Origin of the sequence: Burkholderia sp. PR2, from assembly GCF_052372875.1 — a bacterium.
GTDB classification, from domain to species: domain Bacteria; phylum Pseudomonadota; class Gammaproteobacteria; order Burkholderiales; family Burkholderiaceae; genus Burkholderia; species Burkholderia diffusa.
The window spans coordinates 1,025,340-1,083,010 of the sequence record NZ_JBQRWH010000001.1 but is presented as its reverse complement, the minus strand read 5'-3'; the positions used below and the strand labels follow the sequence as shown (position 1 = coordinate 1,083,010).

Genomic DNA, 57,671 nt, shown 5'->3' with positions numbered 1-57,671 from the left:
CCGCGCGCTGCGCTCAGTGGCCGACGCCCGTCATCACGACGATGGCGAGCACCAGCGCGCTCTCGATCGCGGCCAGCGCCGCGACGCCCGCGGCACCGCTGACTTCGTGCCATGCACGTTCAATGCGTTTCATCAGTTCGCTCCGGTTGAGCCGGCCCGTTGCCGCGCTGCCGCGCATCGCGGGCCGGGTGCCGCCGTCAGCCGTGATCGCGGGGCGGTGGCGGGGCGTCGGGCGCGCGACGTTCGCGCTCGCCTGACGGCCTGGCGGGGTCGATGCGGGTTGCGCCGCCGACGGCGGGCGGATCGCTTGCCGGGAACGTCTCCTCGAGCCCTTCGTCGATGCGTTCCTCCGTCTTGTCTTCGGACGGCTTGCGCGACGTGGCCAGCGGGAGCGGGCCGGCAGCCGGTGACACGGCGTTGCGGCTGCCGGGGGCGGATGCGGTCATGATCGAACCTCCTTACGGGTACGAGGATCGCAAGCGCCGTGCCCGCGCGGCGCGGGCGGCATGACGCTTGCAGTCGTCGAGGCGGCCGGGCGGGCGACCATTCGGGCTGCCCGCAGCCGGTATGGACGAGAGGACATCGTGATGATTGAACCCAGGGAAAGGATACGTTACGACGCGAGCGTGTGTAGCGGCGATTTCCGTGATGTGCGCGAACGGTTCGACACATGCGCGGCGGCCCCGCCGGGCAGGCACACCCGTTGCGCGTGCTCGCCACGCCAATCGACACGCGCGAGCCGCCGCGCAGGAGTGACATGAGCACGCGATCCATGCTGCACCGTCCCGAGCCGACGCCCGACGTCGATCCCGACCCGGCGCTGCCCGAGCACGACGATCCGTTCGATCCGCCCGTGCCCCCGGGGCAGCCGCTAGGCGATCCGCCATCGCAGCCGCCGCCGATGCGCATGCCGGGCGGGCACAGCCAACCACGGCCGGCCGCGCGAACACTGAAAGGAGGACCATCATGGACATTCACGTGCAATCGCCCGACAAGCGCGCGATCGCCCAAGTGCTGGGCCGTTATTTCGAGTCGCGTTCGCTGCGCTATCACATCGAGGAGTTGCCGGGCGGCGTGCTGCATATCGGCTTTCGCGCGAGCGGACGCCCGGTCGCGGTCACCGTGTCGTTCGACGACACCGCCTACGACACCTACACGCACTGGGACGCGAGCCAGAAGCAGCTCGCGCTCGGGCGTCTCGCCGACGGCTTCTCGCGCATGATGGCGAAGCGCAGTCCGGCCGCGCTGGCCGGCGACTATCACGTCGAGCGTTTCTGATTCCGCAATCCTGCACCGGTTCATGCCGGAAATCGGCAAAGTGCCCGTGTTCAACGGGCGCTTTGCGGCTTCGCCGCGCGTCGCGTAGGATGATGACAATTCAGCGCACGCTACGTTCGCGCCGTTGGCTGCCTGCCGTTCCAGCCGATCGGGATGCGACGCGCTTTCCCTTAGGTTCGTTTCATGCAACCGACGGAGATCGCCTTGATGACCGTTGCCCGCCCGTTGTTGTCGCCCGGCATCCGCCGGGTCGTGTCCGGCCTGTCGGCCTTCGCCGTGCTGGCGGCGGCAGATGCCCGCGACGCGTCGGCGCAGACGCCTTCGCCGCTCGGCGAATGGCAATACTCGGCAGGCGTCCCGCTGCAGAAGCTGTTCAGCCCGACAGTTCCGACGTGGCAGGTCAGCGTCGGCGCGGCGATGACGCTCCAGCCGCGCTACGCGGGTTCCGATCGCTACCGCGTGATGGGCGGCCCGAATGTGGACGTGCGCTATCGCGACCTGTTCTTCCTGTCGACGGGCGAGGGGCTCGGCGCGAACGTGCTGCGCGGGCCCAACTGGCGCGTGAGCCTGTCGGTGGGCTATGACCTCGGGCGCCGCTCGGCCGACGACCTCGACCACCTGAACGGGCTCGACAACATCAACGCGGCGCCGGTGATGAAGCTCGCGGCCGATTACGTGATCTCGAAGGATTTTCCGCTCGTGCTGCGCGCCGATGTTCGGCGCAGCATCGGCGGCTCGAACGGCTGGATCGGCGATTTCTCCGCGTACGTGCCGATGCCGGGCAGCAACGAGCAGTTCTTCTGGTTCGCCGGGCCGACGGTGTCGTTCGCCGATTCGCGCTACATGAACAGCTGGTTCGGCGTGAACCCGGGTGCGTCCGCGCGTTCGGGGCTGCCGACCTATTCGTCGGGCGCGGGGATGAAGTCGTTCGGCGCCGGCGTGACGATGGTCTGGTTCGTCAACAAGCACTGGTTCGTGACGATGGACGGCGCGATCGAACAGCTCGTCGGCCGCGCAAGGCGCAGCCCGATCACGCAGCAGTCGACGAACGGCGTGTTCGACATGTCGGTGAATTACCAGTTCTGATCGGATCGGCGCCGGAAAGGCGGCCGGAAGGGGCCGCGGCATGCAGCATTTTTCGTCACATTTGATATGATTCCGACCTGTACAAACGTACAGTGATCGATCCCCGTGACGCCTGCATCGCCGACGCCCCCGGCGTTTTACTACCTGACCAATTTCGAACGCGCGCTGGCCTGGCTCGGCGAGCGTTACGACGACCTGCTCGATGCGCGCGAACACGCGTTTCTTCGGGATTTCGCACAGTTGCCAAAAGTGTCGCGCGCGCTGCTCGTGCGCATGCTGATGCGCAGCGGGTCCGACTTCCGTGCGAGCAAGCTCGTGTATGACGAGATCGGCAGCACGCTCGACGCGGCCACGCCACTCGTCGAGCTCGGCTGGGTCGATCCGGCGCCCGCGCTCACGCTCGACGAACTGTTCGCGCTGTCGACCAAGGCCGATCTCCTGAAGGTGTTCCCGTCGCTCGGCGCGCACGCGGGCGAGCGCAAGCCCGACTGGCTCGAACGGCTGCGGCCCGCGCACGACGTGGCGCAGCCGCTCGACGCCTGGTGCGCGCAGACCGACGATTGCGTGCTGCGCGTGACGGTCGGCGCACTGTGCGACCGGCTGCGACTGATGTTCTTCGGCAATCTTCATCAGGACTGGAGCGAATTCGTGCTCGCCGATCTCGGCGTGTTCCAGTACGAAAGCGTGCCGTTCGCGCCGTCGTCTCGCGCGTTCCAGCAGCGCGACGACATCGAGACGTATCTTGCGCTGCAGACCTGCCGCGAAGCACTCGATGCGTGGCCCGACGACCTGCCGTTCGACGCTCTGCTGCAGGCGATCGACGCGGTCGGCTGCGTGCAGCCGTGGCTCGCGACGCGCCGCGCGAAGCTGCTGTTCACGCTCGGGCAGACCTGCGAGCGCCGCGCCGACTGGACCGCCGCGCTGGACGCGTATGTGCGCAGCGCGTGGCCGGGCAGCCGGCACCGGCGCATTCGCGTGCTCGAACGCTGCGGACGCGACGACGATGCGCTCGCGCTGGCGCTCGAGGCGCGCAGCGCCTTCGAAAGCGACGAGGAGCGTCAGCGCGTCGAGCGGATGCTGCCGCGCCTGCAGCGCCGTCTCGGGCTGCGGGTTGAACGCGCGGGCAGCGCGCCTGACGTGCCGCGCGAGACGCTCGTGCTTGCGCGCCCCGACGCGTTCGTCAGCGTCGAATACGCGGTGCGCGATCACCTTGCACGGCCCGACGCGCCGGTTCACTACGTCGAGAACACGCTGATCAATTCGTTGTTCGGGTTGCTGTGCTGGGAGCCCGTGTTCTCGGCCGTGCCCGGCGCGTTCTTTCATCCGTTCCAGCGCGGCCCGGCCGACCTGCACGCACCCGATTTCGCGGTACGCCGCACCGCCGCCTTCGACGGCTGTTTCGCGCAACTCGATTCGGGCGCGTACCGCGACACGATCCGCCGGCACTACGCCACGAAGATGGGGTTGCAATCGCCGTTCGTGTTCTGGGGCGTGCTGACCGACGAACTGCTCGACGAGGCGCTGGCATGCCTGCCGCCCGAGCACCTGCGGCTGTGGTTCACGCGCCTGCTCTCGGATATCCGCGGCAACCGCTCGGGGCTGCCCGACCTGGTCCGTTTCTGGCCCGGCGAGCGGCGCTATGAACTGATCGAGGTGAAGGGCCCAGGCGACCGGCTGCAGGACAACCAGACGCGCTGGCTCGCATACTGCATCGCGCATGCCATGCCGGTGCGCGTCGTCGATGTCGAATGGGCCGGCGCGGGCGTCCGGCAGGACGAAGCGGCGGGGTTGTCCGCATGAGCTATGTCGTCGCGGTGCGGGCGATGTGCGAGTTCACCGCGCGGCGCGGCGATCTCGACTTGCGCTTCACGCCCGCGCCGACCGCGCTCGAAGGCATCGCCGGTCACGGCGCGGTCACGTCGAAGCGCGGCGCACGCTATGAAACCGAGATCGCGCTGACCGGCACATGGGGCACGCTGACCGTGCGCGGGCGCGCGGACGGCTACGATCCCGTCGCGAACCGGCTCGAGGAGATCAAGACCTATCGCGGCAGCCTCGACGCGATGCCGGCCAATCATCGCGCGCTGCACTGGGCGCAGGCGAAGGTCTATGCGCACCTGATGTGCGACGCACGCGGCCTCACGGAAATCGACGTCGCGCTCGTGTATTTCGACATCGTGTCGGAGCGCGAGACCGTGCTGACGGAGACGCTCGGCGCAAGCGCGCTCGCCGCGTTCTTCGCCGAGCAGTGCGCGTGCTTCGTCGGCTGGGCCGAGCGCGAGACCGCGCATCGCGCGGCTCGCGACGCGGCGCTGCGTGCGCTGACGTTTCCGCACGGGCAATTCCGCAGCGGTCAGCGCGAGCTGGCCGTATCCGTCTATCGGGCGGCGCGCGACGAACGCTGCCTGATGGCGCAGGCGCCGACCGGCATCGGCAAGACGCTCGGCACGGTGTTCCCGCTGCTGAAGGCATGCGGTGAAGGCGAGCTCGATCACGTGTTCTTCCTGACCGCGAAAACGCCCGGCCGGGCGCTCGCGCTCGAGGCGGCGACCACGCTTGGGGCCGGCACGCCGGCGCTGCCGCTGCGCGTGCTGGAACTCGTCGCGCGCGACAAGGCGTGCGAGCATCCTGACCGCGCGTGTCACGGCGAATCGTGCCCGCTCGCGCAAGGCTTCTACGACCGGCTGCCGGCGGCGCGCGACGCGGCGATCGCCACCGGGCTGCTCGATCGCGACACTGTGCGCGAGGCGGCCCTCGCACACGACGTCTGTCCGTACTACCTCGCGCAGGAGCTTGCGCGCTGGTCGGACATGATGATCGGCGACTACAACTACTACTACGACGGCAGCGCGATGCTGCATACGCTCGCGCAGCAGAACCAGTGGCGTGTCGGCGTGCTCGTCGACGAGGCGCACAACTTGCTCGATCGCGCCCGCAAGATGTACAGCGCATCGCTCGACCCGTTCGCGTTCGCGGCCGCGCGCGAGGCCGCACCCGCGGCTCTGCGCAAGGCGTTCGACCGGCTCGCGCGCGCGTGGGGCACGCTCAATCGCGCACAGGCCGAGCGCTACGCGGCGTATCCGGAGATTCCCGGCCCGATCGTGACGGCCGTGCAGAACCTCGTCGCGGCGATCGGCGAACACCTGACCGATGCGCCGCGTGCGAATGGCGACGCGCTGTTGCGCTTTCATTTCGAGGCGATCCAGTTCGGTGTGCTCGCCGACGCGTTCGACGGCGCGTCGATCTTCGACGCGACGCTGCACGGCGAGCCGTTGCCGCGCCAGTCCGGGCTCGACGGCGTCGCGCCAGCCGCGCGCCGGCGCCGCATCCAGTCGACGCTGTGCGTGCGCAACGTGATTCCGGCCGGCTTTCTCGCGTCGCGTTACGAAGCCGCGCGCGCGACCGTGCTGTTTTCCGGCACACTGAGCCCGTTTCATTTTTATCGTGACACGCTCGGACTGCCGGCCAACACGGGCTGGCTCGACGTCGACGGGCCGTTCCGCGCCGAACAACTGACCGTGCGCGTCGCGAGCCACGTGTCGACGCGCTGGCGCGACCGCGACCGTTCGCTCGAACCGATCGTGGACCTGATCGCCGCGCAGTATGCGACGCGGCCCGGCAATTACCTCGGTTTTCTCAGCAGCTTCGACTATCTCGGGCGCGTCGTCGCGCTGATGCAGACGCGCCACCCGGACGTGCCCGTGTGGGCCCAGGCGCCCGGCATGGCCGAAAGCGAGCGCGACGCATTTCTCGCGCGCTTCGACGCGGGCGGGCGCGGGGTCGGCTTCGCCGTGCTGGGCGGGGCGTTCTCGGAGGGCGTGGATCTCGTCGGCGAGCGACTGATCGGCGCGTTCATCGCGACGCTCGGGCTGCCGCAGGTCAACGATGTCAACGAACAGATGCGGCGCGCGATGGATGCGCGTTTCGGCAACGGATACGACTACATGTATCTGTACCCGGGTTTGCAGAAGGTCGTGCAGGCGGCCGGACGCGTTATCCGCACCGAACACGACGAGGGCGTCGTGCATCTGATCGACGATCGTTACCGGCGGCGCGAGGTGCGCGATCTGTTGCCGCGGTGGTGGCGGATCGGGTGATCTGCCGGACGGGCGTCGTGCACCCGCTTGCATGAATCCCTAAAGCACGTTCAGCATCGCGAGCGCGGCTTCCTGCAGATGCGGCAGCACGCGCCGCACGGCCGCGTCGGTCGACTCGGCACCGATCGGCATGTTCGTGCTCAGCGCGGCGACGACTTCGCCGTGACGGTTCTTCAGCGGCACCGCGATGCCGCGCACGCCGACCTGCAGTTGCTGTTCGATGACCGCGAAGCCCGCGTCGCGCGCGTGATCGACCTGTTCGAGCAGGCGTGCCTTGTTGGTGATCGTGTGTGGCGTAAACGGTGCGAGCGCGGTGTCGTCGAGCCAAGCGCGGACGGCCTCGCGATCCGGATGATGCGCGAGCAGCACGACGCCCGGCGACGTCAGCGGGGCGGGCACGCGCGCGCCGAGCACGAAGCCGGTCGTCATCACGCGCGACACGCCGTTGCGGGCGATGAACACGAGTTCCCAGCCATCGAGCACGCTCACGTACGCCGATTCGTTCAGCGACGCGCTCAGTTGCTGCAGATACGGCTGGACCGTGCGCGGCAGGCGCGCCGAGTCGAAGTACGACCAGCCGACCCGCAGCACGCGCGGCGTGAGGCCGTACAGCTTGCCGTCGGTGTACACGTAGCCGAGCGATTCGAGCGTCAGCAGGTAGCGTCGCGCGGCCGTGCGCGTGAGACCGGTGCGGGCAGCCGCCTGGGTGGGCGTCATTCGTGCATGCTGGCTGTCGAACGCTTCGAGGATCATCAGGCCCTTTTCGAGGCCGGCAATCCAGTCGCGTCGGTCGAGGTCGGGCTTTTTCATCGTCGGTGGCGCACGGGTGGGCGCGCGGTGTTCGCGCGGGAATGGGCGATTATCGCGCAGATCCAAGATCGAGCGAAAGCAATGGACCGGACGTGCGATGGGTGACGAGGTGGGGGAATGTACCGGGCGCCGACGATACGGCCGGTTGGAGCTGGTGGCGGGACCCTGATTGGTCAGGGCCGACCGGCGGATTGTCCGGGCGTCCGATGAATGTGGGGCGGACAGGATACGCGGCGCGGACATCGTCCACGCCGCATCCGGATCGACGTTACTCGCTGCTCGTCCACTCGACGTTCGCACCGACCGAACGCAGATTTTCGACGAAATGCGGGTGCGCGCGCCGGATCGGCAGCGCGTTCATGATTTCCGAGCGGCCTTCGATGCTCGCGGCCACCATCAGCAGCGCGATCGCGACGCGGATGATGTACGGGCTCTCGACGCGCGCTGGCGTCAGCTGCAGCCCGCCGAACGTGATCAGCCGGTGCGGGTCGGACAGCAGCACGTGCGCGCCGAACTTCGACAGTTCGCCGGACCAGCCGAGCGCGCCGTCGTAGACCTTGTTCCAGAACATCGCGCTGCCTTCCGCACGCACGCCGAGCGCGATGAAGATCGGCAGCAGGTCGACCGGCAGGTACGGCCAGGGCGCGGCTTCGACCTTGGTCAGGATGTTCTGCGTGAACGGCCGCCGCACGCGCAGCGGGCCGTCGCGTTCCGCGCGCGACCAGCCATCGCGGTGTGTGACGTGCACGCCGAACTTCGCGAACGTGCGGTCGATCAGCGGGAAATGCTCCGGCGACGAGTTGCGCACGGTGATGTCGCCGCCCGTGATCGCACCCAGCGCGAGGAACGTCGCGATTTCGTGGAAATCCTCGGCGAAGCGGAATTCGCCGCCGCCGAGCTTGCCGCCGCCCGTCACGCACAGGCGCGACGTGCCGATGCCTTCGATCGCGACGCCGATCATCGCGAGGAACTGGCAGAACTCCTGCACGTGCGGCTCGGAGGCCGCATTCATCAGCGTCGACGTGCCGCCTGCCGCCGTCGCGCACAGCGCGAAGTTTTCGGTGGTCGTCACCGATGCGTAGTCGAGCCAGTGATCGTTGGCCGTCAGCGGGCCGTCGGCACGGACGATCAGCGAATCGGGCGTGCGCTGGATGTGCGCGCCGAAGCGCTCGAACACTTCGACGTGCGGATCGATTTCGCGCACGCCGAGCGTGCAGCCCTTCACGTCGTTCTCGAGGCGCGCGACACCGAAGCGCGCGAGCAGCGGCGGAATCAGCATGATCGACGAGCGCATCGCCTCGGGCAGGCGGTGAACGGCCGGGTCGAACGTCGTGTTGCGATGGTGGAGATCGAGAATGCCTGTCGTGAAGTCGACCGACACGTCGCTGCCGAGCGTGCGGAAGATGTCGAGGATCTTGCGCACGTCGGTGATGTCCGGCACGCCGACGAGGCGCAGCGGCTGATCGCTCAACAGGGTGGCGCACAGAATCGGCAGGACGGCGTTCTTGTTCGCGGACGGCTTGATGTCCCCGCGCAGCGGAGTGCCGCCGTGGACGATGAGATTCGACATGATATGGGGGCGTATCTGTGACTGACGTAGGCCCATATGATGCCATTGGTCGGCGGGGGGTGTGGAATGTTCAGAGGGGAAAAGGGGCTTCTGCCCGCGGGATTGACCGTGTTTGACGTTGGGCGGGGCGCGATTCCCTTGCCCGGTCGGAGATGGCAGTCGGTGCGGAAATGGCCGGCGCGGATCGCGGCCGGCCATTCGGTCATAGCCTCACTGCGCCGCCCGCATGCGCGCGGCGACCACCAGCGAGATCAGGCAGCCCACCGCGAGATAGCCCGCGACGAGGTGCCACGAACCGCCGGCCACGCTTACCAGCGCCACCGCGATGAACGGCGTGAACCCGCCGCCGACGACGCTCGCGAACTGATAGCCGACGCCTGCGCCGCTGTAGCGGTATTCGGCGCCGAACAGTTCGGTGAACAGCGGCTGCTGGACGCTCACGACCATGTCGTGCGCGGCATTCGCCAGCAGGATCGAGAAGACCACGATCCACGCGATCGAGCGCGATTCCAGCGCGACGAAGAACGGCACCGCCGACGCGAGGCCGATCACTGCGCCGATCAGGTAGATGCGGCGCAGGCCGAAGCGGTCGGCGAGCCACGCGAAGCACGGGATCGTCACGCAGCTCACCGCACCGACCAGCAGGCCGATGTTCAGGAACAGGTCGCGTGACATGCCGAGGTTCGACGTGGAATAGCTGAGCGCGAACGCGGTGACGATATACATCGTGAACAGCTCGGCGAGCCGCAGCGCGACGATCAGCAGGAACGCCTTCGGATGGCGCGTCAGTGCCTCCAGCACCGGCAGGCGGAGCTTGCGGTTGCCGTGCTCGACCTTCTCGACGAACTCCTGCGACTCGTCCATGCTCTTGCGGACCCACAGCCCGATCAGCACCAGCACGATGCTGAACACGAACGGCAGGCGCCAGGCCCAGGCCTTGAACGCGGCTTCGCCGAGGGTATGGCTCAGGATCGACACGATGCCCGTCGCGAGCACGAGCCCGACGCCGTAGCCGACCTGCACGCCGCTGCTGTAGAACGCCTTTTTTTGCTTCGGTGCGCTTTCGACGGCCATCAGCGCCGCGCCGCCCCATTCGCCGCCCACCGCGAAGCCTTGCAGCGCGCGCATCAGCACGAGCAGCACGGGCGCCCACCAGCCGATCGACGCGAAGGTCGGCAGCAGGCCGATCGCGACGGTCGACAGCCCCATCAGCATCACGGTCAGCACGAGCATCCGCTTGCGGCCGAGCCGGTCGCCGTAATGGCCGAACACGACACCGCCGAGCGGGCGGAACAGGAAGCCGACGCCGAAGGTCGCGAAAGCCGCGAGCGTGCCCATGGTCGGGCTGACCTTCGGGAAGAATTCGGAATTGAAGACGAGTGCGGCGACGATCCCGTACAGCAGGAAGTCGTACCAGTCGACGACGGCGCCGACGAAGCTGCCGATCGCGGCCTTGCGGGCCTGGCTGCGTGCGCGGGCGCCGGCAGCGGCGTCGAGGGTGGCGAAGGTTGTGGTCATGGTGGTGTCTCCTGGCACGGCGCATCGTGGAAGCGTGGCGGCGCCGCGTCCGATGCTGCATTGAAGTCGATGGGTGAACGGAGAATAGGGCGCGCGCCGCACGGCGGCAATTAGACGATCGGTCAAAATGCGCGATTATCGTTCAGTTGTGTGCGATTATCGAACGATTTTCGGGTTTGCACTAGGCGTGACACCAATATCCCGTTCAGCCAGGGTGTGCCGCCGTGAACGATCTGGTTAAAATCTGGACCATCGAAACCTCGCCCGAATCGGGCGGATGTCCGGCCGTCACATCGGCCGGGCGTGCCGCGCGCGCCGGGCGTCATCCCCATCGACCGCATGCCCCCGGAGACTGGAATGCCCGGCAATTCCCACCCCCTGTCCAGCGATACGCCGCCCGTTGCCGATCCGGCCGCCAATCCGCTCGGGATGGCCGGACTCGAATTCGTCGAGTTCGCGGCACCGGTGCCGGACGCGCTTGCGCAACGCTTCGAGCAGCTCGGGTTCAAGGCGATCGCGCGCCATGTGAGCAAGAACGTCACGCTGTACCGGCAAGGACAGATGCAGTTCCTGATCAATGCCGAGCCCGATTCGTTCGCCGCGCGCTATGCAGAGGAATACGGGATGGGCGTCTGCGCGATCGGGCTGCGCGTGGCCAGCGCGCGCCGCGCGTTCGAGCGTGCGATCGAGCTCGGCGCGTGGGCGTTCGAGGGCGAGCGGATCGGGGTCGGCGAGCTGAAGATTCCCGCGATCCAGGGGATCGGCGATTCGCACCTCTATTTCGTCGACCGCTGGCGCGGGCGGGACGGCCAGCGCGGCGGCGTCGGCGACATCTCGATCTTCGACATCGATTTCCGGCCGATCGACATCGCGACCGCGCATACCGATGTCGACTGCGTCGGCACGGGCCTGCAGCAGGTCGACCACTTCACGCAGACGGTCGGCGCGGGGCGCATGCGCGAGTGGCTCGACTTCTATCACGACCTGCTGCACTTCCGCGAAATCCACGAAATCGACGCGCACTGGCATGTGTCGGAAGAATCGCGCGTGATGGTGTCACCTTGCGGCGCGGTGCGGATTCCGGTCTACGAGGAAGGCACGCGGCGCACCGAACTGATGCACGCGTATCTGCCCGACCACCCGGGCGAAGGCGTTCAGCACGTTGCGCTGTCGACCGACGACATCCTGGCGAGCGTCGATGCGCTGCGCGCGAACGGCGTCGAATTCATCGAGCCGCCGGCGCGCTATTACGACGAAGTCGATGCGCGGCTGCCGGGGCACGGCGTCGATCTCGACGCGCTGCGCCGCCGCGCCGTGCTGGTCGATGGCGAGATCGGCAGCGATGGCGTGCCGCGCCTGTTCTTCCAGACCTTCGTCAAGCGCCGGCCCGGCGAGATCTTCTTCGAGATCGTGCAGCGGCAGGGGCACCACGGATTCGGTGAAGGGAACCTCGCGGCGCTGGCGCGCGCCCGCGACGCCGGCTGAGCGGCAGGCGCACGATCGTGACCGCGAAATCAGCCGCTGAGTAACGTCAAGCGCCCACGGCCGGCACGCGGTTCGGCGCCGGGTCGTTCGGCGGCTTGAGCACGCACGCGGTACCACCCGGCGTGTACATCGACACGACGCAGCGGTTGCATGACGTGCAGCCCGACTGCGTGAGCCGGCCGCCGTGCAGCTCGTTCACGAAGTCCGGCTCGAACACGAGCGCGCGGGCGAGCGCCACCGCATCGAATCCTTCGCGCATCGCCAGCGCGACGTTCTCGCGGGAACGCACGCCGCCGAGATACGCGAGCGGCATCCGGACGGCCGCTCGCACCTGCTTCGAATGCTCGAGGAAATACATCTCCCGAAATGCGCCCATCCTCGGCTCGGTGAGCTTCTGCAGCGTCATCGCCGCACGCACGATCGCGTTGTCGGCGTTTGCGCGCGCATCGCCGGGCAGCGGGCTGCCGAACAGCTGCCACACCGACTCGACGTTCATCCCGCCGCTCAGTACCAGCAGGTGCGCACCCTCGGCCTCGAGCCGCCGCGCGATCTCGCACGCGTCGTCGGCGGTTCCGCCGCCGCGCACGCCTTCGGTCACGCCGATCTTGCAGACCACGGCGAGATCGCGGCCGACGGCATCGAGCACGCGGCCCAGCACCTCGACGGGAAACGCCGCGCGGCGCGCCGCATCGCCGCCGTACGCGTCGCGACGACGGTTGTACAGCGGCGAGAGGAACTGGCTCAGCAGATAACCGTGTCCCATGTGGATCTCGACCGCGTCGAAGCCCGCGTCGCGCGCATGTCGCGCCGCTCGTGCGAATTCGTCGGCGATCGCGGTCATCTGGTCGCGCGTCATCGCCTGCTTCAGGAAACGGCCACTCATCACGCCGACCTTGTTGAAGCCGCCGGATGCGCTCAACGGTCGTTTCGTCGACAGCGACGGCAGGAACGTGAAGCAGCCGCCATGCGTGATCTGCGCGGACGCCGCCGCGCCGTGACGATGGACCGCGTCGGTCAGCGCGCGGAATTGCCGGACCGTCGGCGCATCGAGCCGCGCCTGGTCGACGAACGTGCGGCCATCGTCGCTGACCGCGCAGTACGCGACGGTCGTCAGCGCGGCGCCGCCTGCGGCGATACGCTCATGAAACCCGACGAGCGCGCGCGACGGCACGCCGTTCGGCGTCATCCCTTCGTTGGTCGCGGATTTGATCAGGCGGTTGCGCAGCGTCAGCGGACCGATCTGCAGCGGGCTGAACGCGGTATCGAGCGTGGCGGGTTCCATGTCGGGCGGGCGTCGGGAATGGGCACGGCGACCATTGTGCCGAGTCGGTGCGGGGCGGCATCGTCCACGTGGATGACCCGCCGCCGGGGCCGCGCCCGCACCGCCTACTCGGTCGTACCCAGCTTGCGTGCCTGACGACGCATCCCGTCGAAGATCGCATCGGCCACGTCCGCCGGGAAATCCGCCGGAATCCCCGACGCGACGGCGGCGATCACCGGTTCGGTGCGCGCGGCCACATCGGCCATGGCCGCGCGCACGTCGTGTTCGGTCAGACCGACGCGCGCGCCTTGCGCGATCCAGTGACGCGGCTGGATGTCGCCGATCACGTAATGGCGATTCTTCCCGCATACGGCCATCGCGAGCCGTGCGCGTCGCGGCGGCAGCTGGTTGCGTCGCGTGCCGATGATCGGGTGCGCGGACAGCACGTCGTACAGCGGCGTGCTGCGATACGTATTGCCCGGCAGGTGCGCGATGCTGAAATTCTTCGCGTGGCCGTCGATGGCCGCGAGCACCCAGAACACGAGCTGCGTGACGAAGAAATTCCTCCGGTCCTGCGCGGCATCGGCGGAATTCGCGAGGATGCCCATGATCGTCGCGATGCCCGGGCCGCCGTCGGATTCGTATTTGGCGCCCGACGGCGTGCCGGTCGCCTGGCACATGTCCTCCTGCGGCAGCCGCAGGATCCACGTGCCGTCGCGGGACGGGCGGCGGTCGAAGCGCTCGACGATCAGCGCCTTCTGGTCGTCGAACCGGCCGATATCGCACGCGGCGACGGGCAGGCCGTATGCGGCGACGATCTTCGAGCACAGCCATTCGTTCTCGACCGACGTGCGCATGTCGGCCTGCATGTTTCCGACACGCCCCAGCGGCAGCTTGAAGATATGCGTGGTCGGTGTGCTGCCCGCCGGCAGCCGCCAGCGCTTGCCGTCGCGCAGCAGCGCGGTCTTTTCCTGCGCGCCGGCGATCGACAGGCGCAGCTCGCCGTCCGGCTCCGCTTGGCCGGGCAGCGGCGCGGCGGTTGCGTGGCGCAGCACGTCGGCCACGGCCGCGTCGTCGAGCACGGTGCCGTCGATCGATTCGAGGTCGATCGGGGTTTCGTCCGGCGGCAGCAACTGCAGCGCCCCGACGCAATCGCGGCCGATCGACGCGAGCAGTTCGAACGGCGCCGTCGACCCGAGCCGGTAGCGCTGCGCGATGCGGCGGCGGATCGGCTGGCTGTCCGGCAGCAGGTTGTCGAAGTAATCGGCGACGATCGCGCCCTGGTGCGGCTGGTTGCCCGGCGTGAACGGCAGCGACAGCGACAGCGGACGCCCTTGCGGATCGTCGACCCATGCCGGCAGGTAGACGAGGCGCTCGATGCCGCGCCGGACTTCCCAGTATCCGACCGGGATGCCGTTCATCCACAGATCGAGGCGGTCGTGGCGGGGACGGCGGGCCATCGTCACCAGTCCTCCCGCGTGGGGTTCCGAGACTTGCCGGGTGTCGCCGCGGCAGACCGTTTCCGCGCGGCGGCGGATGGAGCCTTCGCGGCGGCCGGCGGGCGAGCCGGCACATCCGACGAACCGGGCGAGCGGCCGCGTGCGGCCGGTGCGCGCTTGAGCGCTGGCGTGGAGTCGTCGGGCACCGTTGTGTCGTCCGGGGTGCCCGGCACGAGCGTCAGGCGAACACCGAGCACGTTCAGCACCTTGAAAAGCCGTTCGATGCTGACCGCGGACGGATTGGCTTCGAGCTGCGCGTACGACTGTTGCGTCACGCCGAGGCGGGCGGCGAGCTGCGCCTGCGTGAGCCCCGCCGACTTCCGGAAGCCGACGAGGATCGGGCGCAACTGGCTCAAGGTCTGGACCGGGAATGGCATGGGCTCTCCGCGAAATGACAGGCGATCGCTTGTAATCGAAAAATACAGTCTATGGTATGTATCGTCAAAATACAAACCCGAGACTGTAATTCATAAAAACAAACGATAGCCTGTCAGGCGGACACCCGTGGGTCGGTAAAAGGGCGGGCGGTGCGCGCTCGTCAGCTCGGCATCACGCCGCCCGCAGCGGGCTCGCGTGGGCGGCGCGCGCGCTTTCCGGATCGTCGTCGCCGAGCGGGATGAACGCCATGATTTCCAGGTCGTGCCCCGACAGCGCCGGCAGCCGGAACGGGCTCGACAGCACGTTCAGCCGTCGCACGCCGAGGTTACGCAGGATCTGCGATCCGATCCCCGTCACGCGGCCGTCGCGGCGCGCGTGGCCGGCGGGCGTTCGCATCGCGTCGCCGCGCATGTCGCAGTCGAGCAGCACCGCGACGCCGCAGCCGGCCGCATCGATCCGCTGCAGCGCCGCGTGCAGCGGCCACGAATGCGCGGACGGTTCCGCGTCGAGCAGGTCGAGCAGCGAATGGCATTCGTGCACGCGCGTCAGCACGGGCGTCGACGGATCGGGCTCGCCTCGCACCAGCGCGAGATGCGGCGCGCCGTGCACGGTGTCGCGATACTCGATCGCGCGGAACCGGCCCCACGGCGTATGCAGCGGCCGCTCGCCGACACGTTCGACGAGCGACTCGTGCTCGCGGCGGTAATGAATCAGGTCCGCGATCGTGCCGATCTTCAGCCCGTGATGCGCGGCGAACGTCTTCAGCTCCGGCAGCCGCGCCATCGTGCCGTCGTCGCTCATCACCTCGCAGATCACCGACGCGGGCGTGAGCCCGGCAAGCGCCGCGAGATCGCAGCCGGCCTCGGTGTGCCCGGCTCGCACCAGCACGCCGCCCGGGCGCGCGGCGATCGGAAACACGTGGCCGGGCTGCACGAGATCGTCGGGGCGCGCGCCCGCACGGACCGCCGCGCGGATCGTCCGCGCCCGATCGGCCGCGGAAATGCCGGTCGTCACGCCTTCGGCCGCCTCGATGCTGACGGTGAACGCGGTGCCGAACGGCGTGCCGTTGTGGTCGGCCATCGGCGGCAGGCGCAGTTGCTCGCAGCGCTCGGCGGTCAGCGTCAGGCAGATCAGCCCGCGCCCGAAGCGCGCCATGAAGTTGATCGCGTCGGGCGTCACGTGATCGGCCGCGATCACGAGGTCGCCCTCGTTTTCGCGATCCTCTTCGTCTACCAGCAGGACCATCCGTCCCGCGCGCAGCTCGTCGACGATTTCCGGCGTGGTGGCGAGCGTCATTGCGCCTCCGTCGCATCGAATGCGCGGCGCAGCGCGTCGGCGCCGAAGGTCAGCACGCGATCGGCCGCGTCGACCGCGCCGAGCATGCTCGCGAAGCCGTGCAACTGGCCCGGCCAGCGCACGAGCGAGACCGGCGTGCCGGCCTGCGCGAGACGCAGTGCATACGCTTCGGCCTCGTCGCGCAACGGATCGAATTCCGCGCTCACGATCGTGGCCGGCGCCGCGCCCGACAGGCCCGCCACCGCGAGCGGGCTCGCGAGCGGCGATGCGCGGTCGGCGCCGTCGTCGAAATACTGGCGCTTGAACCAGCGCATCGCGTCCGCCGTCAGGAAATAGCCTTCACCGAGCGATTCGTACGACGGATGCTCGGTCGCGCAATCGACGACCGGATACAGCAGCAACTGGTGCGCGATCGCGATGCCCGAGCCGCGCAGCTGCAATGCGGCGACCGCGGCCAGGTTGCCGCCGGCGCTATCGCCGGCCACGGCGATCGCACCGGCGCGCGCGCCGAGATCGCGCGCACTGGCGGCCGCCCAGCGCACGGCATCGCATGCGTCCTGCGCGGCCGCCGGGAAGCGCGCTTCGGGCGCGAGCCGGTAATCGACCGACAGCACGAGCGTGCGCGCCCGTCTGGCAAGACTGCGGCACACGTTCGCGTGCGAGTCGATACCGCACGCGACGAAGCCGCCGCCGTGGAAAAACACGGTCAGCGGCAACGGCCCGTCGGCATCGGGCCGATACAGTCGTGCGGATAACTGACGACCCGGTGCCGGGATCTGCCAGTCCTCTTCGGCGGCAATCGCGTCGCCGGGCGCGAACGCGCTGCCTCCGGCGAGGCTCGCGCGGTACGCGGGCACGGTCAGTTGATCGAAATCGATCGCGGGCGCTTGGGCGAGCGCGGCGAGCAGCGCCTGCGCCTGAGGGTCGAGCGGCATTGGAACTCCTGTCTGAATCGGATGCGGTCTGAATCAGGTAAACCCGCATCGCGGTTTTCCCTGAGCCCGCGCCGGACGCTTGTCGGCACGGCTTGACGGGCATTCCAGCGCAGCGGGCAGGGCGCCACATCATCCGATCGGACGATGGTTCGCGCGTCCGATTGGCCAAAGCTCACCATTCAGTGAATGTCCCGATGACGCCGGAATTAAGACGAGTCTTAATCATGGCGGCGCGGATGAATCGCACCGAATACAAGTTGCATGGAGGATGGAGCGTGCTGATGGAGACGAGATGGGCTCCGCAAGAGAGCCAGTCAACAAGTGAGGAGGCCGGCATCGGCGTCGCGGATTTCAGCGAGCTGATGGCGCGCATCTACCAGGGACCGTTGGAAACGCCGCCGTGGGCGGGGGCGCTCGAGCTGGTTCGCCGGTTGCTGCAGGCCAACTACGTGACGCTGATCCTGCGCGCGGCTGCGAGCGACCGCCGCGCGCCGCTGTCCGTGCACGCTTCGGAATACGGCCCGGTCGTGCCGGGTGACGGCGAGGCGTCGTACAACAACTACTACTATTCGCTCGACCCGTTCGTCGGCCTGCCGGCCGATCGCGTGGTCACGGTCGACGACGTGTTCGGCGATACGGGCTGGCTGTCGAGCGAGCTGTACAAGCAGTTCCTGAAGCCGCAGGACGTGCGCTACATCCTCGGCGCGGACCTGCGCACGCCGTCGGGTGTCGAGTGCCGGTTCCGCGTGTGCCGCAACCATGCGTCGAAGCAGTTCTCCGCGCGCGACAAGGCGATCTGCGCGCTCCTGCTGCCGCACCTGAAGCGCGCGGTCGAGCTCCATTCGCGGCTCGACACGGCCGAGGTAGAGCGGTCGATCTATGCGAATGCGATCAACCGGATGCAGATCGGCACGATCACGCTCGACGAGAACGGCACGATCATCGACATGAACAGCGTCGCCGACGAGATCCTGAAGCAGAACAATGGTCTGACGATTGCGCGCGGCACGATCGAGGCGACCGATGCGCAGGAGAACCGCACGCTCAAGCGGCTGATCCGCCACGCGGTGATGGGACATCACGGCACGGCTGCGGCGACCGTCGAGGCGATGCCGATCACGCGCAGTTTCGACAAGCCGCGTCTCGGGCTGCTGGTGCGCACCGTGCTGCTGTCCGACTGGTCGGAGGACAACAAGCGCCGGCCGGCCGTCACGCTGTTTCTGCGCGACCCCGACCGCAAGCCGCAGGGCGCGCAGGAAATCATCCGCAAGCTGTTCGACCTGACGCCGGCCGAGACGTCGCTCGCGCTGCTGCTGACCAACGGGCTGACGCTGGAGGAGGCCGCGGACGAATCGGGAATCAGCAAGAACACGGCGCGCACGCACCTGCGTGCGATCTTCTCGAAGACGGGCGTCACGCGCCAGGCGACGCTCGTGCGGATCCTGCTCGGGAGTGTCGTGCCGCTCGGGTAAGCGGCGCAGTCGAAGCCGCCGCATCGGCAACGGATGCGTTCGCCCGGCGACACGTCGGCATCGGCCGATGCGTTGCGCGCGACACGGTGATGGCGACATCATGCAAACGAGGCTCGCACCGCGCGAGCCTCTTCTTCATTCCGTGCCGCCGATCACGAGTATCGGCGGGTCAACGGCCGGCGCGGCGGCCCGCGTTCACGACCCTCGCGTCGAGCGATACGCGCAATCGGCCAATGCCGACCAATGCCGACCAATGCCGACCAATGCCGGCCACGACGCACAGCCGCGCCGGATGAGCCCGATGCCGGTGCGGATCCCGCGTGCACCGATCGCGAGCGCGGCGAGCAACGACGACGCGCATCGCTTTCGATCTCGCTGAAAAATTACAGCGCGCGTCCATTTGGTAGTGCATTCGGCGGCACCGCATGACGCTATCGCGCCATCGAGGTAGGCCGCTCAATGGAGCGCCGAAGCGCGATGAGCGACGCTGCCTGCTTGTGAGCGGCAGCGTGCGCATCATCGGCACCAGGTATTCGCCGGCGCCGCCCTTCCATTTTTCATCGGTGCACCGGCAAAACAGGGCGACTACCTTTCAATTTCGCAAGGTAAGCGGTTTTTCGGGATCGTTGCAGCGGCGTCTTGCTGGGCGACCAAGTGAGGGGGAAGGCGAAGTGACCAACTGCGCACCGCGATGCCAAACGCCGACCATTGATCTCAACATTATAGAAATAATGTCAAATCAACCGCGACTGATGATTGGATATCTAACGGTTTACGTTATATTATTCGAAAAAATTATCGACGCAACCCGCCATGTCCGACCTCGCTGCCGACGAATCCCGCCTGATCGCCGAAATCGACCGCCTGAAGGCCGATTTCCCGAAAACCCGCGAGCTGTATCGCGAGGTCTGCGCATTGATGTTCTTCCGCTTCGGCATCACGCCCACCGCGAACCGCCTGTACCAGCTCGTGCGCAAGGGCAGCATGAGCACGCCGACAGCGGTTCTCGGCGAGTTCTGGGCCGAGTTGAGGGAGAAGAGTCGTGTGCGCATCGAGCATCCCGACTTGCCGGCTGACCTGCAGGCTGCGGCCGGCGAGCTCGTCGCCGCGTTGTGGACTCGCTCGACTGCCGATGCCGCCGCAGCGCTCGATGCACTGCGCGCCGAAGTCGACGCCGAACGAGCGGCGGCGAAGGCGGAGGTCGCTGCATTGCAAACCGACCTGTCCCGTACCGAAATCGCGTTGGAGCACCGCACGAGCGCGTTGCTGGCGGCCCAGGTGCGCATCCAGGAGCTCGAGCAGGCAAGGGCGGCGGACGAAGCGTCGCACCGCGCGCTGCAGGCGGAAGTCGAACGGCTGAAGTCCGACAATGCAGACGCCGATCGTGCGCTGGCGCAAGCGCGCGCCGATTTCACCTCGCAGCTCGACCGGCTGCGCGACGACGCGGGCCGGGCGGAGGAACGCTTGCGAGCATCGGAGAAACGGGCGCTTCAGGAGATCGACCGCGAACGGCTCGCGGCCGCGCGCGTTCAAAAGGAACTCGATGCGGCCGCGACGCGCGCCGAACAGCGCGATACGCAGCACCGCAAGGATCTCGCGGCGCTGCAGGCGCAATTGGCCGACACGCAGCACCGCTGCGGGGTGCTTGAAGGCCAGCTCGACGGCGCTCGCGCGGCCAATGCCGCGTATGTCGGTGAACTCGACGCATTGCGTGCCGAACGCGCATCACGCGCCCCCGTGCGCAGGGCGCCCGGTCGGCCGGCGGGCGGCGGTCCGCGTGCGGCGAAACCGGTCGCCAGGAAGCGCGTTCCCAAACCCGCGTGACATGGGCGCCACGGTTCGGCGATAACGCATCCGCGACGCGGTGCGATTCGGGTAAAGTGCCGCTCAACTTGCCGGCTCGACGATTCTAGACGACCGGTCTAATCGTTGCTAAGATACGCCATCATGAATGCATCTTCAGGCGCGGAAGTCCGCCAGCACATTCTGAACATCGCGAAGCCGATCATGCTCCACAAGGGGTTCTCGGCGGTCGGTCTGAACGAGATTCTCGCCGCGGCGGGCATCCCGAAGGGCTCGTTTTACCATTACTTCGGCTCGAAGGAGGCGTTCGGCGAGGCGCTGCTCGAATCGTATTTCGAAGGCTATCTCGAGCATCTCGACAACCTGCTCGGCCGTCAGGCCGGCACGGGCGCGCAACGCCTGATGACGTACTGGGGCAACTGGCTGCACACGCAGTGCGCGGACGATCCGGAAGGCAAGTGCCTCGCGGTGAAGCTCGGCGCGGAAGTGTCCGATCTGTCGGAGGCAATGCGCGCGGTGCTGCGGCGCGGCACCGGCCAGATCATCGAGCGGCTCGCGGGCGGGATCGAGGCAGGGCTGGCCGACGGTTCGCTGAGCGGCGTCGACGATCCGGCGCATACGGCCGCGATCCTTTACGAGCTGTGGCTGGGTGCGACGCTGCTGGAGAAGATTCACCGGAACCGCAAACCGCTCGAACGCGCGATGCTCGAAACACGGCGGATGCTGAACCTGCCGTCCTTCGAGCCGGACGGAGCGCAGTCGTAACGTGGGCGCGCGCAGGCGCGCCTTGTTTTTTGGGTGAATACTAGACGACTGGTCTACTTACACTGAAATCCCGTTGCTTTACCCGTAAGGCTGCGGCTCCGCCGGCCGACTGGCCGGCACGGCCCGCAGCCTCGCATCAAAGTTGTCCAAGTTGATCCGATCGTGCCCGGTGCACGTCCCTTCCTGTTGACGGAGGTTCCCATGCCGCAAAGCAAGGCAGCAAACCGCAGAATCATCCTGAACGCGCGCCCGGTCGGCGCGCCCACCCCGAACGACTTCCGTACCGAGACCCTCGACGTGCCGGTGCCCGGCGCCGGCCAGGTGCTGTTGCGCACGGTCTGGCTGTCGCTCGACCCGTACATGCGCGGCCGGATGAGCGACGCGCCGTCGTATGCACCGCCGGTCCCGCTAGGCGACGTAATGGTCGGCGGCACGGTCAGCCGTGTCGTGGCATCGAACCTGCCCGCGTATCGCGAAGGCGACCTGGTCGTCGCGGGCGGCGGCTGGCAGGACTATTCGCTGTCCGACGGCAGCGACCTCATTGCGCTCGGCCGCGACTTCCCGCATCCGTCGCATGCGCTCGGCGTGCTCGGCATGCCGGGGTTCACCGCGTACACCGGGCTGCTGAAGATCGGCGAGCCGAAGGCGGGCGAAACCGTGGTCGTGGCCGCCGCGAGCGGGGCCGTCGGCGCGGTGGTCGGCCAGATCGCGAAGCTGAAGGGCTGCCGCGTGGTCGGCGTCGCGGGCGGCGCAAACAAGGTCGCGTACGTGAAGGACACGCTCGGCTTCGACGAGTGCGTCGATCACCGCGATCCGCAATTTGCAGAGAAACTGAAGGCCGCCTGCCCGAACGGCATCGACGTCTATTTCGAGAACGTCGGCGGTGCCGTGTTCGACGCGGTGTGGCCGCTGCTCAACGATCATGCGCGCGTGCCGGTGTGCGGAATCATCGCGCATTACAACGACGCGGCGTACGACGACACCGCGGTATCGGGCGGCCGCGACCGCGTGCCGGCGCTGGTGGGCACGATCCTGCGCAAGCGCATCCGCATGCAGGGGTTCATCATTCTGGATCACTATGCGACCGGCTATGCGCCGTTCCTGAAGGAGATGAGCGAGTGGGTCGCGCAGGGCAAGGTGAAGACGCTCGAAGATGTGGTCCCCGACCTCGCCGAAGCACCGCAAGCACTGATCGGCTTGCTCGCCGGCAAGAATTTCGGCAAGGTCGTCGTGCGCGTGGGTCCGGACGAACTGGCCTGACACCGGCGCAAGACGACACACAACGATTGCACGCTGGCGTCGCGAGACGCCAGCTTGTGGCATGCTCGATTCCGTTTCGAAAGGAGTGACAAGATGGCGCTTCACGTGATTGCTTCCCTGTTCCTGAAACCCGAACACGCGCAGGCCGCCGAGGCCGAATTGCGCAGCATGGTCGCCAAGACGCGCGTCGAACCGGGCAACCGGCGCTATGACCTGTTCCGCGAGCAGGACGGTTCGCCGAACCTGCACCTGTACGAGATCTACGACGACCAGGCCGCGTTCGACGCGCATCTCGCCAGCCCGCATTTCACCGAATTCCGCGTGAAGTCGGCCGACTGGTTCGCGGCGCCGCCCGTCATCAAGGTGCTGTCGGGCATCGACGTGGCCGAGTGACGGCGCGGCACCGTCGTCGCGGCTCGCTCGAGCCCGGGCCGCGCGGCAACCGTCACGCATGACGCGACGGCAATGACAACGACAACGCGGCGCAGCGGATCGTTCGCGCCGCTTCCCCAACACACCGGCCCCGGAGTCTGAATGGTCACCCTCAACATCAACGGCGAGAACCGCACGGTCGACGCCCCCGACGACATGCCCCTGCTGTGGGTCCTGCGTGACGTCGTGGGCCTGACCGGCACGAAATTCGGCTGCGGGATCGCGCAATGCGGCGCGTGCACCGTCCATCTCGACGGCGTTGCCGCGCGCTCGTGCGTGCTGCCCGTCGCGGCCGTCGCGGGCCGCAGGATCACGACGATCGAAGCCGTCGGCGCGACGCCGGCCGGGCAGAAGGTTCAGGAAGCGTGGCGCGAGCTCGACGTCGTCCAGTGCGGCTACTGCCAGTCCGGGCAGGTGATGGCGGCCACGGCGCTGATCGCATCGAACCCGAACCCGAGCGACGCCGACATCGACGCGGCAATGGCCGGCAACATCTGCCGCTGCGGCACGTACAACCGGATTCGCGCGGCCGTCAAGCAAGCCGCGAAGGGAGCGTGACATGTCGCGAGGACTGATCGAAGCAGGCAAGGTCGCCGGGCAAGCGGCCGGCGCCGGCATGTCGCGCCGTTCGTTTCTGAAGGCTGGCATGTCGCTCGGCGCGGCGGCGGGCGGCGGCTTGCTGCTCGGTTTCAGCATGCCGGCGGCGGGCGATGACGCACGGCGCTCGGTGATCGGCGGCGATGCGGACGAAAGTGCGCGCGCCGGCGTATTCGCACCGAACGCGTTCGTGCAGATCGACCGCAGCGGCAAGGTCACGCTGGTGATGCCGAAGGTCGAGATGGGGCAAGGCGTCTACACGGCGCTGCCGATGCTGATCGCCGAGGAACTGGAGGTGCCGCTGTCGAACGTCACGCTCGACCATGCGCCGCCCAACGAGAAGCTGTTCCTCGATCCGCTGCTCGGCGGCCAGTTGACGGGCGGCTCGACGTCGGTGCGCTACGCGTGGGAACCGCTGCGCCGCGCGGGTGCGACCGCGCGCACGCTGCTGGTTTCCGCGGCGGCGAAGCAATGGAGCGTCGATCCGGCCACCTGCCGGGCGGAAAACGGCGAAGTGCGGCACATCCCGAGCGGCCGGCGCGCATCGTACGGCCAGCTCGCGGACGCCGCGTCGAAGCTGCCGGTGCCGAAGGACGTCGCGCTGAAGCAGCCGGCCGATTTCAAGCTGATCGGCAAGCCGGTGAAGCGGCTCGATTCGCCGGAGAAGGTCGACGGCACCGCGCAGTTCGGGCTCGACGTGCGTCTGCCCGGCATGCTGTACGCGGTGATCGTGAACAGCCCGGTGTTCGGCGGCACGGTCGCGAGCGTCGACGATACGGCCGCGAAGAAGATTCCGGGCGTGCGTCAGGTCGTGCGCGCGGACAACGCGGTCGCGGTGGTCGGCGATCACACGTGGGCCGCGAAGCGCGGCGCGTCGGCGCTCGTCGTGAAGTGGAACGAAGGCGCGGGCGCGAAGGTGTCGACCAAGGACATCGTCGCCGATCTCGCGCAGGCCGCCGCGAACGGGAAGGGCGCGGTCGCGCGCAAGGACGGCGACGTCGGCAAGGCGTTCGCTGGCGCGAAGACCCGCATCGACGCCGTCTATGAACAGCCGCTCCTTGCGCACGCAACGATGGAGCCGGTGAACTGCACGGTGCACGTGCGCGGCGACGGCTGCGAGATCTGGGTCGGCACGCAGGTGCCGACGCGCGCGGTCGACACCGTGCAGCGGCTCACGAGCTTTCCGCCGGAGAAGATCGTCGTGCACAACCACCTGCTCGGCGGCGGTTTCGGCCGGCGGCTCGAAACGGACATGATCGGCCAGGCCGTGAAGATCGCCAAGCAGGTCAACGCGCCGGTGAAGGTCGTCTGGACCCGCGAGGAAGACATCCAGCACGACATGTATCGGCCGTACTACTACGACCGGATTTCGGCCGGCCTCGACGCGAACGGCAAGCCGGTCGCGTGGCAGCACCGGATCGTCGGTTCGTCGATCCTCGCGCGCTTCGCACCGCCGGCGTTCAAGGACGGCGTCGATCCCGACGCGGTCGAAGTCGCGACCGACCTGCCGTACGACCTGCCGAACCAGTTGATCGATTACGTGCGGCAGGAGCCGCGTCACGTGCCGACCGCATTCTGGCGCGGCGTCGGCCCGACGCGCAGCACCTTCGTCGTCGAGAGCTTTATCGACGAACTGGCCGCGCAGACCAAGACCGATCCCGTGCAATATCGCCGCGCGCTGCTCGGCAAGACGCCGCGCGCGCTGAACGTGCTCGACGTCGCGACGAAGGCGGCGGGATGGGGCGCGCCGCTGCCGAAGGGGCAAGGGCGCGGCGTATCGGTGATGCACGCGTTCGGCAGCTTCTTCTCGATCGTCATCGATGTCGCGGTGGAGGGCGGCGAAGTGCAGGTCAAGCGTGCCGTGTGCGCGGTCGACTGCGGGATGGCCGTGAATCCGGGCACGATCGAGGCGCAGGTGCAGGGCGGCATCATCTTCGGGATCACGGGCGCGCTGTATGGCGAGATCACGATCGAGGATGGCCGCGTCGTGCAGAGCAACTTCACCGACTACCGGATGATGCGCATCAACGAGACGCCGCCGATCGAGGTGCATCTCGTGAAGAGCGCCGAGGCGCCGGGCGGAATCGGCGAACCGGGCACCGCTGCGACCGCGGCGGCACTGTCCAACGCGATCTTCGCGGCGACCGGCACGCGGCTGCGCAAGCTCCCGGTCGGCAACCAGCTGAAGACGGCCTGAGGGGAGAGAACGAACATGCGAAACCTCACCCCGAACAGTCTGAATCGCGCCGCTCGCACGCTTGGCGCATCGTTGATCGCGCTGTCCGCGCTGATGGCCGGCACGGCGGCGCATGCCGCGCAAACGGCGCCCGCCGACAGCGCGCTGCTCGCACGCGGCGCGTATCTCGCGAAGGCCGGCGATTGCGTGGCGTGCCACACCGCGCCGCGCGGCGCGCCGTTCGCCGGCGGCCTGAAGATGATCACGCCGATGGGCGCGATCTACACGACCAACATCACGCCCGACCCGGACACGGGCATCGGCGGCTATACGGAGGCCGAGTTCGCGGGCGCGCTGCGCTCGGGTGTCGCGAAGGATGGCCATCACCTGTATCCGGCGATGCCGTATCCGTCGTACGCAAAGCTGCGCGACGACGACGTGAAGGCGCTTTACGCGTACTTCATGCATGGCGTCGAGCCGGTGAAGCAGGCGAACCGTGCGTCCGACATTCCGTGGCCGCTCAACATGCGCTGGCCGCTGGCGCTGTGGAACGCGGTGTTCCTCGACACGACGCCATATACCGACAAGCCGGCGAAGGATGCGATGTGGAACCGCGGCGCGTACCTCGTGCAGGGGCTCGGGCATTGCGGGTCGTGCCATACGCCGCGCGGCGTCGGCTTCCAGGAGAAGGCGCTGGACGAAAGCGGCTCGGCGTTCCTGTCGGGCGCGCCGATCGACAACTGGTTCGCGTCGAACCTGACCGGCGAGCACAATACCGGGCTCGGCCGATGGAGCGATGCGGATGTCGTGCAATTCCTGAAGACCGGCGCGAACCAGCATGCGACCGCGTTCGGCTCGATGGTCAGCGTGATCAACCACAGCACGCAGGAACTGAACGACGACGATCTCGCGGCGATGTCCCGCTATTTGAAATCGCTGCCGGCGGCGGGTGGCACGGGCGCGCCGCCTTACCGTTATGATCCGAAGCCGACGCAGGTCGCGTTGGGCCGGCCGGCGAACGATCCGGGTGCAAAGGTGTATAACGCTTACTGCCTGAATTGCCATGGCGCGGACGGTCGCGGCTACGCGCCGCTGCTCGCACCGCTCGCGGGCAACCCGAACGTGCTCGAGACCGATGCATCGTCGCTGATCAACGTAACGTTGAACGGCAGCGAGTCGCTCGTGATCGGCGGCGTGCCGTCCGCGTATCCGATGCCGGCGTTCGCGAATCAGCTGAACGACCAGCAGATCGCCGACGTGCTGACGTTCATGCGCGCCGGCTGGAACAATGGCGCGCCGGCCGTGCAGGCGGTGGACGTCGCGAAACTCCGCAAGGCGACGGCGGCTGCGCGCTGAGCGCGGCCGTGCGTGGCGGATGACGACGGGCATGCGCGCCGCGTGCGCGTCGTCGAACGTTGCCGGGTGCAGGGCGCCCGGCAACGCAGTGCTTTCTGTCAACCGGCGCGCGGCCGTTCGCGGCAGCGCGCGTTTTATCGAACGCAAAACTGGGGTGTCTGGATGGCTAACGTGACTTATACGGATACACAACTGCTGATCGACGGCGAGTGGGTCGACGCCGCGAGCGGCAAGACGATCGATGTCGTGAACCCGGCGACGGGCAAGACGATCGGCAAGGTGGCCCACGCGGGCATCGCCGATCTCGACCGCGCGCTGGCCGCGGCGCAGCGCGGTTTCGAAGCATGGCGCAAGGTGCCCGCGCACGAGCGCGCGGCGACGATGCGCAAGGCGGCCGCGCTGGTGCGCGAGCGCGCCGACACGATCGCGCAGCTGATGACGCAGGAGCAGGGCAAGCCGCTGACGGAAGCGCGTGTCGAAGTGCTGTCGGCAGCCGACATCATCGAATGGTTCGCGGATGAAGGCCGCCGCGTGTACGGCCGGATCGTCCCGCCGCGCAATCTCGGCGCGCAGCAGACCGTCGTGAAGGAGCCGGTCGGTCCGGTCGCGGCGTTCACGCCGTGGAATTTCCCGGTCAACCAGGTCGTGCGCAAGCTGAGCGCCGCGCTCGCGACCGGCTGCTCGTTCCTCGTGAAGGCGCCGGAAGAAACGCCGGCGTCGCCGGCCGCGCTGCTGCGCGCGTTCGTCGACGCGGGCGTGCCGGCCGGTGTGATCGGTCTCGTGTACGGCGATCCCGCCGAAATCTCGTCTTACCTGATTCCGCACCCGGTGATCCGCAAGGTGACGTTCACGGGCTCGACGCCGGTCGGCAAGCAGCTCGCGTCGCTCGCGGGCCAGCACATGAAGCGCGCGACGATGGAACTGGGCGGCCACGCGCCGGTGATCGTCGCCGAGGACGCGGATGTCGCGCTGGCGGTGAAGGCCGCCGGTGGCGCGAAGTTCCGCAACGCCGGCCAGGTGTGCATTTCGCCGACGCGTTTCCTCGTGCACAACAGCATTCGCGACGAATTCACGCGCGCGCTGGTCCAGCATGCGAAGGGGCTGAAGGTCGGCAACGGCCTCGAGGAAGGCACGACGCTCGGCGCGCTGGCGAATCCGCGCCGGCTGACCGCGATGGCGTCGGTCGTCGAGAACGCGCGCAAGGTCGGCGCGAGCATCGAGACCGGCGGCGAACGGATCGGCTCGGAAGGCAACTTCTTCGCGCCGACCGTGATCGCGAACGTGCCGCTCGAAGCGGACGTGTTCAACAACGAGCCGTTCGGCCCGGTCGCGGCGATCCGCGGTTTCGACAAGCTCGAGGACGCGATCGCCGAAGCGAACCGTCTGCCGTTCGGACTGGCCGGCTATGCGTTCACGCGTTCGTTCGCGAACGTGCACCTGCTGACGCAGCGCCTGGAAGTCGGGATGCTGTGGATCAACCAGCCCGCGACGCCGTGGCCGGAAATGCCGTTCGGCGGCGTGAAGGATTCGGGCTACGGGTCGGAAGGCGGGCCGGAAGCGCTGGAACCGTACCTCGTCACGAAGTCGGTGACGGTGATGGCGGTCTGACGACCATTCGAGCGCGAGCGTGCCGCCGTTTGCGCGGCGCGCACGCGCCATATCGTTGCCGAAGGCCGGGCGTTCTGCCCGGCTTTGTCATTTCTGCGTCGATGGCAGTCTTGGCAGTCGGCTTCGCGCGGGAGTGGCGGTCGTTCCCGTCGAGCACGGGACATACGACGCTCAATGCCGGCTGCTGCCGCGATAGCTTTCCACCTCCGCGTCGTACGCGGCGAGAAACGCCTTGCCGAATACCGACGCGAAATCGTCTTCGATCGCGAACACCGTGTCGCGATGCGTCGCCGCGTAGCGGTCCCACATCCTCGCCTTGTACAGCGCGGGCACGCGCTTCTCGTACCAGCGCATCGCATCGTCGCGCTCGCGCAGACGTTGCGGCGAAAAGCGCGTCAGCAGATCCATCAGCGCGGCGCGCATGCCGGCGACCATGCCGATCTGGTGCGCGTGCAGATCCTGGAACGCGTCGCTGACCGCGCTCTGCGGCGACATGAAGCCCGGCAGCGGCAGCCCGAACATCTGGCGCAGCACGGCGCCGCCGTCGGGCAGCAGCTTCAGCGGATTGTTCTCGCGATCGAGCAGCATCGTCATATGCGCCTTCACCTCCCGCTTCAGAATGCTGCGCGACGACAGCAGCTCGACCGTGCCGTTCGCGAACAGCGCGAGCAACTGCCCCGCGATGTACAGCTGCTCGGCCGACCATTGATGCGACTCGGCGGCGGTATCGAGGCCGGCGCCTTCGAAGAACGCGTTCAGTAATTCATCGGGCGTCGGCGCGCGGTTCGCCTGCGGTGCAGGCTCGTCGGCGGGACGTGGCTCGGCATGCGCCGTCGCCGGTTGCACACGCACGTGCTGCGTCCACTCGGGCGCATGGTCGGCTTGCGTCGCGGACGACGCGCCGCGATCCGCATTGCCGCGTCCGGACGGTGACGCCGATCCCGATTCGCCGATATCGGGCGACGACTGTACAAACAAGTCGAGCGGGTCGGTCGACAGCTGATTCAGGTCGCGTTGCGATGGCGCCGATGGCGCGGTCGGCGTGGCGCGGTTCGCGGGCTGCGCCGCCTCCCTGCGCGCTGACGTGCCGGATCGCGTGCCTGTGTCCGCCGCCTTGCCGCGCGGAGCGAGGCGATCCTGCAGCAGGCCCCACAACCGGTTGCCGGTCGTCTTAGCGTCGACGTGTGCGTGTGCGGCGGTTTCCGGCGTGCGCCGCAGGTCGGCGCTCGCGCTGGAGGCGGTGGGCATGTCGACGACCGGCGCCTCATGTCCGTCGTCACGCTCGGCACGCAGCACGTACGGTCCGATGCGGATGATGTCGCCGGTATTGAGCGGGCGCTCCTGTGCATAGCCGACGGGCTCGCGATTCACCTCGATCGTCGACACGCTGCTCAGGTTCTTCAGCAGGCACGCATCGTCACCGACCTGCAGCAGGGCCTGCAGCCGGGAAATCTGCCGGGTGTCGTCGCGCAGCACGAGATGGTTGTCGGTCGCCCGGCCGATGGTGCCGCCGGGCGGGTGGAACACGACGGCGTCGTAGGAGTCGCTTTCGACCGGCTCGCCGGCATGTTCGATCACGATCAGTTGCATGTCATACGTCGCTCGGTAAGGAAACGCTCGCGGGGAATCCGGTTCGGTCAGGATGACGACGCATGTCTGCGGCGCGCGAACTCGAACGCGGGCCCCCAGACCGGATGTCCCTTCTCGGCGGGGGACAAGTCGAAGCGCGGGTTGAGGTCGAGAATCTTCGAGAATTCGGCGCGGCACTGCGCGACGCGGTTCGTCACGCAATAGCTGAACGCGAGCAACTTGTGAGCGGAGACCTGCGTGTCGGTATCGGCCCCGTCGATCTCCTTCGCCCGGCTCAGGATCGCGATCGTGCGTCCGTAGTCGCCCGCGCCATACGCCGCGCGCGCGCTGTCGACCGCGGCGCGCGCCGCCGACTGCGTAGGGGACGTACCGCACCCGCCGATTCCCAGCAACAAGGCGCCGAGGAAAATCACGATCGATGAATGGCCTTTCATTCTGAAATGAAATGTTTGCGTTATTGGAAGGTGGCGCACAAGCGCTGTTGGATTCTAGTGCCAATCAAGGCGGGTGATGTCGCCGTTACGTTTTGTTTCATTTTGGAAATTGCGTTCGAGTTATCGCTCAAATCGATTCCGGGTTTTCGACTTGTTAATCCATAAAATCGATTCTATAGTTCGCTGTGCTTTTGGGATTCGTCAGTTGTTTGCCCGGCGCAGGTCAATGATCGGAAAAGCCGGCCCTCCGTTCGGGCAACGCAAACAGCGTGACACGACCCGCAGGGCGTAACCACCCGCCGCCGACGGCCGTCAGGCTTGGGTTCAGCGTCCATGCGGCCAGTGTCCATGCAATAGAACCGGGCCGCCGTGGCGAACCGGTCGAATTAACGCGCCTTTTAAAAATGACCGAAATCAATTCAATTCATCGTCATTTCCCCGATCTTGATCCCGTCCCGTAATTGGCGATTTGACCCGGCTTTTTACAAGAATAAATTGCCGAATGAAATTTGAGCGGAAGGATATGCAAGCCACATAATTACCGGTCAATTAATTGTCCCCTTTTAATTCGAGGTGTCGATTTCGCGTACGGAAATCGACGGGGGAATTATTGCGCTGCGAGGATGAAATATGCGCTGGCGGTCGAGCGGGTTCATCGTATTGGGATGTGCATTGCTGTTGCCCGGATGCGGCGCCACCGAGCGTGCCGCCGCGGTGCCGTATGCGATCACGGTCGACGTGGCGCCCGACGTCAATCCGGACTTCAACCGCAAACCTTCGCCGATCGTGCTGAAGGTGTTCCAGCTGCGCGCGGCGTCCGCGTTCGACGGCGCCGACTTCTTCTCGCTCCAGGACAAGCCAGAGAACATCCTCGGCGCGGACCTCCTCGGCACCGACCGCGTGATCCTGCGCCCGGGCGAGTCGCGCACGCTGCATTACCGCGGCAACGTCGAAGCCGGCGCGATCGGCGTGATCGCCGAATACCGGATGCTCGACAAGAACCGCTGGCGCCTGACGGTGCCGCTGCCGCGCGCGAAGCAGCTCAACGTATACAAGTTCTGGCAGACGTCGCCCGGCGAGCTGAAGCTGTCGATCGCGGTCAGGAACGGCGGTCTCGCGCTGAACGACACGCGGGGGCGCCCATGACTGAACCGACGATGTCCGCGACGCCCGTCGCCGCTCTGCGCCAGCGCGTGGTGTGGACCGAAGGGATGTTCCTTCGGCCGCAGCATTTCCAGCAGCTCGAACGGCACTGGGAACGGTACGTCGCGCTGCGCTGCCTGCCGCTGCAGGGGTTCTACTGGGGCTTCGACACGCTCGAGATCGACCGCGAGCAGCTCGCGCTCGGCAAGGTCGCGCTACGCGCGGCGGCGGGCGTGATGCGCGACGGCACGCCGTTCGATCTGTCGCATCCCGACGATCTGCCCGAGCCGCTCGACGTGCCGGCCGATGCGAAGGACCAGCTCGTCGTGCTCGCGCTGCCGTTGTGGCGCGGCGGCGGCGAGGAGGTGTCGTTCGGCGCGGACGCTGGCGGCAGCGGCGGTGCGGACGTCGCGCGCTACGTCGTGCGCGAATACGAAGTGGCCGATGCGAACGCGGTCGCGCTCGGGCCCGCACTGCTGCAAACGGGGCGCCTGAACGTCCGGCTGATGCTCGACTCCGAGCTGACCGGCGACTGGCATGCGCTCGGCGTCGTGCGGATCGTCGAGCGACGCACCGACGCGCGGCTGCTCGTCGACGACGGCTACATTCCGCCGCGCCTGGTCGCGCAGCGCGATGCGGCGTTGCTCGCGTACACGCGCGAGCTGCACGGACTGCTCACGCAGCGCAGCGACGCGCTGGCCGAGCGCCTGTCGGAGCCGGGGCGCGGTGGCGTATCGGAAGTCGCGGATTTCCTGCTGCTGCAACTCGTGAACCGCTATCTGGCGTTGACCTGGCACGCGCAGCAGGACGTCGCGACGCATCCGGAGGCGCTGTTCCGCGACTGGCTGAAGCTCGCATGCGACCTCAGCACGTTCACGGCGGCCGGCCGGCGCCCGCAATCGCTCGCCGTCTACGTACACGACGACCTGCGCACGAGCTTCGCCGAATTGATGACGGAGCTGCGCCGGTCGCTGTCGACGGTGCTCGAGCAAAACGCGATCCAGATCGAGCTGCACGACGCGGGCAACGGCATCCGGGTCGCGACGCTCGCCGATCCCGCGCTGCGCGACACGGCCGGCTTCGTGCTGGCCGTGCGCGCGGACGTGCCGGCCGACAGCCTGCGCGCGCGGTTTCCCGCGCAGGCAAAGCTCGGCCCGGTCGAGCGGATCCGCGACCTGGTGCAGTTGCAGCTGCCGGGCATCACGATGCGCCAGTTGCCGGTCGCGCCGCGGCAGATCCCGTACCACGCGGGTCATACGTACTTCGAGATCGACAAGGGCAGCGACCTCTGGAAGCAGCTGGCGCGCTCCGGCGGTCTCGCATTTCATTTCGCCGGCGAATTTCCGGGGCTCTCGATGGAGTTCTGGGCGATTCGCGGGTGAGGGCGGGCAGCGCGATGAATTCTTCCTCCGATTCGATTTCCGCCGGCGCAGGCGGATTCGTGCCGCCGAATCCGGGCGGCATGCATCCGCCGGCCGCGTCCGGTGCGGCGGGGCCGACCGCCACGCAGCCGCGCCCCGGCCGCTGGGCCGCGAGCGGCACGAACCCGCTCGTCGCGGCCGCCAACCCGCTGCTCAATCTCGTGCCGCAGATCCGTTCGACCGTCCATCATCCGAACCCGGCGTGGCTGCGCGAGCATCTCGTCGTCGAGATCCGTCAGTTCGAGGCGCGCGCGCAGGAAGCCGGCGTGCCGTCGGAGGCGATCATCGGCGCGCGCTACTGCCTGTGCACGGCGCTCGACGAAGCAGCCGCGCTGACGCCCTGGGGCGGCAGCGTGTGGTCGTCGCACAGCCTGCTCGTGTCGTTTCACAACGAAACCTGGGGCGGCGAGAAGTTCTTCCACCTGCTCGAACGCCTGTCCCAGCAGCCGCGCCAGCACCTCGACCTGCTGGAGCTGCTGTATTTCTGTCTCGCGCTCGGCTTCGAAGGCCGCTATCGGGTGCTCGACAACGGTCATGCGGAGCTCGACGCGCTGCGCTGGCAACTGGCCCACACGATCCGCTCGATGCGCGGTGAATTCGATCCCGCGCTGTCGCCGCACTGGCGCGACGTCGTCACGCGTGACGTTTCGCGTCGCTTCGTCGTGCCGCTATGGGTCTGCGTGGCGCTCGCGCTGCTGATCGGCTTCGGCGTGTTCGTCGGGCTGCGCATCGCGCTGGCCGGGCATTCGGACCGGCTGTTCGCGTCGATCGATGCGCTGCACGTACCGAAGCTTCAGCCTGCTCAGGCTCCGCCGCGCCCGGCGCCGGCGCCGCGCGTCGCGAAGTTCCTGGCGCCCGAGATCGCAGCCGACCTCGTGGCGGTGCGCGACGACGCGGATCGCAGCGTGATCGTGCTGCGCGGCGACGGGCTGTTCAAGTCCGGCTCGACGTCGGTGATCGACCGTTACGCGCCAGTGCTCGCACGCGTCGCGGATGCGCTGAACCAGGTTCCCGGCAACGTGCGCGTGACCGGCTATACCGACGACACGCCGGTGCATACGGCACGCTTCGCGTCGAACTGGGACCTGTCGCGCGAGCGCGCCGAGGCCGTGCGCGGCATGATCGCCGCGCGCCTCGACCGTCCGGAGCGACTCGCGGCCGAGGGGCGCGGCACGCTCGATCCGGTCGCGCCGAACGATACGCCCGCGAACCGCGCGCTGAACCGGCGCGTCGAGATCACGCTGCTGCCGGCGCCCGGCAGTGCCGCCGTCGGCGCGACGCAGGGAGCGCACTGACATGAACCAGGCTGTCGCGCGTTTTATCCGGCCGTTGCCGTCGCGGGAGATCTGGTCCTTCGTCGGTCTCGTCGTGCTCGCGTGTTTCGTGTGGCTCGCCGGGCCGCTGTTTGCGTTCGCCGAGATCCGGCCGCTCGAGAGCGGCTGGGTGCGCGCGGCGACGATCGCGGTGCTGTTCGCCGCGTGGGGCGCACGCGTGGCGTGGCGAAGCTGGCACGCGAGCCGCCTGAACGCGCAATTGCTGAACCAGTTGCGCGAGGCCGCGCCCGGGCCGGCCAACGCCGACGATCCGGCCAAGGCCCAGCTCGATGAGCTGCGCAGCCGCTTCGACGAGGCCGCGGCGCTGCTGAAGAAAGTCCGCTTCGGGCAGGCGGACACCGCGCGCAAGGGGCTGGCGCGTTGGTTCGACCGGATGTCGCGCCAGTATCTGTACCAGCTTCCGTGGTACGTGTTCATCGGCGCGCCGGGCTCGGGCAAGACGACCGCGCTCGTCAATTCCGGGCTCAGTTTTCCGCTCGCCGAGCAGTTCGGCCGTGCCGCGATTCGCGGCGTGGGCGGGACCCGACACTGCGACTGGTGGTTCACGAACGACGCGGTGCTGATCGACACGGCCGGCCGCTACACCACCCACGAAGGCAATCGCGCACTCGACGAAGCCGAGTGGAAAGGCTTCGTCGAGCTGCTGAAGAAGTACCGCACGCGCCAGCCGCTGAATGGCGCCATGTTGACGATCAGCGTCGCCGACCTGGTCGGCGCGTCGGAAGCCGAGCGCACGCAGCACGCAATGGTGCTGCGCAAGCGGCTGCTCGAGCTGCGCGCCCAGCTCGGCATCCGGTTTCCCGTCTACCTGCTCGTGACGAAGGCCGACCTGCTGGCCGGCTTCGCCGAATATTTCGGCGGCCTCGGCCGCGCGGAATGCGCGCAGGTGTGGGGTTTCACGTTCCCGCTCGCGCAGAGCGAGGCGCCGGGCTTCGACCTGCGTGCCGCGTTCGACCGCGAATACCGGCTGCTGCATCAGCGGCTGAACGACGGGCTGCCCGAGTTGCTTGCGACGCAGACCGATGCGCGCCAGCGCGAGATGGCGTACCTGCTGCCGCAGCAGGTCGCCGACTTGCAGGACATGCTCGGCCAGTTCGTCGCCGAAGTGTTTTCCGTGTCGAGCTTCGAGCCGATGCCGATGCTGCGTGGCGTGTACCTGACGAGCGGCACACAGGAAGGCACCGCGTTCGACCGCGTGATGAGCGGCATCAAGCGCTTCCTGAAGATCGAGGGCATGCCGCCGGTTGCCCAGGTCGGCTCGACCGGGCGCAGTTTCTTTTTGAAGTCGCTGCTGCAGGAACACATCTTCTGCGAAGCCGCGCTCGCCGGCAGCGACCTGCGCTGGCATCAGAAGCGGCGCGTGTTGCAGATCGCCGGCTATGCGCTCCTCGCGGTCGTGAGCGTGGTCGTGCTGGCTGCCTGGCTGCGCAGCTACGCGAACAATCGCGCGTATCTCGACCGGATCGCGCAGCAGGTGCCCGCCGTCGATGCGCAGATCGCCGGCGCGAAGTTCTCGGATGCGGCCGACATCGCGCGGCTGCTGCCGGTGCTCGATGCGCTCGGCGGGCTCGCGAATGCCGGCGGCGTCGACCGCTCGCATCCGCCGCTCGCGTACCGCTGGGGGCTCTTTCAGGGCGAGAAGATCGACGAGGCCGTCGACGTCGTGTACCGGCGCGCGCTCGACGACGTGCTGCTGCCGATTGCCGCGCGCCGGATGGAGGCCGCGCTGAGCGATGCACGGCCGGACGAAACCGACTATGCGTATGCGGCGCTGAAGGCCTACCTGATGCTGTACGACAGCGCGCACTACGATCCCGCGTTCGTGCAGGCCGTCGTCGACCTGGAAATGGAGCGCTCGCTGCCGCCCGATTTCTCGCCGGCCGAACGCTCGGCGCTGCGCGCGCATCTCGCCGCGCTGTTCGGCAACCGGGTGGCCGTGTCGCCGTATCCGATGAACGAGCGGCTGGTGGCCGACGTACGCGACCGGCTGCGGCAGGTGCCGTTCTCGCAGCGGCTATATCGCCAGCTCACGCGCACGCTGCGGCCGGCGACGTCCGCGTTCGATTTCAGCGTCGCGCGCGCGGTGGGGCCCGACGCGTCGCTCGTGTTCCGCCGCCAGAGCGGCAAGCCGCTGTCGGAAGGCGTGCCGGGCCTGTATACGCGCAACGGCTACCGGAACGTGTTCGCGCCGCGCCTCGCAGGCGAGGTCGACGCATACGGGCGCGAGGAAGTGTGGGTGCTGAATCTCGGGCTGTCCGAGATCCCCGGGCCGAACGACGCCGCCGCATGGGCGCGCGACATCCGCCAGCTGTACCTGAACGACTATCTGAAGATCTGGGACGACTATCTCGCCGACATCAAGCTGCAGCGCACGGCGACGCTCGGGCAGAGCATCCAGGTCGCGCGCGCGCTGTCGTCGGCGGATTCGCCGCTCACCCGGCTGATGATCGCGCTCGCGCGCGACACGGCGCTCGGCGATGCGCCGGGCGGCGGTCGGAATCTCGCGTCGCGCGCGCAGGACAAGGTCGACGAGGCGCGCAGTTCGCTGTCGCAGATCTTCGCGGGGCAGGGCGCGAGCGACGCGAATCCGTCAGCCGCGGCGCCCGCGAGCCCCGAGCAGGTGGTCGACAACCACTTCGCCGGGCTGCGCGCGTTCGCGCCGGGCAGCGGCGACCAGGCGCAGGCGTTCGACGCGGTGCTGAAGTCGATCGACGCGCTCTATACGTACCTGACAGCCACCGACGATGCGCTGCGCAGCGGCGCCCAGCCGCCGCCGTCCGACGCGCCCGCGCGGCTGCGCGCGCAAGCCGGGCGGCTGCCCACGCCATTCCGCGACGTGCTCGACGACCTGTCGAACGTCGCGAACGGCAGCGTCGCGACCGTCGAGCAGCGCAGCGTCGCGCAGCGGGCCGGCGCGAACGTCGGCGATTTCTGCCGGCAGGCGATCGCGGGCCGCTATCCGTTCGCGCGCGGATCGTCGCGCGACGTCGCACCGGCGGATTTCGCGCAGATGTTCGCGCCGGGCGGCCTGATGGACGATTTCTTCCAGAAGAACCTGCAGTCGATCGTCGATACGACGTCGCGCCCGTGGCGTTTCGCGAACCGCAATGCGGATGCCGATCCGGCGGCGGCCGCGATGCTTTCGTCGTTCGAGAAAGCCGCGGTGATCCGCGACGTCTACTTCGGCGGCGGCGCACGCACCGCGCAACTGAAGGTGCAGATCCAGCCGCTCGAAATGGATCCGTCGCTCACGGAGATGGTGCTCGACGTCGACGGCCAGATCGTCCGTTATGCGCACGGGCCGCTCGTGCAGAGCGCGGTGGACTGGCCGGGCACGCGCGGCAGCAACCAGGTCCGCTTGCAGGTGTCGGGGCAGGCCGGCGCGACCGACGGCTTCACGACCGACGGGCCGTGGGCGCTGCACCGGCTGTTCGACCGCGCCGCCGTGTCGGCCGGGCGGGGTTCGGACCAGATGATCGCGCGCTTCACCGTCGACGGCAAACCGCTCGTGCTGCAGGTGAATGCGGGCAGTGTCCGCAATCCGTTCCGGCTGCCCCAGATGGAGTCCTTTACATGCCCTCCGAAGCAATGAGCCGCCTCCCGCCGCTCACGCGCGCCGATGGCGACGCCCCGGCCTGGTACGGAAAGATTCCCGGCGCCGGCGACTTCGTGAACAGCCGGCTGCCGCATGCGCTCGCGCAGTGGTGGGAACGCTGGCTGCAGCAGGGGATGGCCGCGATGCGCCAACGCGGCCCGGACGAGATCGCGCGCCACTACACGGTCGCGCCGGTCTGGAATTTCCTGGTGCCGGCGGGCGCCGGCGCGTCGTGCGTACAGGCAGGCTGCCTCGCGCCGAGCTGCGACCGTGTCGGGCGTTACTACCCGGTGATCGTCGCGCTGCCGATGCCGACGGCCGATTACTGGAACGGGCTGCCGGACGCGGCCGACGCGTTCTACTGGCAGATCGGCCATGCGCTGCTCGACGCGATCCGGCATGCGCGCGCGCCGGTCGACCTCGAGGAGACGCTCGACCGCGTTCGGCTCGCACCGGGCGACGGGCTGACGGCGGACGTGGTCGACGCGATCCCGGCGTCGCTGCCGGAGCGGCCGGCGCTCGCCGCATGGCCCGGGCTGTCCGGCTATTTCGATCCGCACGGCGGGACGAGCTTCTGGTGGACCAATCGCGCCGACGGCTCGCCGCTGCGCACGCATGCGCATACGGGCGCGCCCGACAACGCGCTGTTCCTGACGCTGTTCGGCGGTAGCTGACGGTGCCGGTCGGCGGTCGGAGGCAGGCAACGCAGGCAATACGGATGCGGTATCGCGAGGTAGACATGAAGGACCCTTCATCGAGAGACAACGAGCACGACACGGCGACCCGCGGCGACGCACCCGAATTCACGGTGCGGCCGCTGCCGCTCGGTCATCGCCTGGGCGAGCTGCAGCTCGACGAGGTGCTGGGCATCGGCGGTTTCGGCATCGTCTATCGCGCGTTCGATCGCACGTTGCGGCGCGCGGTCGCGATCAAGGAATACATGCCGTCCATGCTCGCGACGCGCGGCGGCGACTACACGGTGTCGCTGCGCTCCGAGCGGTTCGCCCAGGCGTTCGACGCGGGACGCGGCGCGTTCCTCAACGAGGCGCGCCTGCTCGCGCAATTCGACCATCCGGGGCTCGTGAAGGTGCTGCACTTCTGGGAGAGCCACGGCACCGCGTACATGGTGATGCCGTTCTACGAGGGGCGCACGCTCAAGCAGCTGCTCGACGGCGGTGTGCGGATGAGCGAGACGCAATTGCGCAACATCGTCGGCGCGCTGCTCGGCGCGCTCGACACGCTGCATCGCGCGCAGTGCTTCCATCGCGACGTCGCGCTCGACAACGTGCTGATCCGCCCGAACGGCAGCGCGATCCTGCTCGATTTCGGCGCGGCGCGCAAGCGGATCGGCGATCTCGTCGACGACGGCGCGATGATGATCAAGCCCGGCTACGCGCCGATCGAGCAGTACACCGACGATCCCGCATTCAGCCAGGGGCCGTGGACGGATCTCTACGCGCTCGGCGCGGTGATGCACGCGTTGATCACCGGTGAACTGCCGCCCGCGGCCGTCGTGCGCAGCATCAAGGACACGTACCGGCCGCTCGCGTCGCGCGAGTTGCCGGCCGGCGAGGTGTACAGCCCGGCGTTCCTGGCGGCGATCGATCACGCGTTGCAGTTGCGGATCCCCGATCGGCCGGAGTCGGTCGCGGCGTTCGCGGCGGAACTCGGGTTGCGCGATCTCGACCCGACGGGCGGCGGGTATGGTGCGGCCGTTGTGCCGCCGGCGGCCGATGCCGGGGGAGGCGGAGCTGGGAAGGTGGCCTCCGGTGTGTCGGGTGCGTCTGCTGCGACGGGAAAAACGTCGGCCGGGGTTGCTGCTGCGGCGTCGGCCGATGAACGCGGGACGGCATCGGACGACGCAACGACGGATGTGCGGTCGTCGCAGCCTGAGCGGGCGGAAGGCCAGCCGAGCACTTCCGATACGCCGTCCACTGCATCCGCCGGGGCTGGCGACAAGCCGGGAGATGGCGGGTCGTTGGCGTCGGCTGCTGCTGCGGGAGCGCTGGCGTCGCCGGCGTCGGCTGCTGCTGCGGGAGCGCAGGCTTCGCCGGCTTCGTCCGTTTCTTCAACTGCTTCGTCATCCGTATCGCAGGCGGTGTCGCCCTCCGCGAAAACGGGGCGATCCGGCGAACGTGAAAATGATGAGGCGCGTGCAAAGGAAGCGTTGGACGACGAACGGTCGACTTCGAAGACCGAAGCGCATGGCGACGCCGGCATGCGATCGGCAAGCGCCGTGGCGGACAGCGGGCAGGGCCGTGCAACGGATATCGGGAACCTGAACGGAACGGCAGTGCCGATTGCTGGCGCTGCTGGCGCTGCTGGCGCTGCTGGCGCTGCTGGCGCTGCTGGCGCTGCTGGCACATCCATGTCCTCGCCGGGTGCATCGCCGCCGACCCGCCCGCCGCGCCGCCCATCGTTCATCGCAGCGGGCAACCGGCGCACGCAGACCTACGTGGGTGGCGCGCTGGCAGCACTGATCGTCGTTGGCATCGCCGCGACCTATCTGTCGCGTCCCGCGAAAGTCGCCAGCGAACCGGAAGCGGGCGCCAGCCAGCCGCTGGCCGGCGTCGCGTCCTCGGCCGGCGCATCGGACGCGATGCTCGCGCAGCACGGCCCGACGCCGATCGTCGTGCCGCCGTCGAGTATGCCGGGCGGATCGTCCGCGCAGGTGCCGCCGCCAACGCTCGCCGCCGCGCCCGCCAGCACGCCCGCCGCGGGGGCTGCCGTTCCCGCGCCGCAGGTCGCCACGCCCGCCACGAACATCGCGGGCGCCACGCCGTCGCAAGCCGGTTCGAGCGCGACCATCGCACCGGCCGGCAGCCTCGACGCATCGGAGCGCATCGTCAACGTGCCGCCGTCGGAGGCCGCTGCATCGCCGTCGAGCGCACCGGTACCCGCGTCGGCATCGCCATCGGAAGCGGCGACGGCCGTCGCCGCGATCAACGCATCGGCCGCCGAGCAGCGCCCGCCGAAGCAGGAAACCGTTCAGGTGCGCTTCAACGTGCGCCCGTGGGGCGACGTGTACGTGAACGGCGCACGGCGCGGCGCGAGCCCGCCGCTGCGCTCGGTGTCGCTGACACCGGGTGTCTATCAGATCGAGATCCGCAACGGCTCGCTGCCGCCGTTGCACCGCACCGTGGCGATCGACTTCGGCAGCAAACCGGTCAACATCGACTATGCATTCGAATGACGTCAGCCAGGCGGCGCTGGCCGCTGCCGCATTGTCCTCGCCGTCACCCGGCCTGCCGGCGGCGACGCCGCGCGCCGAGCTGATCGGCCGGCTGCTGGCGGACCTCTCGCCGGAAGCCCCGTGCGGCCCGAACCTCGAATACGACGCGGATTTCCTGCAGCTTCAGGAGCGGGCGACGCCGCGCGCCGAGCAGCAATACGGCGACACCGTGATTCCCGCCGAGACGCCCGACTGGCGAGCGGTCGAGCGCCTTGCGCTCGCGCTGAGCGAGCGGACGAAGGACTTGCGTGTCGCCGCGCATCTCGCGCGCAGCTGGACCGAGCAGCACGGCATTCCGGGCTACGCGGACGGGCTCGCTGTCGTCGCCGGCCTGATCGAGCGCTGGTGGGACGACCTGCACCCGCGCCTGGACGCCGACGGCGAACAGGATCCGACACCGCGGATGAACGCGCTCGCCGACGTCGCCGGCGCGCACGAATGCGCGCGCGCGGCGCGGCGTCAGCCGCTGTTCGACGGGGGCCCGAGCGTGCGCGACGCCGAACGCGCGCTCGACGGCCGCGACGAAACGGGCGGCCCGTCGGCAGGCAGGCGCGACGGCCTGGTCGCCGCGCTGTCGACCGCACGCGACGACGGCCGCGTGCCGATCGACGCCGTGCGCGCGGTGCTGGGTGCGCTGGACGCGATCCGCGCGCGCGTCACGGACCGGCTCGGCAGCGAATGGTCGCCCGATGCGAGCGACACGGAAAAGGCGTTGCAACGCATCGTGCGCGAAATGCCGGAGCCGGCACCGGTGCAAGCGGCAGGGCCGGTGGACGGTTCGATTCCGGCAACGCCGGCCGCACCAGGCGCCGCGAACGCCGCGTCCGCGCCGGCCACGGTGCCGAACGGACAGGCCTGGCGCGATGCCGAGGTCGCGAGCCGTGACGACGTGCGGCTCGGCCTCGACAAGATGTGCCGCTATTTCGAACTGCACGAGCCGAGCCACCCGGCGCCGCTGCTGCTGCGCCGCGCGCAGCGGCTGCTCGCGCTCGACTTCTACGAAATCATCCGGGACCTCGCGCCGGAGAGCCTGCCGAAGCTGGACATGCTGAGCGGCGAACGGAGCGAATGAGGCAAGCCGCCCCGCGGCGGCAACGTACACGCAATCTGATCGATGTGAAGGAGCGGACGATGACGGACAGAACCAAGGCGACAGGCAGCGGACAGAAGTTCATCGCGCGCAATCGGGCGCCGCGCGTGCAGATCGAGTACGACGTCGAGACCTACGGCGCCGAGCGCAAGGTGCAGCTGCCGTTCGTGATGGGCGTCATCGCGGACCTGGCGGGCAAGCGTGCCGAGCCGCTGCCGGATTTACCGGAGCGCAAGTTCCTCGAGATCGACGTCGACAACTTCGACGAGCGGATGAAGTCGGTCGCGCCGCGCGTCGCGTTCCAGGTGCCGAACACGCTGACGGGCGAAGGGATGCTCAACGTCGACATGACGTTCGAGCAGATCGACGATTTCTCGCCGGCGGCGATCGCGCGCAACGTCGACGCGCTGCGCCGGCTGCTGGATGCGCGCACCGAGCTGTCGAACCTGCTGTCGTACATGGACGGCAAGCACGGCGCCGAGCAGCTGATCGAGCGCGCGATCAACGATCCCGACCTGCTGAAGACGCTCGTGCGCGAACCGCGCGCCGACGCGCACGCCGGCGACGCGACCCAACCGGAGGCCCGCGATGAATGACCCCGTCCAGTCCCGCGCAGATGTACGCGACACCCGCGACGCCGCGCAGCCGGCCGTCGCGCACGGCGAGTTCGCCGCGCTGCTGCAGAAGGAGTTCAAGCCGAAGACCGCCGAGGCGCGAGAGTCGGTCGAGCGCGCGGTGCGCACGCTCGCGCAGCAGGCGCTCGAACATACGGTCGGCATGACGACCGACGCATACGGCAGCGTGAAGCAGATCATCGCGGAGATCGACCGGAAGCTGTCCGAGCAGATCAACCAGATCCTGCATCACGACGAATTCCAGACGCTCGAAGGTGCATGGCGCGGCCTGCATTACCTCGTCACGCACACCGAGACCGACGAGCTGCTGAAGATCAAGGCCTTGCCGGCGTCGCGCAACGAGGTCGCACGGATGCTCAAGCGCTACAAGGGCGTCGCGTGGGACCAGAGCCCGCTGTTCCGCAAGATCTACGAAGAGGAATACGGTCAGTTCGGCGGCGAGCCGTTCGGCTGCCTGGTCGGCGACTTCTACTTCAATCACAGCCCGCCGGACGTCGAGATGCTCGGCGAGCTGTCGAAGATCGCGGCGGCCGCGCATGCGCCGTTCATCGCGGGCGCGTCGCCGGAACTGATGCAGATGGATTCGTGGCAGGAGCTGTCGAACCCGCGCGACCTGACCAAGATCTTCCAGAACACCGAATACGCGGGCTGGCGCAGCCTGCGGCAGTCGGAGGATTCGCGTTACGTCGGCCTCGCGATGCCGCGTTTTCTCGCGCGGCTGCCGTATGGCGCGCGCACCAATCCGGTCGACGAATTCGACTTCGAGGAAGACACCGACGCCGCGAATCACGACCGCTACACGTGGGCGAACTCGGCTTACGCGATGGCCGCGAACATCAACCGCTCGTTCAAGCTGTACGGCTGGTGCTCGTCGATTCGCGGCGTCGAGTCGGGCGGGGCGGTCGAAGGGCTGCCGAGCCACACGTTCCCGACCGACGACGGCGGCATCGACCAGAAATGCCCGACCGAGATCGCCATCAGCGACCGCCGCGAGGCCGAGCTCGCGAAGAACGGCTTCATGCCGTTCGTGCACCGGAAGAACTCGGATTTCGCGGCGTTCATCGGCGCGCAGTCGCTGTACCAGCCGGCCGAGTATCACGACCCCGACGCGACCGCGAACGCGCGATTGTCCGGCCGCCTGCCTTACCTGTTCGCGTGCTGCCGCTTCGCGCACTACCTGAAATGCATCGTGCGCGACAAGATCGGCTCGTTCCGCGAGCGCGACGACATGGAGCGCTGGCTTAACGACTGGATCATGAACTACGTCGACGGCGACCCCGTGAACTCGTCTCAGGAGACCAAGGCGCGCAAGCCGCTGGCGGCCGCGCAGGTGGTCGTCGACGAGGTCGAGGACAACCCCGGCTACTACACGTCGAAATTCTTCCTGCGACCGCACTACCAGCTCGAAGGGCTCACCGTGTCGCTGCGGCTGATCTCGCGGCTGCCGTCCGCGAAGGCGGCGAACGAGTGAGCGGCAAGGGGCACTCAACCCGGCATTCAACCTGATTTCGCACCGAAACGGAGACGGCAATGGGCGTGGCTATGTTTATGAAGGTGGACGGCGTGACCGGCGAATCGGCGGACGCGCAGCACAAGGGCTGGACCGACATCGAGTCGTTCACGTGGGGCGCGAGCCAGCCGGGCGCGATGGCGAGCGGCAGCGGCGGCAATGCGGGCAAGGCGAGCTTCAACGATCTCGTCGTGGCCGCGTACATGGACAAGGGTGCGCCCGCGATCATCAAGAACTGCGCGAGCGGCAAGCACTTGCTCAAGGTCGAGATCTCCGCGTGCAAGACCGGCGGCTCGCAGATCGAGTTCATGCGCGTGACGCTGCAGGAAGTGCTCGTCACGTCCGCGCAGGTCGCGGGCATCGATCCGGGAGACGCTGCCGACCGTCTGATGATGCATTACGGCTTCCAGGCCGCAAAGGTGAAGAAGCAGTACTGGCAGCAGAACGACAACGGCGGCAAGGGCGCCGAGGTGTCGGTCGGCTGGAACATCAAGGAAAACATCGAGATGTGACGGCGGAGCGATGACGATGGACGACCCGCAAGCCCGCGCCGGCCGGCACGGCGGCATGCGCGACCGGCTGCAGCCCGCGCTGCTCGACCGGCTGACCGACGACGCGCCGCAGCGCACGGCCGATCTGCCCGGCACGCAAGGGATCGGCGCCGAGCGCCTGCGCGCGGCCGTGCTGCGCGATCTCGCGTGGCTGCTCAATACACGCAACGCCGAGGACGGCTTCGTCGACTGGGCCGCGTTCGCGCACGCGCAGGCCTCGGTGCTCAACTACGGGATGCGGCCGCTCGTCGGCAAGCCGATGTCTGGCGTCGAGCGCATGTCGGTCGAGGCGTCGATCCGCGACGCGATCGTGCGCTTCGAGCCGCGCATCGCGCCCGACAGTGTCGAGGTCCGCAGCCTCGCCGATGCATCGGACGGGCGCGCCGGCGAACGGCGTCACAACGTGCTGCTGTTCGAGATTCGCGGCACGCTGTGGTCGATCCCGCATCCGGTCGAATTCGTGCTGCGCTCCGACCTCGATCTCGAGACGGGTGCGATGTCGCTGCGGTCGGCGGCGGGAAACTGACACGATGGATACGCGCCTGCTCGACTACTACAACCGCGAACTCGCGTACCTGCGCGAGCTCGGCGACGAATTCGCGCAGCAGTTCCCGAAGATCGCCGCGCGGCTGCGGCTCACCGAGTCGGGGCCGCCCGATCCGTACGTCGAACGGCTGCTCGAAGGCTTCAGCTTCCTCACCGCGCGTGTGCAGCTGAAGATGGACGCCGAGTTTCCTCGGTTCACCCAGGCGCTGCTGGACGCCGTGTATCCGGGCTATCTCGCGCCATTGCCGTCGATGGCGATCGTGCGGTTCACACCGATGCTGAACGAAGGCAGCCTCGCGCAGGGCTGGCGGCTGCCGGCCGGCACCGCGCTGCGCGCACGGCCCGCCGCATCCGAGCAGACCGCATGCGAATTCCGTACCGCGCACGACCTGACGCTGTGGCCGCTCGAGCTGACCGATGCGGCCGTCACCGGCGCGCCGTCGTGGCTGCCGCGCGGCGCCGTACCGGCACGCCAGGACGTGCGCGGCGCGTTGCGCATCCGGCTCAAGGCGCGCGGCGGCGCCAGGCTGTCGCAACTGCCGCTCGAGCGGCTGACCTTTCATCTCGCGGGCCCCGAACGCGACGCGCTGCACCTGCTCGAACTGATCGCCGCGCATGCGCTCGGCGTCGTCTGCCACGACCCGGGGCAGCCGCCGCGCTGGCTGCACACGCTCGACGCCGATGCGATCGTCCACGAGGGTTTCGATCCGTCGCAGGCGATCCTGCCCGACGACGGGCGCAGCTTCCACGGCTACCGGCTGCTGCGCGAGTATTTCGCGTTTCCGGCGCGCTTCCTGTTCTTCAGCGTCGGCGGGCTGCGCGCCGCGCTCGCGCGCGCCACCGGCGACGAATGCGAGCTGACCGTGCTGTTCGACCGCCACGACGCCGCGCTCGAGGCGGCCGTCGATGCGCGGCATCTGGCGCTGAACTGCACACCGGCTGTGAACCTCTTCGCACGTCGCGGCGACCGCATCCGGTTGCAGCCGGGCGCGCGCGAGCATCATGTCGTCGTCGACCGCAGCCGGCCGCTCGATCACGAGGTCTATGCCGTGCAGCGGCTGGCGAGCGAGCAGCGCGACGATGGCCAGTCGCGCGAATTCCGGCCGTTCCATGCGTCGTTCGCGAGGGACGACGGCAACTACGGCGCGTACTACACGATGCGGCGCGAGCCTCGGCTGGTGTCCGCGCAGGCACGCGCGAACGGCACGCGCACCGGCTACGTCGGCAGCGAGACCTACGTGTCGCTCGTCGACAGCCAGTGCGCCCCGTACGACGAGTCGATGCGCTACTTGTCCGTCGACACTCTGTGCACCAACCGCGATCTCGCGCTGCTGCTGCCGCCAGGCGATGCGAACACGTTCACGCTGCGCATCTCGGCGCCCGTCGAGCGTATCGCCGCGATTCGCGGCCCGTCGCGGCCGCGCCCGCCGATCGCCGACGCGCAGACGGCCTGGCGGCTCATCCGTCATCTCGGGCTCGCCCGGCAGACGCTGACCGATCTCGACGACGACGAGGGCGCACATGCGCTGCGCGAGCTGCTCGGCCTGCACGCCGACCCGGCCGATGCCGCGATGCGCCGGCAGATCGACGGCGTGCGGCGCGTCGCGTTCTCGCCGGTGTTCCGGCGGCTGCCGGCGCTCGGGCCGCTGATGTTCGGGCGCGGCGTGCAGGTCGACGTGACCGTCGACGATCACGCATTCTCCGGCGACAGTCCGTTCCTGCTCGGCGCGGTGCTCGAACAGTTCTTCGCGCGGCATGTATCGATCAATGCGTTCGCCGAATGCGTGCTGACCAGCGTGCAGCGCGGCACGCTCGCGCACTGGCCCGCGCGCATCGGCAGGCGGCCCGCGATATGAAACACGGCACGCCACCCGGCGCTCGATCGGCCGCCGAAGCCGCACGCCGCGACGCATGGTGGGCGCGACTGCGCGCTGCGCCGCACGGTTACGACCTGTTCCAGGCGTTGCGCTGGCTCGACGCGCTGTCGCCCGGCCGTGCACCGCTCGGTCATGCCGCGCGGCCGCGCGACGAACCGGTGCGGCTCGGGCAACAGCCGTCGCTCGCGTTCGCGGCGTCGATGGTGGCCGGTGCATACGATGGCGACGGCAGCGCCACGCTGCCGCGCATCGCGATCCACGGTTTCGGGTTGTTCGGACCGAACGGGCCGCTGCCGACCCACCTGACCGAATACGCGCACGAGCGCGCAGCCCAGCACGACGACCCGACCTTCGCCGCGTTCGCGGACCTGTTTCATCACCGGCTGATCCTGCTGTTCTACCGAGCATGGGCCGACGCGCAACCGACGGTGAGCCTCGATCGTCCCGGGCGCGCTCGGTTCGACGCGTATGTCGCGAGCCTCATCGGGCGCGCCGCGCATGGCGAAGGGCAGCCAGGGCATCCCGATGCGGAACGCACGGCCGCCGACACGCTCGCGCCGCATGCGCTTTATTTCCACGCGGGTCATCTCGTACGGCACACGCGCAACCCGGAAGGGCTCGTGCAGATCCTGCGGCGCCATTTCGGCGTCGACGCGCGCATCGTCGAGCACGTGTCGCGCTGGGTCGCGATCGAACGCTCGCAGCGCTGCGTGATCCGTGCGACGCGGCCGACCCTGCGCGTCGGCGGCGTCGCGCTCGGCATCGCGGTGCGCGACGCGCAGTCGCATTTCCGGATCGTGCTCGGACCGCTGTCGCTCGACGCGTACCGGCGCTTCCTGCCGGGCGGCCCGCACGCACGGCAGCTCGCGCACTGGGTGCGCGAATACGTCGGCATCGAGTTCGACTGGGACGTTCAGCTCGAACTGGCGGCTGACGCGGTGCCGGCGATCGCGCTCGGCGCGTCGCAGGGCCTCGGCCGTACCGCGTGGCTCGGGCAACGGCTCGACGCGGGCCCCGCGCGCGATCTCGTCGTCCGTTACGACGCACGCCGTGGCGGCCCGCCGCGCACCGGCGCCGTCCTTCATCGCGAAACCGCCTAAACGGGAACCGTCATGTCCGATATCGGCCGCGTCAACCTGTTCGGAAAGCTCGATCCGCTCCTCTACGAGACGCTCGAGCAGGCGACCGGATTCTGCAGACTACGCGGCAATCCGTACGTGGAACTCGCGCACTGGTTCAAGCAGCTCCTGCAGCGGCCCGACGGCGACCTGCAGCGCGTGCTGCGCCGGTTCGAGATCGACGAGGCCGCGATCGAGCGCGGCCTCGTCGCGTCGCTCGATCGGCTGCCGCGCGGCGCGGGATCGGTGTCGGACCTGTCCGTGCACATCGACGACGCGGTCGAGCGCGCATGGGTCTATGCGACCTTGAAATACGACGCGACGCGGATTCGCGGCGCGGTCCTGCTGCTCGCGATCCTGAAAACGCCGCAGTTGCGCAACGTGCTGTACGCGATCGCACGCGAGTTCGAGCGCATCGTGCCCGACGTGCTCGCCGACGAACTCGCATCGATCGTCGACGGCTCGCCCGAGGCGCAACCGGCTGCGCGTGCCGATTCGGGCTCGGGCACCGGCTCCGGCGACGCCGCGACGCGCGGTATGCCAGCAGCGGAAGGCTCGGCCCTGGCGCGCTTCGCCGTCGACCTGACCGCCCGTGCACGGGCAGGCGAGATCGACCCCGTCGTCGGGCGCGACGCGGAGATCCGCCAGATCGTCGACATCCTGCTGCGGCGCCGGCAGAACAACCCGCTGCTGGTCGGCGAGGCCGGTGTCGGCAAGACCGCCGTCGCGGAAGGCTTCGCGCTGCGCATCGCCGCCGGCGACGTGCCGCCGTCTCTGCGAGACGTCGCGCTGTACCTGCTCGACATCGGGCTGCTTCAGGCTGGCGCGAGCGTGAAGGGCGAATTCGAGAGCCGCCTGCGTGGCGTGATCGACGAAGCGATGTCGTCCGAGCGGCCCGCGATCCTCTTCGTCGACGAAGTCCATACGCTTGTCGGCGCGGGCGGGGCGGCCGGCACCGGCGACGCCGCGAACCTGCTGAAACCGGCACTCGCGCGGGGCCTGCTGCGCACGATCGGCGCGACCACGTGGTCCGAGTACAAGCAGTACATCGAGAAGGATCCCGCGCTGACGCGGCGCTTCCAGCTCGTGCATGTTCTCGAGCCCGAGGAGGCCGCCGCCGTGACGATGCTGCGCGGTCTCGCCGCGAAGCTCGAAGCCCACCATCGCGTGCTGGTGCTCGACGACGCGCTGCAGGCCGCCGTCACGTTGTCGCATCGGTATATCCCGGCTCGGCAGTTGCCGGACAAGGCGATCAGCTTGCTCGACACGGCCTGCGCGCGCGTCGCCGTCAGCCAGCACGCGGTGCCCGCGCCGATCGAGGACGCGCGACGGCGCATCGACGGCCTGCACGTCGAGCGGGAACGGATCGCGCGCGAGTGCGCGCTCGGCAGCGGCGACACCGCACGGCGCGACGCGATCGATGCCGAGCTTGCCACCGTGCAGACGGAGCTCGATCGGCTCGACACGCGCTGGCAAGCCGAGCGCGACGCATTGAACTCGATCGTCGAATCGCGTGCCGCGCTGCTCGACGACGAGTCGTCGCGCGAGCTCACGAGCGACGCACGCGTCGATGTCCTGTCGCGCCTCGCAGCCACGCAGCAGGCGCTCGCCGAGATGCAGGGCGACGCACCGCTCGTGCTGCCCGCCGTCGACACGCATGCGGTCGCCGCCGTCGTCGCCGACTGGACCGGCATTCCGCTCGGCCGGATGGTGCGCGACGAGACGCAAGCCGTGCTCAAGCTCGCCGAGACGCTCGGCGAACGTGTGGTCGGGCAGCACCATGCGGTCGAACTGATCGCCGAACGGATTCAGACCGCGCGTGCGAAGCTCGACGACCCGACCAAACCACACGGCGTGTTCCTGCTGTGCGGGCCGTCCGGCGTCGGCAAGACCGAGACTGCGCTCGCGCTGGCCGACACGCTGTATGGCGGTGAGCGCAACGCGATCACGATCAACATGAGCGAGTTCCAGGAAGCGCACACGGTATCGACGCTGAAGGGCGCGCCGCCCGGCTACGTCGGCTACGGACAGGGCGGGGTGCTTACCGAGGCCGTGCGGCGGCGTCCGTACAGCGTCGTGCTGCTCGACGAGATCGAGAAGGCGCATCGCGACGTGCACGAGATTTTCTTCCAGGTGTTCGACAAGGGCTGGATGGAAGATGGCGAGGGGCGCGACATCGACTTCCGGCATACGGTGATCCTGCTGACCTCGAACGTCGGCGCCGATCGCGTGATGCAGCTGTGCCGCGACCCCGAGCGCCTGCCCGACATGCAGACGCTCGCCGATGCGCTGCGCGCGCCGCTGCTAGACGTGTTCCCCGCCGCGCTGCTCGGCCGGCTGACCGTCGTGCCGTACTACCCGCTGACCGATGCAACGCTCGCGCGCATCGTCGAGTTGCAGTTGCGGCGCTTCGAGAAGCGGATCGACCTGCATCACGGAATCCGGCTGCGATGCACTGATTCGGCGACCGCGCTGATCGTCGAACGCTGCCGGACGATCGAATCCGGCGGCCGGATGGTCGACGCGATTCTCACGCATACCGTGATGCCGCGAATCGGCCGCGCGATCCTCGAGGCCACCCTCGAAGGCCGTGCGCTGACGTCGATCGAGGTGAGCGCCGCCGGCGGCGAATTCGCTTACCGGTTCGACGAGGAGGGAACGACGTGAATCGCGTATTCACAATCGACAGCCCGCACGGCGACGACCTGAAGTTCCACACGCTCGATGGCAGCGACGAACTCGGCCGCCTGTTCGAATTCCGGATCGAGGCGCTGGCTGACAGCCACAGCCTGTCGCTGAAGGACATGCTCGGCAAGCCCGTGACCGTGCGGATCGAGCAGCAGGACCTGTCGACGCGCTATCTGAACGGGATCGTCGCGCGCGCGACGCTGGCCGGCCGGCGTGCCGAGCGGCACTATGGCTACGAGCTCGTCGTGCGGCCGTGGCTGTGGCTTGCGACGCGCCGCTCGGACTGCCGGATCTTCCAGAACCGCACCGTGCCCGACATCGTGCAGGAAGTGCTGGCGCCTTACGGCTTCCCCATCGAAAACAAGCTGACCGATGCGTACGTGCCGCGTGAGTTCTGCGTGCAATACAACGAGACCGACGCCGCGTTCGTGATGCGATTGATGGAGTTCGAGGGCATCTATTTTTATTTCCGGCACGCGGCGGACAATCACACGCTCGTGCTGTGCGACGCGATGTCGTCCCACGTCGCGTTGCCCGGCTACGAAACGATCCCGTACATCGCGCAGGATCGCACCGCGATCGCCGACGAGGAGCACATCGACGGCTGGCTGCCCGCGCAGGAGGTGAGCGTCGGCAAGCACCAGACCACCGACTACGACTATACGAAGCCGCGCGCCGATCTTTCCGCGCAGAAGGTCGATCCGCGTGGGCATGATCACGACAGTTTTGCGTCTTTCGAATGGCCGGGCGGGTATCGCGACGATGCGCCTGGTGCGCATTACAGCCGCGTTCGGCTCGAGGAGCAGCAGGCCGAACATGAGCGGGCAAATGCTGATACCGACGTGCGCGGCGCCGCGCCGGGCTATCTGTTCACGCTAGCGCATTGCCCGCGTGCCGATCAGAACCGCGAGTACCTGATCGTGCGGTGTCGGTACCGTTTCCAGGAGAACGCGTATGCGAGCGATCAGGGCGCGGAGGCTGTGGTGCATCAGACGATGATGCTCGTGCAGCCGTCGAGCCTGCCTTATCGGTCGCCGCGTGAAACGCCGCGGCCGCGGACGAACGGGCCGCAGACGGCTACCGTGGTCGGGCCGCCGGGGGAGGAAATCTGGACCGATCAGTATGGGCGGGTGAAGTTGCAGTTCCGGTGGGACCGATACGGGCAGAGCAATCAGGATTCGTCATGCTGGGTGCGAGTGTCGAGTCCTTGGGCTGGGGGTGGCTTCGGTGGCGTGCAGATTCCACGTGTCGGCGATGAGGTTGTCGTCGATTTTCTCAACGGCGATCCGGATGAGCCGATCGTGACGGGGCGGGTCTACAACGGCGAGAAGATGCCGCCGTGGGGATTGCCGGGCAGCGCGACGCAGAGCGGGATGCTGTCAAGGTCGTCGCCGGGCGGGACGACCGACCATGCCAACGCATTCCGGTTCGAGGACAAGAAGGGCGCGGAGCAGCTGTGGATGCATGCCGAGCGCAATTTCGACGCCGAGACCGAACTCGATCATTCGCTTTCCGTCGGGAACAACCATACGCACACCGTCGGGAACGACGAGACGATGCAGGTGAAGAACAACCGGCAAAGGAGCGTCGGGCAGAACGAGACAGTGAATATCGGGCACACCCGGGTCGCGCAGATCGGGGTGGACGAGACGCATGGGGTGGGGGGGAACCGGACGCGAACGGTCGGCAAGAACGAAACCGTGACGATCGCTGCGAATCGCGACGCGACCATTGGTGGAATACATACCGAGACGGTTGCGAAAGCCAAGACTGAAACGATCGGCGAAGGCAAGACGCTGAATGTCGGACAGATGTATCAAACGACGTCGCAGGACATGAAGACGCTGGTTGCGTCGTCGCATACCGAGGAAATCGGTGCACGTACATCGACGATTGCCAACGCCCATACGCACACGGTCGGCGGTGAGCACACCGTCAACGTCGGCGAGAACCATACGACGAACGTGCAGCACCAGATGCTCGTCAACGCCGGCGATCAGCTTTCGCTCGTCTGCGGGATGTCCAGCATCGTGATGAAGCGTGACGGCACGATCACGATCCAGGGCGTCAACATCGCGTCGGCCGGCACCGAAAGCCATACCGTGAACAGCAAGAAGGTGACGTCTTCTGCGTCGGTCGAGCATACGGTCGAAGGGACGATCCTGAAACTGAATCCGTGACGGAGGTTCGCACGAATGCAGAACTGGCAGCCGACCAATCCGGTGGAGCGCAGGTTCATGGACGCGCATACGGACTGGATGAGTTTCGCAAAAGAGCAGGATGCGCGATTGATGATCTGGCAGACCGACGAGACGGATGCGGAGCTTGTGCGGCTCTATTTTCAGGTTCAGGACGAGACGTCGTGTGCGGTCAGGACGATGCGCGCGTCGTTCGCCAATGAAGCGGAGTACGCAAAGGCGCTGACGGACGAGCTTATTGCGTTCTACGACAGCCGGCGTGAAGGGTCCGATGCGCATGGGGTGCGGGCCGATTGGCAAGCGCCGTACGACGATGGCAAGAATCCCTTGCTGTATCTGTTCGCGGTTGCCGACAGCCTGATGCAGCACCATCCGGACGTTTTTCCGGCGATGGTATTCGTGCTGGAACCGGCGAAAGTGCGGGATGACGCGGCATGGGTGCGATGGATCGACGATTTGCTGTCGATCATCTCGGTCGCACCGCGGCTTGCCGAGCGCGTGCGTTTTGTCGTGCCGCGTATCGATATCGCGCCGTTTGCGGCGTTGATGCAACGGCATCGCGCCGCGGTGCGCGTCGTGCACGGCAAGTATTCGATGGCCAGCGTGCCGCGCGAATTGCTTGCGGAATCGGGCGAGCGCGGGCCGAGCGGCGAGTTTCGACGGCATTTCGTGATGCTGACCGAGATGATCGAAGGCGGTAATCCTGCTCGACTGGAGGAATTGCGTGCAGCGGCGTTGAAGGTCGCGGAGCGTAAGCAGTGGTTCGATCAATGCGTTGTCGTGCATCTGATTGCAGGGGCTGCGTATCTGAAGTGGCGTGATCGGGAGAAGGCGATCGATGCGTATCGGAGTGCCGCCAGCAGCGGCATGCGCGCGGTCGAGGCAGGGCATCCGGCGGGGCACAAGCTCGTTGCGAACGGGTTGTTCGGCGAGGCGAGCGTGCATCTGACGCACAAGGATTACGCGCACTCGGCGTATTGCTACGAGCGTGCGGCGGCGTCGACTACGGCCGCTCAGGACGGGCTGATGACGGTCGAGGCGTGGCGCATGAGCGCCGTGTGCTGGGAGCGGGCGGGGGAGCGCGAGCATGCGCTGGAGGCCGGTTTCAATGCGCTCGATGCGGGATTGATGATCGATGAGCCGATGCGGGCTAACAGTAATCTGCCGATGGTTGTTCAGTGGATGGTTTCGCAGTTGGGTGTACAGGACCAGCGGCGCAACGCGTTGAGCGAGAAAGTCGCAGCGTTGCGCGGTGGGCGTTGAGCGGGGGCCGAGACCGTGGCACTTCCAGCCGTCAAGCATCTCGATCCCGTTGTTGGCGTGGACGTTCATTCGGTACTGGTCACGCCCGGTACACCACCCGTGTTCCTGCCGCATCCTCATGTCGGGTTCATGCTCGATAAGCGCGAGTACATCCAGGCCGCAAAGGCCGTGGTCGGCTGCATTGCAATGATGATCGTGCAGGAGAAGGTGACCGAATACATCGAAGATCATCCCGAAGATGTGACGAAGCTCGAACATCTCGCCGACGAAGCGACTCAGCAGGTCAATGAACTGATGGGCGGAGGCAAGCTACCTGATTTCAAGAATGACCCCACTGTCGCGGAGGGGACGAGGCTGGCGAAAGAGGCCAACAAGATCAAGAACCGCATCAGTGACGATCTTGGCTCTAACGTCGGCTCGGGCGGTAGCAGCGGCAGGCCGATTTTTGTGAACGGGATGATGCGCGCCACGGCAGGGACGCATGCATATCACGTTCCAGGGTTGCATTTTCCGCTCGGGGAATCGTTTGCGCCGCCTGACAAAGTTGAACCGTCGAACGACGGGGAATCGTTCATGGGCAGCAAGACGGTGCTCGCCAACAACGATCCGATGTCTTACATGGCGCTTGAGGCGTTGAGTTGCTGGTCGGTCGGAATGGAGCCGTCTCCGCACAACAGCGCGCATACCGATCGGACTTATCCGTCAATGCCCAGTTCGGTGATGTTGCCGATTCCGGCAGGGCGGCCCGTTTTGGTGGGCGGGCCGCCGATCATGAACATGGCTGCGGCGGCGAAGGGGTTGTTCAAGGCGTTTCGGGGATCGAAGTGGGCGAAGGCGCTGGCGGATAAGCTGAATCTGAAGTCGGGGTTTCTCAAGTGCAATGTGCTGCACGCGGAGCCCGTAGATGTCACGACAGGCGAAGTCATTGTCTCGCATCACGATTTCAAGGTCGCCGGACATCTTCCTCTCGAATGGAACCGGCGTTATGCGAGTAGTGAACAGCGCCTCGGTATCGTTGGCGTCGGATGGAGGACGCCGGCCGACATTCAGTTGAATCTAATTTCGCGCGACGACGGCATCGGGGCAGCCATCTACTTCGTCGATCACGCCACCGCTTTCGATGAAGTTCCCAGGCATGATGGGTGGTCGACGCGTACCTACGATTGGCAATACGGCTATGCACTGTATTCTCGCGACAACCAACTGGTACTGAGAACGGGCGAGTGCATCGAATACGGGTTCTCGTTACCGCAATCGTGGGACGCGGTCGTCGGAAGCCTATCCAACACGCCCGCGCTCACGCTGATGCTCGACTGGATCGGCGATCTACACGGTCACGCATGGCTTTTCGATCGCAAGCCGTCAGGCCAACTTTCGCGTGTCGTCGAACATGATCTCGACGGTCCAACCGGACGATACATCGAATGCGAATCCGGTCTCGCCTCGCATAACACGTTGACGACGTCGATGACGCTAATCGATGCCGACAAGCATGCATATCCGCTCGCAGGGTACGAACAAGATCGCGAACTGAATCTGGTCAAGGCGCTCGACGCCATGCGCAACTCATGCCGTTTCGACTACGAGGGCGGCAATCGGATTACCCGGCAGATGAGCGCACGCGGCGTTTCATTCCACTACAGCTATCGGCAAGGTAGCGACGGCGTACGGCGCGTCGATCGCGCGTGGGGCGATGACGGCGTGCTCGACTATCGCTTTGAATACGATCTCGACCGATGCGAAACACGTATTATCGATTCCATGGGGCACGTCGCCATCATCCAGATGAACGGGCGCCACGTTCCAATCGCCGAGATCGACGTACTTGGCGGTATAACCAGCTACGGTTACGACGCCCAAGGGCGAACCAGCATCGAGACAGACCAGATAGGCCGTACGTCTCGTTGGGAATACGACGTACACGGCAATCTGATCGCGCAATTCATGCCGGACGGCCGGGCTATTCGAGCCGAATATGATGCCAATCATAAGCCCTTGTGCGTCACCGCCCCGGGGGGGCGTCAGTGGCGCTACGTGTGGGATTCACGTGGACGCCTTCGGTCTTACGTCGCCCCATCTCAAACGATATCCAGATACGAATATGACAGTCATGGCCGCATTACGTCCTGGACTGGTCCGAACGGCGATGCAACGGCATTCGGTTATGACCATCACGGCAATCTCGCTTCAATAATCGATGCGCTCGGCAACGCTACGCGATACGAGCACGACGCACGTGGATCCGTCGTTCGCACTATCGATGCGACAGGACACGAAAATCGTTACGAACGAGATCCATGCGGCAGACTCGTGCGAGTCATCGAATCTGACGGACGAGAAACTCACTGCGCCTACGACGCGGATGGGAATCTGATTCGGCATCGCGATCCGGTCGGCAATGTGACATGCCTGACCTATACCACTCTCGGTGAGATCGCGAAGCGGACGCAGCCGGATGGCACCGAAGTCAGCTATTACTACGATACCGAGGGACAACTTGTCGATGTTGTCAACGAGCGAGGAGAGCGCTATCGTATCAAGCGCGATGCGCTAGGAAGAATAGTCGAGGAAATCGACTATTGGGGCCAGTCACGCCTCTACGAGTACGGCTCGACAGGTGAACTCCTACGCTCGGTCAACCCTCTCGGTCAGACAATCCACTATCGATATGACAGAGTGGGGCGGATCGTCGAGAAACGTATTCCCGATCCCGACCAGCCGAACGGATTTCATGCGGATTGCTTTCACTACAACGAACATGGCG

At 67.6% G+C, this 57,671-nt stretch carries 42 protein-coding genes (1 of these 42 only partly in view); 31 read left to right on the top strand and 11 right to left on the bottom strand.

All coding sequences use genetic code 11. The features are described 5' to 3' along the window. Positions 1-197: 197 nt before the first annotated feature. Positions 198-446, bottom strand: a complete 249-nt coding sequence (locus ACT2FV_RS04705) for a hypothetical protein (RefSeq protein WP_124900792.1) — start codon at positions 444-446, stop codon at positions 198-200. A 520-nt stretch (positions 447-966) separates the two neighbouring features. Between ACT2FV_RS04705 and ACT2FV_RS04700 the strand changes: the two genes are divergently transcribed. The 4 genes from ACT2FV_RS04700 to ACT2FV_RS04685 all read left to right on the top strand — a co-directional run bounded on the left by ACT2FV_RS04700 (position 967) and on the right by ACT2FV_RS04685 (position 6,461). Further along, positions 967-1,278: a hypothetical protein gene (locus tag ACT2FV_RS04700; RefSeq protein WP_044843100.1), complete on the top strand. Its 312-nt coding sequence runs from the start codon at positions 967-969 to the stop codon at positions 1,276-1,278. Positions 1,279-1,485: 207 nt separating this feature from the next. Further along, a complete protein-coding gene (locus tag ACT2FV_RS04695) occupies positions 1,486-2,364 on the top strand; it encodes a MipA/OmpV family protein (RefSeq protein ID WP_151047900.1) in 879 nt (292 codons plus the stop codon). 105 nt (positions 2,365-2,469) lie between these two features. Further along, a complete protein-coding gene (locus ACT2FV_RS04690) occupies positions 2,470-4,164 on the top strand; it encodes a VRR-NUC domain-containing protein (protein WP_151047901.1) in 1,695 nt (564 codons plus the stop codon). Beyond that, positions 4,161-6,461 carry an ATP-dependent DNA helicase gene (locus tag ACT2FV_RS04685; protein WP_151047902.1) on the top strand — a complete coding sequence of 767 codons (2,301 nt, stop codon included), beginning with the start codon at positions 4,161-4,163 and terminating at the stop codon, positions 6,459-6,461. Before ACT2FV_RS04690 ends, ACT2FV_RS04685 begins: the two co-directional genes overlap by 4 nt. Before the next feature lie 39 nt (positions 6,462-6,500). On the opposite strand, the gene ACT2FV_RS04680 is transcribed toward ACT2FV_RS04685, so the two are convergent. The 3 genes from ACT2FV_RS04680 to shiA all read right to left on the bottom strand — a co-directional run bounded on the left by ACT2FV_RS04680 (position 6,501) and on the right by shiA (position 10,359). Further along, positions 6,501-7,271, bottom strand: coding sequence for an IclR family transcriptional regulator domain-containing protein (locus ACT2FV_RS04680; protein ID WP_151047903.1), 771 nt, complete (start codon positions 7,269-7,271; stop codon positions 6,501-6,503). A 268-nt stretch (positions 7,272-7,539) separates the two neighbouring features. Further along, positions 7,540-8,841 carry a UDP-N-acetylglucosamine 1-carboxyvinyltransferase gene (locus ACT2FV_RS04675; protein ID WP_059599449.1) on the bottom strand — a complete coding sequence of 434 codons (1,302 nt, stop codon included), beginning with the start codon at positions 8,839-8,841 and terminating at the stop codon, positions 7,540-7,542. Between the two features lie 210 nt (positions 8,842-9,051). Then, positions 9,052-10,359 carry a shikimate transporter gene (shiA, locus tag ACT2FV_RS04670; protein ID WP_124623991.1) on the bottom strand — a complete coding sequence of 436 codons (1,308 nt, stop codon included), beginning with the start codon at positions 10,357-10,359 and terminating at the stop codon, positions 9,052-9,054. Positions 10,360-10,716: 357 nt separating this feature from the next. Between shiA and ACT2FV_RS04665 the strand changes: the two genes are divergently transcribed. Continuing rightward, positions 10,717-11,844, top strand: a complete 1,128-nt coding sequence (locus tag ACT2FV_RS04665; RefSeq protein WP_124623993.1) for a 4-hydroxyphenylpyruvate dioxygenase family protein — start codon at positions 10,717-10,719, stop codon at positions 11,842-11,844. 46 nt (positions 11,845-11,890) lie between these two features. Here the strand turns inward: ACT2FV_RS04665 and ACT2FV_RS04660 are convergent, their stop codons facing one another. The 5 genes from ACT2FV_RS04660 to ACT2FV_RS04640 form a co-directional block, all read right to left on the bottom strand. Further along, positions 11,891-13,126, bottom strand: coding sequence for an NADH:flavin oxidoreductase (locus ACT2FV_RS04660; RefSeq protein WP_124623995.1), 1,236 nt, complete (start codon positions 13,124-13,126; stop codon positions 11,891-11,893). A gap of 104 nt (positions 13,127-13,230) precedes the next feature. Continuing rightward, on the bottom strand, positions 13,231-14,565 hold the full coding sequence (locus ACT2FV_RS04655) for a type II toxin-antitoxin system HipA family toxin (RefSeq protein WP_444503339.1): 1,335 nt from the start codon (positions 14,563-14,565) through the stop codon (positions 13,231-13,233). A 2-nt stretch (positions 14,566-14,567) separates the two neighbouring features. Beyond that, entirely contained in the window at positions 14,568-14,981 is a 414-nt protein-coding gene (locus tag ACT2FV_RS04650; protein WP_124623999.1) for a helix-turn-helix domain-containing protein, read from the bottom strand. Between the two features lie 172 nt (positions 14,982-15,153). Next, complete coding sequence (ribBA, locus tag ACT2FV_RS04645) at positions 15,154-16,278, bottom strand: bifunctional 3,4-dihydroxy-2-butanone-4-phosphate synthase/GTP cyclohydrolase II (protein WP_444503338.1); 1,125 nt, start codon at positions 16,276-16,278, stop codon at positions 15,154-15,156. Next, positions 16,275-17,213, bottom strand: a complete 939-nt coding sequence (locus ACT2FV_RS04640) for an alpha/beta hydrolase (protein WP_444503337.1) — start codon at positions 17,211-17,213, stop codon at positions 16,275-16,277. The genes ribBA and ACT2FV_RS04640 overlap by 4 nt, the downstream gene beginning before the upstream one ends. A gap of 281 nt (positions 17,214-17,494) precedes the next feature. Here ACT2FV_RS04640 and ACT2FV_RS04635 point away from each other — a divergent pair, with 281 nt between their 5' ends. The 9 genes from ACT2FV_RS04635 to ACT2FV_RS04595 all read left to right on the top strand — a co-directional run bounded on the left by ACT2FV_RS04635 (position 17,495) and on the right by ACT2FV_RS04595 (position 28,682). Further along, positions 17,495-18,685: a helix-turn-helix transcriptional regulator gene (locus ACT2FV_RS04635; RefSeq protein ID WP_444503336.1), complete on the top strand. Its 1,191-nt coding sequence runs from the start codon at positions 17,495-17,497 to the stop codon at positions 18,683-18,685. 813 nt (positions 18,686-19,498) lie between these two features. Continuing rightward, entirely contained in the window at positions 19,499-20,509 is a 1,011-nt protein-coding gene (locus tag ACT2FV_RS04630) for a DNA-binding protein (RefSeq protein WP_444503335.1), read from the top strand. A 123-nt stretch (positions 20,510-20,632) separates the two neighbouring features. Then, positions 20,633-21,253, top strand: a complete 621-nt coding sequence (locus tag ACT2FV_RS04625; RefSeq protein ID WP_059599458.1) for a TetR/AcrR family transcriptional regulator — start codon at positions 20,633-20,635, stop codon at positions 21,251-21,253. Positions 21,254-21,454: 201 nt separating this feature from the next. Beyond that, the gene (locus ACT2FV_RS04620) at positions 21,455-22,513 is read left to right on the top strand and encodes an NADP-dependent oxidoreductase (protein ID WP_444503334.1); all 1,059 of its coding nucleotides are present in this window, start codon (positions 21,455-21,457) and stop codon (positions 22,511-22,513) included. A 93-nt stretch (positions 22,514-22,606) separates the two neighbouring features. Next, entirely contained in the window at positions 22,607-22,906 is a 300-nt protein-coding gene (locus tag ACT2FV_RS04615; protein ID WP_044843118.1) for a putative quinol monooxygenase, read from the top strand. A 141-nt stretch (positions 22,907-23,047) separates the two neighbouring features. Further along, positions 23,048-23,503: a (2Fe-2S)-binding protein gene (locus ACT2FV_RS04610; protein WP_059525474.1), complete on the top strand. Its 456-nt coding sequence runs from the start codon at positions 23,048-23,050 to the stop codon at positions 23,501-23,503. 1 nt (position 23,504) lies between these two features. Continuing rightward, a complete protein-coding gene (locus ACT2FV_RS04605) occupies positions 23,505-25,739 on the top strand; it encodes a xanthine dehydrogenase family protein molybdopterin-binding subunit (protein WP_151047930.1) in 2,235 nt (744 codons plus the stop codon). 15 nt (positions 25,740-25,754) lie between these two features. Then, positions 25,755-27,074, top strand: a complete 1,320-nt coding sequence (locus ACT2FV_RS04600) for a c-type cytochrome (protein WP_151047931.1) — start codon at positions 25,755-25,757, stop codon at positions 27,072-27,074. 162 nt (positions 27,075-27,236) lie between these two features. Further along, positions 27,237-28,682 (top strand): NAD-dependent succinate-semialdehyde dehydrogenase, encoded by a 1,446-nt coding sequence (locus tag ACT2FV_RS04595; protein WP_151047932.1) that lies wholly within the window; start codon positions 27,237-27,239, stop codon positions 28,680-28,682. Positions 28,683-28,853: 171 nt separating this feature from the next. On the opposite strand, the gene tagH is transcribed toward ACT2FV_RS04595, so the two are convergent. Beyond that, positions 28,854-30,272 (bottom strand): type VI secretion system-associated FHA domain protein TagH, encoded by a 1,419-nt coding sequence (tagH, locus tag ACT2FV_RS04590; protein WP_151047933.1) that lies wholly within the window; start codon positions 30,270-30,272, stop codon positions 28,854-28,856. Positions 30,273-30,319: 47 nt separating this feature from the next. Further along, a complete protein-coding gene (locus ACT2FV_RS04585) occupies positions 30,320-30,706 on the bottom strand; it encodes a TssQ family T6SS-associated lipoprotein (protein ID WP_151047934.1) in 387 nt (128 codons plus the stop codon). A 630-nt stretch (positions 30,707-31,336) separates the two neighbouring features. Here ACT2FV_RS04585 and tssJ point away from each other — a divergent pair. The 17 genes from tssJ to ACT2FV_RS04500 all read left to right on the top strand — a co-directional run. Beyond that, positions 31,337-31,852: a type VI secretion system lipoprotein TssJ gene (gene tssJ, locus ACT2FV_RS04580; protein WP_124900828.1), complete on the top strand. Its 516-nt coding sequence runs from the start codon at positions 31,337-31,339 to the stop codon at positions 31,850-31,852. Then, positions 31,849-33,231: a type VI secretion system baseplate subunit TssK gene (gene tssK, locus ACT2FV_RS04575; RefSeq protein WP_151047935.1), complete on the top strand. Its 1,383-nt coding sequence runs from the start codon at positions 31,849-31,851 to the stop codon at positions 33,229-33,231. The genes tssJ and tssK overlap by 4 nt, the downstream gene beginning before the upstream one ends. A 14-nt stretch (positions 33,232-33,245) precedes the next feature. After that, positions 33,246-34,565 carry a DotU family type VI secretion system protein gene (locus ACT2FV_RS04570; RefSeq protein WP_444503333.1) on the top strand — a complete coding sequence of 440 codons (1,320 nt, stop codon included), beginning with the start codon at positions 33,246-33,248 and terminating at the stop codon, positions 34,563-34,565. Position 34,566: 1 nt separating this feature from the next. Then, entirely contained in the window at positions 34,567-38,196 is a 3,630-nt protein-coding gene (gene tssM / locus ACT2FV_RS04565) for a type VI secretion system membrane subunit TssM (protein ID WP_444503332.1), read from the top strand. Further along, complete coding sequence (gene tagF, locus ACT2FV_RS04560; protein ID WP_444503331.1) at positions 38,178-38,873, top strand: type VI secretion system-associated protein TagF; 696 nt, start codon at positions 38,178-38,180, stop codon at positions 38,871-38,873. The genes tssM and tagF overlap by 19 nt, the downstream gene beginning before the upstream one ends. Positions 38,874-38,938: 65 nt before the next feature. Next, positions 38,939-41,392: a serine/threonine protein kinase gene (locus ACT2FV_RS04555; RefSeq protein ID WP_444503330.1), complete on the top strand. Its 2,454-nt coding sequence runs from the start codon at positions 38,939-38,941 to the stop codon at positions 41,390-41,392. Next, complete coding sequence (tssA, locus tag ACT2FV_RS04550) at positions 41,379-42,503, top strand: type VI secretion system protein TssA (protein WP_444503329.1); 1,125 nt, start codon at positions 41,379-41,381, stop codon at positions 42,501-42,503. Before ACT2FV_RS04555 ends, tssA begins: the two co-directional genes overlap by 14 nt. Before the next feature lie 59 nt (positions 42,504-42,562). Next, positions 42,563-43,117 carry a type VI secretion system contractile sheath small subunit gene (gene tssB / locus ACT2FV_RS04545; RefSeq protein WP_151048542.1) on the top strand — a complete coding sequence of 185 codons (555 nt, stop codon included), beginning with the start codon at positions 42,563-42,565 and terminating at the stop codon, positions 43,115-43,117. Beyond that, positions 43,110-44,627 carry a type VI secretion system contractile sheath large subunit gene (gene tssC, locus ACT2FV_RS04540; RefSeq protein WP_124624102.1) on the top strand — a complete coding sequence of 506 codons (1,518 nt, stop codon included), beginning with the start codon at positions 43,110-43,112 and terminating at the stop codon, positions 44,625-44,627. Before tssB ends, tssC begins: the two co-directional genes overlap by 8 nt. Positions 44,628-44,686: 59 nt before the next feature. After that, positions 44,687-45,178 (top strand): Hcp family type VI secretion system effector, encoded by a 492-nt coding sequence (locus ACT2FV_RS04535; protein ID WP_444503328.1) that lies wholly within the window; start codon positions 44,687-44,689, stop codon positions 45,176-45,178. A gap of 16 nt (positions 45,179-45,194) precedes the next feature. Continuing rightward, positions 45,195-45,743, top strand: coding sequence for a type VI secretion system baseplate subunit TssE (gene tssE, locus ACT2FV_RS04530; RefSeq protein WP_226115127.1), 549 nt, complete (start codon positions 45,195-45,197; stop codon positions 45,741-45,743). A gap of 4 nt (positions 45,744-45,747) precedes the next feature. Then, positions 45,748-47,619: a type VI secretion system baseplate subunit TssF gene (gene tssF / locus ACT2FV_RS04525; RefSeq protein ID WP_444503327.1), complete on the top strand. Its 1,872-nt coding sequence runs from the start codon at positions 45,748-45,750 to the stop codon at positions 47,617-47,619. Next, complete coding sequence (gene tssG, locus ACT2FV_RS04520) at positions 47,616-48,740, top strand: type VI secretion system baseplate subunit TssG (protein ID WP_444503326.1); 1,125 nt, start codon at positions 47,616-47,618, stop codon at positions 48,738-48,740. Before tssF ends, tssG begins: the two co-directional genes overlap by 4 nt. 12 nt (positions 48,741-48,752) lie before the next feature. After that, positions 48,753-51,425 carry a type VI secretion system ATPase TssH gene (gene tssH, locus ACT2FV_RS04515; RefSeq protein WP_444503325.1) on the top strand — a complete coding sequence of 891 codons (2,673 nt, stop codon included), beginning with the start codon at positions 48,753-48,755 and terminating at the stop codon, positions 51,423-51,425. Continuing rightward, on the top strand, positions 51,422-53,626 hold the full coding sequence (gene tssI / locus ACT2FV_RS04510; protein WP_444503324.1) for a type VI secretion system tip protein TssI/VgrG: 2,205 nt from the start codon (positions 51,422-51,424) through the stop codon (positions 53,624-53,626). The genes tssH and tssI overlap by 4 nt, the downstream gene beginning before the upstream one ends. A 15-nt stretch (positions 53,627-53,641) precedes the next feature. Further along, the gene (locus tag ACT2FV_RS04505; protein ID WP_444503323.1) at positions 53,642-54,907 is read left to right on the top strand and encodes a hypothetical protein; all 1,266 of its coding nucleotides are present in this window, start codon (positions 53,642-53,644) and stop codon (positions 54,905-54,907) included. Positions 54,908-54,922: 15 nt separating this feature from the next. Beyond that, positions 54,923-57,671: the 5' portion of an RHS repeat-associated core domain-containing protein gene (locus tag ACT2FV_RS04500; protein WP_444503322.1), read on the top strand. The gene runs 1,913 nt beyond the window's last position; the window shows 2,749 of its 4,662 coding nt (coding positions 1-2,749); it begins with the start codon at positions 54,923-54,925; its stop codon lies off the right edge, out of view.

Coding starts and splice junctions, on each gene's coding strand:
- ACT2FV_RS04705 (WP_124900792.1), bottom strand. CDS start 446: ATGACCGCATCCGCCCCCGGCAGCCGCAACGCCGTGTCACCGGCTGCC.
- ACT2FV_RS04700 (WP_044843100.1), top strand. CDS start 967: ATGGACATTCACGTGCAATCGCCCGACAAGCGCGCGATCGCCCAAGTG.
- ACT2FV_RS04695 (WP_151047900.1), top strand. CDS start 1,486: ATGACCGTTGCCCGCCCGTTGTTGTCGCCCGGCATCCGCCGGGTCGTG.
- ACT2FV_RS04685 (WP_151047902.1), top strand. CDS start 4,161: ATGAGCTATGTCGTCGCGGTGCGGGCGATGTGCGAGTTCACCGCGCGG.
- ACT2FV_RS04680 (WP_151047903.1), bottom strand. CDS start 7,271: ATGAAAAAGCCCGACCTCGACCGACGCGACTGGATTGCCGGCCTCGAA.
- ACT2FV_RS04675 (WP_059599449.1), bottom strand. CDS start 8,841: ATGTCGAATCTCATCGTCCACGGCGGCACTCCGCTGCGCGGGGACATC.
- shiA (WP_124623991.1), bottom strand. CDS start 10,359: ATGACCACAACCTTCGCCACCCTCGACGCCGCTGCCGGCGCCCGCGCA.
- ACT2FV_RS04665 (WP_124623993.1), top strand. CDS start 10,717: ATGCCCGGCAATTCCCACCCCCTGTCCAGCGATACGCCGCCCGTTGCC.
- ACT2FV_RS04660 (WP_124623995.1), bottom strand. CDS start 13,126: ATGGAACCCGCCACGCTCGATACCGCGTTCAGCCCGCTGCAGATCGGT.
- ACT2FV_RS04655 (WP_444503339.1), bottom strand. CDS start 14,565: ATGGCCCGCCGTCCCCGCCACGACCGCCTCGATCTGTGGATGAACGGC.
- ACT2FV_RS04650 (WP_124623999.1), bottom strand. CDS start 14,981: ATGCCATTCCCGGTCCAGACCTTGAGCCAGTTGCGCCCGATCCTCGTC.
- ribBA (WP_444503338.1), bottom strand. CDS start 16,278: ATGACGCTCGCCACCACGCCGGAAATCGTCGACGAGCTGCGCGCGGGA.
- ACT2FV_RS04640 (WP_444503337.1), bottom strand. CDS start 17,213: ATGCCGCTCGACCCTCAGGCGCAGGCGCTGCTCGCCGCGCTCGCCCAA.
- ACT2FV_RS04635 (WP_444503336.1), top strand. CDS start 17,495: ATGGAGACGAGATGGGCTCCGCAAGAGAGCCAGTCAACAAGTGAGGAG.
- ACT2FV_RS04630 (WP_444503335.1), top strand. CDS start 19,499: ATGTCCGACCTCGCTGCCGACGAATCCCGCCTGATCGCCGAAATCGAC.
- ACT2FV_RS04625 (WP_059599458.1), top strand. CDS start 20,633: ATGAATGCATCTTCAGGCGCGGAAGTCCGCCAGCACATTCTGAACATC.
- ACT2FV_RS04620 (WP_444503334.1), top strand. CDS start 21,455: ATGCCGCAAAGCAAGGCAGCAAACCGCAGAATCATCCTGAACGCGCGC.
- ACT2FV_RS04615 (WP_044843118.1), top strand. CDS start 22,607: ATGGCGCTTCACGTGATTGCTTCCCTGTTCCTGAAACCCGAACACGCG.
- ACT2FV_RS04610 (WP_059525474.1), top strand. CDS start 23,048: ATGGTCACCCTCAACATCAACGGCGAGAACCGCACGGTCGACGCCCCC.
- ACT2FV_RS04605 (WP_151047930.1), top strand. CDS start 23,505: ATGTCGCGAGGACTGATCGAAGCAGGCAAGGTCGCCGGGCAAGCGGCC.
- ACT2FV_RS04600 (WP_151047931.1), top strand. CDS start 25,755: ATGCGAAACCTCACCCCGAACAGTCTGAATCGCGCCGCTCGCACGCTT.
- ACT2FV_RS04595 (WP_151047932.1), top strand. CDS start 27,237: ATGGCTAACGTGACTTATACGGATACACAACTGCTGATCGACGGCGAG.
- tagH (WP_151047933.1), bottom strand. CDS start 30,272: ATGCAACTGATCGTGATCGAACATGCCGGCGAGCCGGTCGAAAGCGAC.
- ACT2FV_RS04585 (WP_151047934.1), bottom strand. CDS start 30,706: ATGAAAGGCCATTCATCGATCGTGATTTTCCTCGGCGCCTTGTTGCTG.
- tssJ (WP_124900828.1), top strand. CDS start 31,337: ATGCGCTGGCGGTCGAGCGGGTTCATCGTATTGGGATGTGCATTGCTG.
- tssK (WP_151047935.1), top strand. CDS start 31,849: ATGACTGAACCGACGATGTCCGCGACGCCCGTCGCCGCTCTGCGCCAG.
- ACT2FV_RS04570 (WP_444503333.1), top strand. CDS start 33,246: ATGAATTCTTCCTCCGATTCGATTTCCGCCGGCGCAGGCGGATTCGTG.
- tssM (WP_444503332.1), top strand. CDS start 34,567: ATGAACCAGGCTGTCGCGCGTTTTATCCGGCCGTTGCCGTCGCGGGAG.
- tagF (WP_444503331.1), top strand. CDS start 38,178: ATGCCCTCCGAAGCAATGAGCCGCCTCCCGCCGCTCACGCGCGCCGAT.
- ACT2FV_RS04555 (WP_444503330.1), top strand. CDS start 38,939: ATGAAGGACCCTTCATCGAGAGACAACGAGCACGACACGGCGACCCGC.
- tssA (WP_444503329.1), top strand. CDS start 41,379: ATGCATTCGAATGACGTCAGCCAGGCGGCGCTGGCCGCTGCCGCATTG.
- tssB (WP_151048542.1), top strand. CDS start 42,563: ATGACGGACAGAACCAAGGCGACAGGCAGCGGACAGAAGTTCATCGCG.
- tssC (WP_124624102.1), top strand. CDS start 43,110: ATGAATGACCCCGTCCAGTCCCGCGCAGATGTACGCGACACCCGCGAC.
- ACT2FV_RS04535 (WP_444503328.1), top strand. CDS start 44,687: ATGGGCGTGGCTATGTTTATGAAGGTGGACGGCGTGACCGGCGAATCG.
- tssE (WP_226115127.1), top strand. CDS start 45,195: ATGGACGACCCGCAAGCCCGCGCCGGCCGGCACGGCGGCATGCGCGAC.
- tssF (WP_444503327.1), top strand. CDS start 45,748: ATGGATACGCGCCTGCTCGACTACTACAACCGCGAACTCGCGTACCTG.
- tssG (WP_444503326.1), top strand. CDS start 47,616: ATGAAACACGGCACGCCACCCGGCGCTCGATCGGCCGCCGAAGCCGCA.
- tssH (WP_444503325.1), top strand. CDS start 48,753: ATGTCCGATATCGGCCGCGTCAACCTGTTCGGAAAGCTCGATCCGCTC.
- ACT2FV_RS04505 (WP_444503323.1), top strand. CDS start 53,642: ATGCAGAACTGGCAGCCGACCAATCCGGTGGAGCGCAGGTTCATGGAC.